At 69.6% G+C, this 46,134-nt stretch carries 39 protein-coding genes and 1 tRNA gene (2 of these 40 running past the window's edge); 13 read left to right on the top strand and 27 right to left on the bottom strand.

Annotated elements, in window-relative coordinates; translation table 11 throughout:
- The 3 genes in view from BGO15_RS05935 to BGO15_RS05925 are tightly spaced (at most 53 nt apart) and all read left to right on the top strand, a layout consistent with a single transcriptional unit that may run on beyond the window.
- Nucleotides 1-191 carry the 3' end of a molybdopterin molybdotransferase MoeA gene (locus BGO15_RS05935; RefSeq protein ID WP_286747525.1) on the top strand. It extends 1,042 nt beyond the left edge of the window, so the window shows 191 of its 1,233 coding nt (coding positions 1,043-1,233); its start codon lies beyond the left edge, outside the window; its stop codon occupies nucleotides 189-191.
- Nucleotides 192-244: 53 nt separating this feature from the next.
- Entirely contained in the window at nucleotides 245-751 is a 507-nt protein-coding gene (gene moaC, locus BGO15_RS05930) for a cyclic pyranopterin monophosphate synthase MoaC (RefSeq protein ID WP_056519429.1), read from the top strand.
- On the top strand, nucleotides 748-984 hold the full coding sequence (locus BGO15_RS05925) for a MoaD/ThiS family protein (RefSeq protein ID WP_045247308.1): 237 nt from the start codon (nucleotides 748-750) through the stop codon (nucleotides 982-984). The genes moaC and BGO15_RS05925 overlap by 4 nt, the downstream gene beginning before the upstream one ends.
- A gap of 26 nt (nucleotides 985-1,010) precedes the next feature.
- Here the strand turns inward: BGO15_RS05925 and BGO15_RS05920 are convergent, their stop codons facing one another.
- The 12 genes from BGO15_RS05920 to BGO15_RS05865 all read right to left on the bottom strand — a co-directional run bounded on the left by BGO15_RS05920 (nucleotide 1,011) and on the right by BGO15_RS05865 (nucleotide 14,519).
- A complete protein-coding gene (locus tag BGO15_RS05920; RefSeq protein WP_235557443.1) occupies nucleotides 1,011-1,460 on the bottom strand; it encodes a molybdenum cofactor biosynthesis protein MoaE in 450 nt (149 codons plus the stop codon).
- The gene (locus tag BGO15_RS05915) at nucleotides 1,457-1,933 is read right to left on the bottom strand and encodes a MogA/MoaB family molybdenum cofactor biosynthesis protein (protein WP_045247309.1); all 477 of its coding nucleotides are present in this window, start codon (nucleotides 1,931-1,933) and stop codon (nucleotides 1,457-1,459) included. Before BGO15_RS05915 ends, BGO15_RS05920 begins: the two co-directional genes overlap by 4 nt.
- A 20-nt stretch (nucleotides 1,934-1,953) precedes the next feature.
- Nucleotides 1,954-3,537 (bottom strand): SDR family oxidoreductase, encoded by a 1,584-nt coding sequence (locus BGO15_RS05910; RefSeq protein WP_082486358.1) that lies wholly within the window; start codon nucleotides 3,535-3,537, stop codon nucleotides 1,954-1,956.
- A gap of 53 nt (nucleotides 3,538-3,590) precedes the next feature.
- On the bottom strand, nucleotides 3,591-4,934 hold the full coding sequence (locus BGO15_RS05905) for a multidrug effflux MFS transporter (RefSeq protein ID WP_048809130.1): 1,344 nt from the start codon (nucleotides 4,932-4,934) through the stop codon (nucleotides 3,591-3,593).
- Between the two features lie 207 nt (nucleotides 4,935-5,141).
- A complete protein-coding gene (locus tag BGO15_RS05900) occupies nucleotides 5,142-6,665 on the bottom strand; it encodes an MFS transporter (RefSeq protein ID WP_045247310.1) in 1,524 nt (507 codons plus the stop codon).
- Between the two features lie 34 nt (nucleotides 6,666-6,699).
- Nucleotides 6,700-8,436, bottom strand: coding sequence for an amidohydrolase (locus tag BGO15_RS05895; RefSeq protein WP_056519426.1), 1,737 nt, complete (start codon nucleotides 8,434-8,436; stop codon nucleotides 6,700-6,702).
- Between the two features lie 44 nt (nucleotides 8,437-8,480).
- Entirely contained in the window at nucleotides 8,481-9,158 is a 678-nt protein-coding gene (locus BGO15_RS05890; RefSeq protein WP_056207530.1) for a GAP family protein, read from the bottom strand.
- 181 nt (nucleotides 9,159-9,339) lie between these two features.
- Nucleotides 9,340-9,864, bottom strand: a complete 525-nt coding sequence (locus BGO15_RS05885) for a hypothetical protein (protein WP_156454788.1) — start codon at nucleotides 9,862-9,864, stop codon at nucleotides 9,340-9,342.
- A gap of 287 nt (nucleotides 9,865-10,151) precedes the next feature.
- On the bottom strand, nucleotides 10,152-10,685 hold the full coding sequence (locus tag BGO15_RS05880; RefSeq protein WP_048809133.1) for a hypothetical protein: 534 nt from the start codon (nucleotides 10,683-10,685) through the stop codon (nucleotides 10,152-10,154).
- A gap of 125 nt (nucleotides 10,686-10,810) precedes the next feature.
- Complete coding sequence (locus BGO15_RS05875; RefSeq protein WP_045247314.1) at nucleotides 10,811-11,782, bottom strand: carbohydrate ABC transporter permease; 972 nt, start codon at nucleotides 11,780-11,782, stop codon at nucleotides 10,811-10,813.
- Nucleotides 11,782-13,098: a carbohydrate ABC transporter permease gene (locus BGO15_RS05870; protein WP_082483084.1), complete on the bottom strand. Its 1,317-nt coding sequence runs from the start codon at nucleotides 13,096-13,098 to the stop codon at nucleotides 11,782-11,784. Before BGO15_RS05870 ends, BGO15_RS05875 begins: the two co-directional genes overlap by 1 nt.
- Before the next feature lie 92 nt (nucleotides 13,099-13,190).
- Nucleotides 13,191-14,519 carry an ABC transporter substrate-binding protein gene (locus tag BGO15_RS05865; protein ID WP_045247316.1) on the bottom strand — a complete coding sequence of 443 codons (1,329 nt, stop codon included), beginning with the start codon at nucleotides 14,517-14,519 and terminating at the stop codon, nucleotides 13,191-13,193.
- 304 nt (nucleotides 14,520-14,823) lie between these two features.
- On the opposite strand from BGO15_RS05865, the gene BGO15_RS05860 reads away from it, so the two are divergent.
- Complete coding sequence (locus tag BGO15_RS05860; protein ID WP_045247317.1) at nucleotides 14,824-15,840, top strand: LacI family DNA-binding transcriptional regulator; 1,017 nt, start codon at nucleotides 14,824-14,826, stop codon at nucleotides 15,838-15,840.
- A gap of 60 nt (nucleotides 15,841-15,900) precedes the next feature.
- Here the strand turns inward: BGO15_RS05860 and BGO15_RS05855 are convergent, their stop codons facing one another.
- The 4 genes from BGO15_RS05855 to BGO15_RS05840 all read right to left on the bottom strand — a co-directional run bounded on the left by BGO15_RS05855 (nucleotide 15,901) and on the right by BGO15_RS05840 (nucleotide 26,537).
- Nucleotides 15,901-20,817 carry an ExeM/NucH family extracellular endonuclease gene (locus BGO15_RS05855; RefSeq protein WP_082483085.1) on the bottom strand — a complete coding sequence of 1,639 codons (4,917 nt, stop codon included), beginning with the start codon at nucleotides 20,815-20,817 and terminating at the stop codon, nucleotides 15,901-15,903.
- Between the two features lie 256 nt (nucleotides 20,818-21,073).
- The gene (rplL, locus tag BGO15_RS05850) at nucleotides 21,074-21,466 is read right to left on the bottom strand and encodes a 50S ribosomal protein L7/L12 (RefSeq protein WP_045247318.1); all 393 of its coding nucleotides are present in this window, start codon (nucleotides 21,464-21,466) and stop codon (nucleotides 21,074-21,076) included.
- 41 nt (nucleotides 21,467-21,507) lie between these two features.
- Entirely contained in the window at nucleotides 21,508-22,023 is a 516-nt protein-coding gene (gene rplJ / locus BGO15_RS05845; protein ID WP_045247319.1) for a 50S ribosomal protein L10, read from the bottom strand.
- A 296-nt stretch (nucleotides 22,024-22,319) separates the two neighbouring features.
- Nucleotides 22,320-26,537 carry a 5'-nucleotidase C-terminal domain-containing protein gene (locus tag BGO15_RS05840; RefSeq protein WP_162237859.1) on the bottom strand — a complete coding sequence of 1,406 codons (4,218 nt, stop codon included), beginning with the start codon at nucleotides 26,535-26,537 and terminating at the stop codon, nucleotides 22,320-22,322.
- A 178-nt stretch (nucleotides 26,538-26,715) separates the two neighbouring features.
- On the opposite strand from BGO15_RS05840, the gene BGO15_RS05835 reads away from it, so the two are divergent.
- From BGO15_RS05835 to BGO15_RS05820, 4 genes are all read left to right on the top strand, one after another.
- Nucleotides 26,716-27,375 (top strand): YqaJ viral recombinase family protein, encoded by a 660-nt coding sequence (locus tag BGO15_RS05835; RefSeq protein WP_056207534.1) that lies wholly within the window; start codon nucleotides 26,716-26,718, stop codon nucleotides 27,373-27,375.
- Nucleotides 27,376-27,616: 241 nt separating this feature from the next.
- Entirely contained in the window at nucleotides 27,617-29,233 is a 1,617-nt protein-coding gene (locus BGO15_RS05830) for an MDR family MFS transporter (protein ID WP_156454790.1), read from the top strand.
- Nucleotides 29,230-29,721, top strand: coding sequence for a MarR family winged helix-turn-helix transcriptional regulator (locus tag BGO15_RS05825; RefSeq protein WP_048809138.1), 492 nt, complete (start codon nucleotides 29,230-29,232; stop codon nucleotides 29,719-29,721). The genes BGO15_RS05830 and BGO15_RS05825 overlap by 4 nt, the downstream gene beginning before the upstream one ends.
- A gap of 196 nt (nucleotides 29,722-29,917) precedes the next feature.
- Nucleotides 29,918-30,949, top strand: a complete 1,032-nt coding sequence (locus BGO15_RS05820) for an NADP-dependent oxidoreductase (RefSeq protein WP_056207535.1) — start codon at nucleotides 29,918-29,920, stop codon at nucleotides 30,947-30,949.
- A gap of 18 nt (nucleotides 30,950-30,967) precedes the next feature.
- On the opposite strand, the gene BGO15_RS05815 is transcribed toward BGO15_RS05820, so the two are convergent.
- On the bottom strand, nucleotides 30,968-31,861 hold the full coding sequence (locus BGO15_RS05815) for a LysR family transcriptional regulator ArgP (RefSeq protein ID WP_056519417.1): 894 nt from the start codon (nucleotides 31,859-31,861) through the stop codon (nucleotides 30,968-30,970).
- A 68-nt stretch (nucleotides 31,862-31,929) separates the two neighbouring features.
- Between BGO15_RS05815 and BGO15_RS05810 the strand changes: the two genes are divergently transcribed.
- A complete protein-coding gene (locus BGO15_RS05810) occupies nucleotides 31,930-32,577 on the top strand; it encodes a LysE/ArgO family amino acid transporter (RefSeq protein WP_056207537.1) in 648 nt (215 codons plus the stop codon).
- A gap of 67 nt (nucleotides 32,578-32,644) precedes the next feature.
- Here the strand turns inward: BGO15_RS05810 and rplA are convergent, their stop codons facing one another.
- From rplA to BGO15_RS05780, 6 genes are all read right to left on the bottom strand, one after another.
- A complete protein-coding gene (gene rplA / locus BGO15_RS05805; protein ID WP_045247324.1) occupies nucleotides 32,645-33,337 on the bottom strand; it encodes a 50S ribosomal protein L1 in 693 nt (230 codons plus the stop codon).
- 14 nt (nucleotides 33,338-33,351) lie between these two features.
- Nucleotides 33,352-33,783, bottom strand: coding sequence for a 50S ribosomal protein L11 (rplK, locus tag BGO15_RS05800; RefSeq protein ID WP_045247325.1), 432 nt, complete (start codon nucleotides 33,781-33,783; stop codon nucleotides 33,352-33,354).
- Nucleotides 33,784-33,865: 82 nt separating this feature from the next.
- Nucleotides 33,866-34,867 (bottom strand): transcription termination/antitermination protein NusG, encoded by a 1,002-nt coding sequence (gene nusG, locus BGO15_RS05795; RefSeq protein ID WP_045247326.1) that lies wholly within the window; start codon nucleotides 34,865-34,867, stop codon nucleotides 33,866-33,868.
- A 38-nt stretch (nucleotides 34,868-34,905) separates the two neighbouring features.
- Nucleotides 34,906-35,172 carry a preprotein translocase subunit SecE gene (gene secE / locus BGO15_RS05790; protein ID WP_045247327.1) on the bottom strand — a complete coding sequence of 89 codons (267 nt, stop codon included), beginning with the start codon at nucleotides 35,170-35,172 and terminating at the stop codon, nucleotides 34,906-34,908.
- A 45-nt stretch (nucleotides 35,173-35,217) separates the two neighbouring features.
- Nucleotides 35,218-35,290 (bottom strand) — tRNA-Trp (locus BGO15_RS05785).
- A 146-nt stretch (nucleotides 35,291-35,436) separates the two neighbouring features.
- Complete coding sequence (locus BGO15_RS05780) at nucleotides 35,437-35,874, bottom strand: pyridoxamine 5'-phosphate oxidase family protein (protein WP_056207539.1); 438 nt, start codon at nucleotides 35,872-35,874, stop codon at nucleotides 35,437-35,439.
- Between the two features lie 72 nt (nucleotides 35,875-35,946).
- Between BGO15_RS05780 and BGO15_RS05775 the strand changes: the two genes are divergently transcribed.
- Entirely contained in the window at nucleotides 35,947-36,573 is a 627-nt protein-coding gene (locus BGO15_RS05775; RefSeq protein WP_056207540.1) for a hypothetical protein, read from the top strand.
- Nucleotides 36,574-36,575: 2 nt separating this feature from the next.
- Here the strand turns inward: BGO15_RS05775 and BGO15_RS05770 are convergent, their stop codons facing one another.
- The 3 genes from BGO15_RS05770 to gabT are packed head-to-tail and all read right to left on the bottom strand — an operon-like array spanning nucleotide 36,576 to nucleotide 40,692.
- Entirely contained in the window at nucleotides 36,576-37,940 is a 1,365-nt protein-coding gene (locus tag BGO15_RS05770) for an NAD-dependent succinate-semialdehyde dehydrogenase (protein WP_056519414.1), read from the bottom strand.
- A 19-nt stretch (nucleotides 37,941-37,959) separates the two neighbouring features.
- Nucleotides 37,960-39,330 (bottom strand): flavin monoamine oxidase family protein, encoded by a 1,371-nt coding sequence (locus tag BGO15_RS05765; protein WP_056519410.1) that lies wholly within the window; start codon nucleotides 39,328-39,330, stop codon nucleotides 37,960-37,962.
- Between the two features lie 6 nt (nucleotides 39,331-39,336).
- Complete coding sequence (gene gabT / locus BGO15_RS05760; protein ID WP_056207780.1) at nucleotides 39,337-40,692, bottom strand: 4-aminobutyrate--2-oxoglutarate transaminase; 1,356 nt, start codon at nucleotides 40,690-40,692, stop codon at nucleotides 39,337-39,339.
- Between the two features lie 123 nt (nucleotides 40,693-40,815).
- On the opposite strand from gabT, the gene BGO15_RS05755 reads away from it, so the two are divergent.
- From BGO15_RS05755 to BGO15_RS05745, 3 genes are all read left to right on the top strand, one after another.
- On the top strand, nucleotides 40,816-42,381 hold the full coding sequence (locus BGO15_RS05755) for a PucR family transcriptional regulator (protein ID WP_056207545.1): 1,566 nt from the start codon (nucleotides 40,816-40,818) through the stop codon (nucleotides 42,379-42,381).
- Between the two features lie 198 nt (nucleotides 42,382-42,579).
- Nucleotides 42,580-43,911 carry an aspartate aminotransferase family protein gene (locus BGO15_RS05750; protein WP_235557445.1) on the top strand — a complete coding sequence of 444 codons (1,332 nt, stop codon included), beginning with the start codon at nucleotides 42,580-42,582 and terminating at the stop codon, nucleotides 43,909-43,911.
- Nucleotides 43,912-44,153: 242 nt separating this feature from the next.
- Entirely contained in the window at nucleotides 44,154-45,797 is a 1,644-nt protein-coding gene (locus tag BGO15_RS05745) for an APC family permease (RefSeq protein ID WP_235557442.1), read from the top strand.
- A 5-nt stretch (nucleotides 45,798-45,802) separates the two neighbouring features.
- On the opposite strand, the gene BGO15_RS05740 is transcribed toward BGO15_RS05745, so the two are convergent.
- On the bottom strand, nucleotides 45,803-46,134 hold the 3' end of the coding sequence (locus tag BGO15_RS05740; protein WP_056207549.1) for a DeoR/GlpR family DNA-binding transcription regulator. Its footprint extends 418 nt past the window's final position; only the last 332 of its 750 coding nucleotides appear in the window; its start codon lies beyond the right edge, outside the window; the stop codon is at nucleotides 45,803-45,805.

Here is a 46,134-nt window from a genome sequence, read left to right as displayed (position 1 = left end):
GCCGCCAGTACCTGCCCGCCGTGATCGACCGCAGCGACCCGGCCGCGTGGACCGTCGCTCCGGCGACGGCGGGCGGGTCGGGATCGCACCTGGCGGGAGGCCTCGCACGCGCCGAGGCGTACGCGATCGTGCCCGCCGACATCGACGAGGTCTCCGCCGGCGACCTGCTCGATGTCATGCTGCTCGGCTGAGCGCTCGACCTCGCCGACGCCGGCCGCCCACGTGGCGGTGCCATGCTGGTGACATGAGCTTCACGCACATCGACGACGCCGGCCACGCGCGCATGGTCGACGTGACCGCCAAGTCGCCCACCGTGCGCGCTGCGACCGCCCGCGGCTTCGTGCGCTGCGCCCCCGAGGTGGTCGCCGCCCTGCGCGACGGCGCCGTACCCAAGGGCGACGTGCTCGCCGTCGCCCGCATCGCGGGCATCCAGGGCGCGAAGCGCACCCCGGAGCTGCTCCCCCTCGCCCACGTCATCGGTGTGCACGGCGCGGTCGTCGACCTCGACATCGTCGACGGCGGGGTCGAGATCGTCGCCACGGTGCGCACCGCTGATCGCACCGGCGTCGAGATGGAGGCCCTCACCGCCGTCTCGGTCGCCGCCCTCGCGATCGTCGACATGGTGAAGGGGCTCGACAGGGCGACGTCGATCGAGAACGTGCGCATCGTCGCAAAGGAGGGCGGCCGGTCGGGCGCGTGGGTGCGTCCCGGTGAGCTGAACGCGGATGCCGCGGGGAGCCCCCGCGCGTGAGCGTCACCGTGCGCTACTTCGCCGCCGCCGAAGAGATCGCCGGGACTCCGGCCGAGCAGCGCGGCGCCGCGACCGTCGGTGAGCTGCGCGCGCAGCTGCTGGCCGCCCACCCGGGCTTCGACGGCGTCCTCCCGCGGTGCGCGCTGCTCGTCGACGGCGCACGCGTCGATGACGAGCACCTGCTGACGGGCTCCGAGACCATCGACGTGCTGCCGCCGTTCGCGGGCGGCTGAGCGGGAGGCTGCGCCGCGGGCCGGCGTCAGCCCCCGAGCCCCTTCCACAGCGACTCCCCGTCGCTGGTGAGCTGCTTCTTCCATACCGGCAGCTCGAGCTTGATCTGCTCGATCACCTCGCGGCAGACGTCGAACGCCGCCGCCCGGTGCGGCGCCGAGACCGCGATGATGACGGCATCCTCGCCGACCGCGAGCCGACCGATCCGGTGGCTGACCGCGACCCGCGCGACGGTTCCCGCCGCCGCCCGCTCGGCGATCGCGGCGAGCACCGTCTCGGCGTCGGGGTGGGCGGTGTACTCCAGGGCGACGACGGATGCCGCGGCATCCGGATCATGGTCGCGCACCCGACCGATGAAGGTCGTCACGGCGCCACACGCCGGGTCGTCGACGGCGTCGATGTGCTGGGACAGGTCGAGGGACGCGGCGCTGATGCGCGCGAGCACGCACGCGGGCGCGGACGCCGATGCGGCGCTCAATGGTCGCGCCCGTCGACCTGGTCGATCACATGACGGGCGATCTCGAGCACGAAGGCGACACCGGCCGAGACGGCGTTCGGAGACCCCGGCAGGTTCACGATGAGCGCACCTCCCGCCAGTCCCGCGACACCACGCGACAGCGCAGCCGACGGCTTGTCGATCGCCGACCGCCTGCGGATCTCCTCGGCGATGCCGGGAATCTCGGTCTCGAGGATGAACCGCGTCCCCTCGGGGGTCTGGTCGCGCGGACCGATGCCCGTGCCGCCGTTGGTGATGATGAGCCGCACGCCGCTGCCGACCAGGGTGACGAGCGCGCGAGCGACGGAGTCCTTGCCGTCGGCGACGATCATCGCCTCTTCGCACGCCCACCCGGTGCCTCGGAGCGCCTGCACCGCGATGGGACCGGAGGTGTCGGGTCGCTCACCTGAGGCGGAACGGTCCGACACCGTCAGCACGGCCGCCCGGAAGCTCATGGACCCAGGGTACCGCCGCATCATCGAGTGGTCTCGGCCTCGGCGGCGGCAGTGATGCGATTCGCCATGCCCCGGAAGATGGCGCCGTGGAACGGCAGCACCGACAGCCAGTAGAGGCGGCCTGACAGGCCCTGCGGGAAGAACACCGCCCGCTGCGTGTACCGCGCGCCGTCGCCATCGGGAGCGCAGCCGAGCTCGAGCCAGGCGAGCCCCGGCACCCGCATCTCGGCGCGCAGGCGCAGCATTCGCCCGGGCTCGACCTTCTCGACGCGCCAGAAGTCGACGACGTCGCCCTCGACGACCCGGGAGGTGCTGCGGCGGCCCCGCGCGAGGCCGACACCGCCGGCGAGCTTGTCCATCCAGCCGCGCGCCGCCCACAGCAGCGGCGACGAATACCAGCCGTTCGCGCCGCCGATGCCCTCGATCACCGACCACAGCGCCTCCGGTCGCGCCCGTGTCCGGGCCTCGCGGCGATCGGTGTAGACGGTGCGACCGGCCCATTCCGGGTCGCTCGGCAGCGGATCGCTCGGCGCACCCAGCACCTCGGCGTCCTGCCAGCTCGTCTCGACGTCGTCGGCGGCGACCCGTCCGAGGGCGAGCCGCACGGCCCGGCGGTACGGCGTCAGTCCGCCGTCGGGACGAGGGATCACCGCATCGACCCGGTGGTCCTTCATGACGCAGTCGTGCTGCAGCGACTCCACGAGTGGCCGCGCGATCGACCGCGGGATCGGGGTGACGAGATTCACCCAGTGCGAGGCGAGGCCGGGGGTCAGCACGGGAAGCGCGGCGATCGCCCGCTGCGGAAGCCCCGCCTCCACCGCGTACCCGTTCATCATCTGGCCATAGCGCAGCACGTCGGGTCCGCCGATGTCGTACGCGCCGGCGGCCGCGGCATCCGCCCGCGCGGCACCCATGAGGTAGTGCAGCACGTCGCGCACCGCGATCGGCTGGATCTGATTGCGCACCCACCGCGGCGCGGGCATGTACGGCAGCACGTCGGTGAGGTGGCGCACCATCTCGAACGACGCCGAGCCCGACCCGATCACGACGCCCGCCTGCAGCGTGAACGTCGGCACCCCACTGTCCGCGAGGATCTCCCCGACCTCGGTGCGTGAGCGCAGGTGCCGCGACAGCCGGCCGTCGGGGTGCAGTCCCCCGAGATAGACGATGCGACCCACGGATGCCGCCGCCCCCGCCGCGGCGATCGTCGCGGCGGCCCGCCGGTCGAGGTCCTCGAAGTGGGTCCCGGCGCTCATGGAGTGGATGAGGTAGAAGAGCACGTCGACATCGCCGGTCGCGGCGGCCGCGGCATCCGCGTCTTCGGCGGAGCCCGGAACGACCTCGACCTGGCCTCCCCACGGGAGTGCCGCGATGCGAGCGGGGTCGCGCGCGAGCACCCGCACCCGATAGCCGGCCGCGAGCAGCCGCGGCACGAGGCGTCCGCCGATGTACCCGGATGCCCCCAGCACGAGCGCGCGCGGCGCCGTGCCGTCCGGACGGGACTCGGCCCGCAGCAGCGGTTCACGCCCGGTCGGGACTGCACGGGGATCGGGCACGCGAGGAGCACCGTCGTCGGGGGCGGCGGACGATCGGGAAGTCGTCATACGTCGACGCTACGCCGGCCGTGCCACCGGAGGTGGGGGCTTGCGCGACGCGGTCAGGGCGTGAGCTGACCGACCGTACGGGGGCGCACGACGAACCAGAGCGCCGCCACACCGATGACGCCGCACACGACCATCACGCCGGCCATCGTCGTCGCCGTGATCGGCGCACCATGCTCGACGAGTCCCGCGAGCGGCGAGATGAGACCGGCGACGCCGAAGTTCGCGGCGCCCAACAGCGATGCCGCCGTGCCGGCGGCGGCACCGTGGCGATCGAGCGCGAGCACCTGCGTGCTCGGGAAGGTGAATCCGGCAGACGTCATGAAGAAGAACAGCGGGATCAGCACTCCCCACAGACCCAGCTGCAGCTGGTCGGCGACGATGATCGCGATGCCCGACAGCACGAGAGCCGCGGTGGAGAACGCGAGCACCCACTGCGGACCGAATCGAGCCGCCAGACGCGACGACACCTGCACCCCGACGACCACACCGATCGAGTTCGACGCGAAGACGAGTCCGTACTCCTGGGCGTTCAGACCGAACCCCTGCTGGAACAGGAACGGCGACGACGACAGGTAGGAGAAGAGACCCGAGAACGCCATCGCCCCGATGATGAGAACACCGATGACGACGCGGTCTCCGAGCACGCGACGGTAGCGGGCGATGACAGCCCGCCCACCGGGCACGTTGCGGCGCGCGGCCGGCAGCGTCTCGGGGATGATCAGCACCGTGCACACGAGCATCACGAGCCCGTAGGCGGCCAGCACGACGAAGATGCCGCGCCACGGCATCACGGTCAACAGCGCCGAGCCCACGAGCGGGGCGAGCACGGGCGCGGTGCCCGACACCAGCGCAAGTCGGCTCAACATCATGACGAGCCGCTTGCCGCCGAAGAGGTCGCGGACGACCGCCATCGCGACGACGCCACCGGCGGCAGCGCCCATGCCCATGAACACCCGCGAGATGCCGAGCAGGACCAGATCGGGGGCGATCGCCGCGGCGATGCTCGCGAGCACGTGCAGGGCCGTCACCACGATCAGGGGGATGCGGCGGCCGAACCTGTCGCTCAGCGGGCCGACCAGAAGCTGGCCCAGCCCGAAGCCCAGCATGGTGCCGGTGAGCGTGAGCTGGATGGCTGCCGCCGTCGTCTGGAAGTCGGCCTCGAGCACCGGGAACGCCGGCAGGTAGAGGTCGATCGTGAACGGGCCGAGCGCGGTGAGAGCGCCGAGGATGATGACGTAGAGCGCGCGTCGACGCACCGGGATGGCATCGCCGGGATGCAGCATGATCGGCGCGGTCGCGGGGTTGGCGCCGAGCGTTCGGATGGCGCCGGTGGACGAGGGTACGCGGGGCGTGGACCCGGTGGTGGGGACGACGGGGTTCGGGGCGGTGTTGAGCACGTGGGGATCTTCGTGTTCGCGGGCGGAAGGCCGGGGCCGACGGCGAGGGCCTGCTCGGCCGGGACGTCACGCGTCGCGTTCGTCAGGTGGGGAAACCATGATCGAATCGATTCGGCTGAGAGTTCAAGGATAGCAACTCCCGCGCGTCCCGCAACGGCAGAACGGGGGCGATCCGCTCGGATCGCCCCCGTTCACTGCGTATCTGCCTCAGGCGGCGAGGTCCTTCGCCCGCTGTCCGCGCACGACGAGCGCGTATCCTGTGATGCCGACGATCAGCGCCAGCACGGCGATGCCGAGCATCAGGATGCCGAAGCCGTCCTGATAGGCGCTCACCGCGGCCTGGAACACCGCGGCATCCGGCTTCGCCCCACCCTTGGCGTAGGTGCCGACAGCCGTCAGCGCGTCGGTGATCTGCGAGCTGGACTGACCGCTCGCCCCCAGACGCGAGACGATGCCGCCGATCGTGAGCTGCGTGACGGCGACAGTCGAGATCGCCGTGCCGAGCGAGTAGAACAGCTGCCCGAAGGCGGTGCGCGAGCTCGTGACCGGTCCGTAGAACTCCGCCGGCGCCTCGCCGAGGATCAGGGTTCCGTAAGGCAGTGCCGCCGCGGTGGCTCCCAGCGCGATGAGGATGCCGGCGGGCACGAAGGCGAGCGGGCTCGTCGCGTCGCGCACGAGCGCGGCGGCGATGAATCCGGCGGCCGCGAAGATGCCGCCGAGGAGGATCGACAGCTGGCTGCTCATCCCACGGGTCATCAGGCGGCCCAGCACGATCGCACCCACGATCGAGGTGAGCGTGATCGGCAGCTGCCAGATCGCCACCTCGCTGGGGGCCATTCCGAGCACGTACTGCCAGAAGTTCGTCAGCTGCAGGAACGATGCGGCGACGCCGAAGTTGAAGATGAAGCCCGCGCACAGGGCGGCGAGGAACAGGGGGCGACGGAAGAGCGAGACCGGGAAGAACGGGTTGCGCACCCGCGACTGCTGGAAGACGAACGACAGCAGCAGCAGCACGCCGAGCGCCATGATCGCCCAGGTGAGCGGACTGGTCAGCGAGGTCGCGAGCTGCGAGACGCCGTACAGGAAGACGACCATGCCTGCCACGATCAGCACCTGACCCCACACGTCGCGCGACTCGGTGACCGACGGGGGCGTGTTCGGCAGCAGTGCGAACGCGGCGATGATGCTCAGCGCCGAGAGCACCGGCACGAGCACGAACGCGAGGCGCCAGTCGATGCCGGCGAGGATGCCGCCGCTGAAGGTGAACAGCACGGCCGAGGCGCCCGAGACCGCCGCGAACGTCGCGACGGCGGCAGGAAGTTTTCCGGGCGCGGCGAGCACCTGGATGAAGGCGAACGCGGCGGCATAGACCGCGCCCAGTCCGATGCCGGTGATGGCCTGGCCGAGGATGTAGACGAGGGCCGTCGGCGCCGCGGCGACGACGAGCTGGCCGATGATGCCGGTCACGAGCGCGATGACGAGCATGCGGCGACGGCCGATGCGGTCGGCGAGCAGTCCGGTGGTGATCACGGATGCCGCGATCGCCAGGGTCTGCACAGAGGCGGCGAGGGCTTGATCGCCGCCGACCATGTCGAGCCCACGGCTCGCTCCGACGAGCGCGGTGCTGGCGATGTTCGGGGCGGATCCCTGTACGGCGGCGAGGACGCCGAGGAAGGGGATCGCGAGGCGCGAGGCGGTGCGGGCGGCCGTGGGAACGGTCGAGGTGGTCATGGGCGGGCTCTTTCTGTGGAGGGGAGGTGCGGGGTCAGGACTGGAAGGCGGGCGTGCCGTCGAGGTAGGTCTCGTGCACGGCGATGTCGGCCCAGCCGGCCGGGTCGCTGGTCCACGGATTGCGGTCGACCACGGCGAAGTCGGCGCGGTTGCCGACGGCGAGCGAGCCGCGGTCGTCGGCGTGGATCTGCCAGGCCGCGTGGGTCGTGATCGCGGCGAGCGCCTGCTCGGGCGTCGCGCATTCCTGGGGCGCGAGCACCGTGCCGTCCGCCTCGAGCTGGCGCAGCACCGCGGTGCGCGCGGCGTGCAGCGGCTGGACGCGGGTCACGTTGTAGTCGGAGTGCAGGCTCGGACGCAGTCCGAAGCGATAGGCGGAGGCGAGCCGATCCAGACGCTCGGCGCGCTCGGGGCCGAGGATCGTGTCGCGGAACGCGGCTCCCCAGTAGTAGACGTGGTCCATCAGGAAGCTCGGCGAGATGCCGGCCGCGGCCATGCGGGCGAGCTGGTCGTTCGTCGTCACCGACGCGTGCTCGAACCGGTGGCGGAGCGTGCGGTCGGTGCCGGGGAACAGCTGCTCGGCGGCGGTGAGCGCGAACTCCACGGCGGCGTCCCCGTTGGTGTGGATCATCAGCTGCCACCCGTCGTCGAGACCCGCCTTCATGACTTCGCGAAGGCTTTCGGGGGTCCAGTTGGCGTGGCCACCGTTGTTCTCGCCGAGGTACGGCTGCAGGAAGTAGCCGGAACGGCCCTGGTTCGACCCGTCCGCGACGAGCTTCCAGGCGTCGGCGCGCACCATGTCGTCGCCGCTGAACGGCGTCACTCCGGCCTCGCGCCACGCGGCCGCGACGGCTGCGGGGGTGTCGTATCCGGCGAGGATGGAGAACTGCGCGGTCGAGACGCGGGTCGGCAGTCGACCCGCGCCGTTGATCTGATGCAGCAGCGCGATCTCGCTGACACCGGCGATCGTGCCGGTCATGGCCTCGCGCATCGAGGTCACGCCCTGGGAGGCGAACTCGGTGAGGATCTGGCGGATGCCGCGTTCGATGCCCGCCGCATCCGGGCGCGGCAGGTTGCCGAGCAGGAGCGCGACCGCCGGAGACTCGCCGACGACGCCGGTGAGGCGCCCGTCGATGTGCTGCAGCGTGCCGCCGACGGGCTCCGGGGTCTGATCGGTGATTCCGGCCGCGGCGAACGCAGCGCTGTTGGCGTACGCGAAGTGCATCGACGCGTTGAGCACCACGACGGGCCGGTCGGATGCCACGCGGTCGAGGATGTCCCTGGTCAGCACCGGCTCTCCGGGGTAGAGGCTCGGGTCGAAGAGCTTCGCGAGCAGGTACTCGCCGGGCGCGGTGCGGGCCGCGGCATCCTTCAGCGTCGCGACGACGTCGTCGAACTCGGGGCACGCGACGTGCGAGACGTCAGTCCAGTCGAGTGTCATGAGCGAGGCCCAGATGTGCGCGTGGGGCTCGATCAGGCCGGGGATGACGACTCCCTCGGGGGCGATCGTGCGGGTATCGGGGCCGGTGAGGCCGTCGACCTCGGAGCGGCTGCCGATGCCGATGATGCGCCCGCCCGAGACGGCGATGGCCTCGGCGCGGGGGGCCGTGGGGTCACCCGTGGCGATCTCGCCGACGATGAGCAGGTCGGCGACGGAGCCGGCACGACGGGCGTCGCCGTAGCCGGCGGGGGTGAGGGTCTGACCGGCGGTCGCGATGGCGGGAGCGAGGTGGGCGCGGGTGGTCGGCGGGGCTGCGCAGCAGGCTTCGGACATGATGTGCCTTTCGATGGTCGACGAACGGATGTCGCGGGTCGGTGTCAGGAGACGAGGTGGTGGACGACCTGGGCTGCTTCGTTCGCGGCCAGGATCGCGAACAGAACGGTCATCATGACGGCGTTGTGCGCGATCATCTCCGTCTTGACGCGCTGCAGGGCACCGATGACGCGGTCGGAGGTGCTGAGGGCGATCAGGGCGGGGACGATCAGCGCGAGCGAGCCGACGATCGCGACGACGACGCACAGCAGGATCGTGATCGGCAGCGAGCTGTGCGCATCGCCGATGAGCGCGCCGCCCTTGAGCGCGAGCGGGATGTTCTTGGTGTTGGTGATGGCCATCACGAACCCGAGTCCCGCGGCGCTGAGGGGCGTGACGTTGTCGATGGCGGCCAGCCATGAGGGTGCCTTCGCGGTCTGGCCGGGCTTCGGGCGCCCGATCCAGCTGAGCACCGCGAAGAGCGCGAAGCCGATGGTGATGATGATCGCGAAGACGAACGAGACGGTCGAACTGCTTCCCGATGTGGAGGACGAGGAGCTGTTCGCGGAGAAGACGGCGCCGAGAGCGAGGAACACGAGCGAGACGATCGTGAACGTCGTCGTGTAGATCGGCGCGGCGGCCCGGCCGCGGGGCGCCAGCACGATGGCGACGATCGCCACGATCGGCAGCGGCGAGATCATCATGCCGACAGCGAGGGGGATGAGGTTCTGCAGCTCGTTCACGTGCGGGTTCCGTTCGATTCGCGTCGCCCGGAGGATCTCCCCGGTGCGTCTGCGATGACGGTACGTGCCCGGTTTCGGGCGTCAGGGCCGATGTTCGGCTGACACGACGCACGAAGCACTCACGCGCGCGCGACGCCCCTTTTCGGGCGACTTTGCACGGTTCTGCGTCGGTCGTGACCGGTCAGCAGCCGGCTGCGCGGGGATTCTCGACGCAGGTCTGGCCGACCAGCGCGGTGCGCGCCTCGAGCACCTGGATCGGCGCGGTCGTTGCCTCCGGAGTCACGAGACCGTCGACCGGGATCCAGGTGACGCCGTCGAAGGTTGCCTCGGCCGCGTAAGACGTCTCGAGGGTGATCGTGTACTCGCCGCGGGCGCCGTAGACGTGGCTCGTGGCCGTCGGCGTGAACTGCGGAACGCCGAGGGCCGCCCACGTCGAGCCGGCCGACACGGTGGTGCGGGAAGAACCGTCGCCGTACGTGAACAGGTGCCGGGCCGGTGTGAAACGCACCTGCGCCGGCACGTCGAAAAGGGTGCCCGCGACGACATGGGCACGCGTGCCGGTCAGAATGTTCGCGGGCAGCCCGACGATCCCGACGCCGGTCGGCTCACTCGCCAGCTCGCTCGGGTCGGGGCGGAACGACGCGATATCCGCGGCGGTCACCGTCGGCGCGCCCGGATCGACCGGCTGAGCAGGGTCCAGACACATCGCCAACCCGCAGTCCACCTGGTTCGAGAGGTCGCCCACCCTCTGCAACGGCGTCGCGTTCGTGTAGTTCACCGGGCCCAGGCCCGACCGATCATCAGACTGCGAGTGGCGAGGCACCCACGTCGACCCCGCATCGCCCGACGGCGCGCGCTGCTCGACGAGGTCTACCTTGGTGCCGGAGTTCGCGACACACGGCCCTGTCCAGGCGCCCGCTCCACAGTTCTGCCCTTGAACGCCGGAAGCTGTGAGACCGGCAGCAACGACGACTGAGATCGCGAGTGTCAGAGCTAGCACTTCACGCCTGATTCGTCGGGCCCGAAAGAAGTGATCAGAGCTCGAGTAGCTCCGGAGGAGAGGGGCGCAGCTCTTAAGCGCATCTGCTGGATGTCCGGGCGGTCCGGACTTACGACACTGTTCCCCGACTCGTCCACGACGTGCACTTGTGAGACGTCCTGACACACGGCAAGCTCGACAACTCCGGTCGAACTATCAAACCGACGGTCGACTATCGACTGAACGCGAGTGTTACCGGATACCGAGTAGGCGCGGGCGTGCATGTCGGAAAAGGTCTTTCGGTCCGCGGCAAGCGCTTCACCGGTCGTCAACGCGAACACGGGCTCGAATGTCGTGGGATCGGAGAGGTCCACACGGTTCAACGCGTCGACATACGCCCGATACGTCGCCTCCGCCGCGGCATAGGCCTCCGCCTCACTCAACGCCGTCGGCGTCGGGGTGGGCGCGGGGGCGCCGCATCCGCTCATGACGACCGCGGTGAGCGCGGCGATCAACGCGATAGCGGTGCGACGGGGAGCCTGCGACATGCGCCCCAAGGTAGACGAGTACACCGGCATGACCAGGGGTTATCCACAGTCGGCGACCGTCGACGCGCGAACGACGGGCCGGTGGAGGGAACCCCTCCACCGGCCCGTCGTTCCGTGCGGTCGGGTCAGCCCTTCGTCGATCCGGCGAGAAGGCCGCGCACGAAGAAGCGCTGCAGCGCGAAGAACACGATCAGCGGAACGATGATCGAGATGAACGCACCGGCGGACTGCAGGAACCACTTCGAGCCCCACGAGCCGGATAGCGAGTTCAATGTCTGTGTCAATGGCAGCGAACTCGATGGAGCGAAGATAGTCGCGACGAGCAGGTCGTTCCAGACCCAGAGGAACTGGAAGATCGCGAACGAGGCGATCGCCGGCATCGCGAGGGGCAGGATCATCCGGAAGAAGATCTGGCCGTGCCCGGCGCCATCGACGCGCGCAGCCTCGATGAGCTCCGCCGGGATCTCCGCGATGAAGTTGTGCAGCAGGAAGATCGCCAGCGGCAGGCCGAAGATCGCGTGCGCGATCCACACCGTCGCGAAGCTGTGGTCGACATCCCTCAGCTCGAAGCCGGGGAACACCGCCACTCCCCCGATCTCGAGACCCCGTGAGAACAGGCTCAGCAGCGGCACGAGCGCCATCTGGATCGGCACGATCTGCAGCGCGAAGACGAACACGAACAGAATGTTGCGGCCCTTGAAGTCGATCCACGCGAACGCGTACGCGGCGAGCGAGGCGACTGCGATCGGAATGACCGTGGCGGGGATCGTGATCGCGAGCGAGTTGATGAACGACTGCCCGAGGGTGAGCGCCGTACCGCCCGAGGTGAGCGCCTCGAAGTAGTTGTCGAGGGTGAAGCTCGGGTTGACGAAGACCGTCCACCACCCTGTCGACTGGCTGTCGGCCCCGGGGCGGAACGAGGTGACGAACAGGCCGAACGTCGGGATCGTCCACAGGATCGCGATGAGGATCGCGATCAGAGTGGCTCGCTTCGAGGTCAGCTTCTTCTGCGCCAGGTTCTCGTTGCGGCGGGTCTCTCGCGCCGTACGGCGGGCCGCACGGGCGTCGAATGCGGGCTGGGCGTCGATGACGGCCATCAGCGCACCTCCTTCTGCTTGCGCAGCTGTCGCGCGTTGTAGATGATCAGCGGCAGCACGATGAGGAACAGCACGACGGCGAGGGCCGACGAGTGCCCGTAGCTCTGGAACCGCTGCTGCTGGTTCACCATCTCGAAACCGAGCACCGTCGAGTCCGACCGACCGCCGGTCATCACCGCCACAATGTCGTACACCTTCAGTGCGGCGATCGTCAGGGTCGTGAGCACGACGACCAGCGACGAGCGGATTCCGGGCACCGTCACGTTGATGAACCGCTGCCACGCGTTCGTGCCGTCGAGCTGCGCAGCCTCGAGCTGCTCGGTCGGCACGGCCTTGATCGCGGCGGAGAGCACGACCATGGCGAACCCGGTCTGCGTCCAGATGAACACGATGAGCAGGCAGATCGTGTTGACCAGTGGCGCCGTGTCGAGCCAGGGCACCGGCTGACCCCCGAGCCCGGTGATGATCGCGTTCAGCAGGCCGATCTGGTCGCCCTGCCGATAGTCGTAGATGAACTTCCAGATGATGCCGGCACCCACGAACGAGATCGCCATCGGCATGAACACGAGCACCTTGAGGATCTTCTCGCCGCGTGCACGGTCAATGAAGGCGGCGTACGCGAGGCCGAGCGCCGTCGAAACGACCGGTGTGACGAGAGCCCAGATGAGGGTGTTGATGACCGACCAGAAGCCTTCCGGGTTCGTGAAGGTCCAGATGTAGTTGTCGAGCCCGACGAACGACTTGCCCGTCTTGTCGAAGAACGACTGGTAGATAGTGCTGATCGCCGGGTAGATCAGGCCAAGCAGAAGCAGAAGCGCTGCCGGCGTGAGGAAGATGATCAGCTGGAACAGGTAGCCCGCGCCTTCGCGAGCCCGGTAGTCCGCGAAGAACAGGAGGGCGCCGAGGCCGAGGGCGATACCCACGACCCAGAGCACGGCGTTCTGGTACGGACGCAGCAGCATGAAGGCGATCACCGGCAGCACGAAGCACGCGGCCAGTCGCAGCCAGAAGTATCCGCGCCCCGCACGGGGGGCGTACTCGATGAGCAGCAGGATGACGCCGACCACCGCGAGCGCGACGGCGAGCATGATCGGGATCTGCAGCAGCGGATTCAGGTTGCCGATCCACTGGAAGAAGCTGTTGAGCGAGAAGCCGAGCGTCGTCGGTCGGGCGTTCTCGACGTGGGGTCCTGTCACCAGCAGGACGAAAAACGCGACCACCGCCACGGCGGCGATGATCGCGATGATGGTGGCGACGCGACGCGTACCGCCCGCGCGGGGCGTCTGCGTGTTCGCGGTCATCGGATGCGACGACATCGTCTCTCCCTCGATTCAGGGCGGAAACCGCGCCGTGAGGGGACCGCTCCGAAGAGCGACCCCCTCACGGGCGGCCTGCCGCCGTCAGGCGATCAGTTGTTGTAGCCGGCCTGGATGTCGCTGAGCACCTGGTCGGTCGGCTTGCCGTCGATCCAGCTGACCATGCCCTTCCAGAAGGAGCCCGAACCCACCGTGGCGGGCATCAGGTCCGACGCGTCGAAACGCACGACCGTGTTCTGGTCCTGCAGCGTCTTCATGGCGTCGGTGAGGAACGCGCTCGAGGCCAGGCTCGGGTCGGCGCCCTTGTTGGCCGAGATCACGCCGCCGAGCTTGACGCGGGCGTTCGCGAAGTCGGGGCTCGACATGTACTCGAGAACCTTCTGCACGGCCGCCGAGTCACTGAACGACGCGACGAACTCGCCGCCGGCCTCGACCGACTGCGCACCCTCGGTGATGCCGGGGAGGATGAACGCGTAGACGTCACCGTCGGGGGCGACCTTCGGGGTCTGACCCGAGGCGGTCTTCACGTCGAGGAAGTTCGACGAGAGGAACGACGCCTGGTGCGTCATCGCGCAGCTGCCGTCGGCGACCTTGGCGGCGACGTCGGCGAACGCGGTCGAGTTGATGCTCTTCACATCTCCGAAGCCGGCGTTGACGTACTGGGGGTTCAGGAGGATCTGACCCACCGCGTCGAACGCGCTCTTGATCGGGGCATCCGTGAACTTCACCGTGCCGGCGACCCACTGGTCGTAGACGTCGGGGCCGGACTGACGCAGGACGAGGTCCTCGATCCAGTCGGTGCCGGGCCAGCCCGACGCGTCACCCGAGGCGAAGCCGGCGCACCAGGGAGCCTGGCCGGTCTTCTGCTGAATGGTCTTGGTCAGGGTGAGCAGGTCGTCCCAGGTCTTGGGGACGGAGACGCCCCACTCCTTGAACTTCGCCGGCGAGTACCAGACGTAGCCCTTGACGTTGGCGAGCATGGGCGCGGCGTAGAACGTGCCGTCGACCGTGCCATACGTCTTCCAGTCCTTCGACCAGTACTTGTCGACGTTGGCCGAGACGGTGTCCGACGCCTTCTTGACGTCGCCCGTGCCGACCAGGGTCTTCAGCAGACCCGGCTGGGGCACGATGGCGATGTCGGGCGCCGAGCCACCGGTCACCTTGGTGACGATGTTTCCCTCGAAGCTCTTGTCGCCGGTGTACTCGACCTTGATGCCCGTGTCGGCGGTGAACTGCGTGAAGGACTGGTTCAGCAGGTCGGCCTCCGACCCGGTGATCCCGCCCGAGATCTTGACGGTCTGACCCGACAGATCGCTGGAGCTGCTGCTGGGGCTGCCCTCGGCGCACCCGACCAGACCGAGCCCGAGGGCTCCGATCAGTGCGACCGGCGCTAGGACGTGGCGCCGCTGCAGTGTTGCCATGTGATTCCTCCTCCTTGAGTGCACGGAATTCTTCCGTCTCACATACCGATTCCCCCGGAACCGGTTCCACAGCACCGTATTCGAAGTTCACGCGATCCACAACCAGCGCCGGTCACGAATCCATAAACCCCACTATTCGTGCGGTGATTCCAGGTTCTGGTGCTCATATCGCGCCGATTTCCCCTTTGTGAATCGCCGTCCCATGTGGAACCGGTTCCCTAAAGTTTCTGTGATCATCTAGACTGCGACGGAAAGTCCCGCGACCACCGGTCGCACGAACCCGTCGACGATGAAGGGATCGAGAGTGAGCGGCATCGCCGACGTCGCCCGCCTGGCCGGGGTCTCCAAGTCCACTGCGAGCCGCGCGCTCAGCGGGGGCGGCTATGTCTCCGAGGAGACGCGCAAGAAGGTGACGGATGCCGCCACCACTCTGGGCTACGTGGCGTCCGCCAACGCCGCCGGCCTCGCAACGGGTCGCACGCGCACGATCGCCGTCATCGTGCCGAGGGTCAACCGGTGGTACTTCGGCTCGATGATCGAGGGCATCACCCGCGCGCTCATCCCGGCCGGCTACGACCTGACGCTCTACGTCGCTGAGCCCGCGTCTCAGGATCGCGAGAGCATGTACCGCTTCTTCCTGGCCCGGAAACGATTCGACGGCGTGCTCGCGGTGGCACTCGAACCCGACGACGACGACATCGAGAAGCTGATCGGCATCGGCAAGCCGACCCTGTGCGTGGGCAACGGGCTCAACGGAATTCCGACGATCGGCATCGACAACATCGCGATCGGGCGGATGATCACGCAGCACCTGATCACGCTCGGCCACCGCGAGATCGCCTTCCTCGGGGTGACGCCCTACGACTCCCCCCGCGCACGCGATGTCGCGGACCGGTGCATCGGCTACGAGCAGGCGATGAGACAGGCCGGGCTCGAGGCATCCATGCGCTCGACGCCCTCGACCCTCACCGTGACGGACGGCTACGCGGCCGCCGTGCCGCTGCTGGCCGACATGGAGTCGCGCCCCACGGCGATCGTTGCGGCGTGCGACGAGATCGCGATCGGTGCGATCATCGCGGCGCGCCGACTGGGCGTGCCCGTGCCGGGCCAGCTGAGCGTCGTCGGCGTCGACGGCCACGACTACGCCGAGATGTTCGGACTCACCACGATCGTGCAGCACCCCGAGGAGCTCGGCGAGCTCGCCGCGCGCACCCTGCTCTCGCTCATCGACGGCGACACGGACGTGCCCGACCGGCTGCAACTGCCGACGCGGCTCGTGGTGCGATCCTCGACGACGGCGCCCGCGACCTCCGGCGCCTGAGCGCAGACGACGCTGCCCGCCCCCGGCGAACCGGGGACGGGCAGCGCGATGGCGGATGCCTCAGCTGCGACGGTTGCGCACCGTCATCCGTGCGGCGGCACCGGCCCCGAGGAGCAAGACGCCTGCCCACAGCAGCCACTGCAGATCCTGACCGCCGGTGCGCGGCAGAGCCGCGAGCGACGGGTCGGCGATCGTCACGGCCTGCCAGCCGATGACGTTCCCGTCAGCGTCCTGGACGACCAGACTGTGGGCGCCGGAGACCCCCGCGGGGATGGTGACGGTGACGTAACCGCTCGCATCGACGAGGAACCACGTGCCGATGCGCACCGGGGTGGAGTGCACCCACACCGTGACCCACTCGCCGGCGTGCTCGACGCCGACGTAGATCTTCACCGCATCCCCGACGGAGGGAGTGGTGTCGCTCGCGGAGATTTTGCCCTCGAGCGCGGCGGTCAGCGCGGCATCCGGGACGGGGAGCGGGATGATCGACGGCGGAGTGGTGCCGGGGACCTCCGTTCCGGGTCCCGTGCCGGGCAGGCCCGTGCCGTTCGAGACCGTGAGCGGCACGGTGACCTTGGTTCCCGATGCCGGTGAGGTGAGCACCACGGACGTCGACGCCGGAGCATCGAGCGGAACCGTGAACGACACCGTGGCGGTCCCGTTGACGAACGCGACCGGCGTGAACGTCGCCGCGCTGCCGGCGACCGCGTACTCCAGCGTGGTGTTCAGCGGCGAGCCGAGCGACGTCATGTCGATCGCGGACACCGTGAACGACACCTGGTCGCCTGCCGAGACCGCAGTGGTCGGCGCACCGAGAACCTGCGCCGAACGGCTGGCGAAGTCCGGCGAGACCGGCTGATGCGTCTCGAGGTAGCTGATCCACGCGTCACGGTCGATCAGACCCGAGTCGCGCGTGTTCGTGCCCTGAGCGAAGGTGCGGAAGTTGTCGCCGCCCTGCAGCAGGAAGTTGAACGAACCGATGCGGTACGAGGCCGCGAGGTCGATCGGCTTGCCGTCGATCCAGATTCCCGTGATGTGGCTGCCCCGCGCCGCGGTCGCGTCGAACGTGTACGAGACGTTCTTCGACAGCCCGAGCTGGAGGTAGGAACGCGACGGGATCGTGCCGTCGGCGTTGGTCTGCCACTGCTCCTCGAGCACGGCCTTGAACTGCGCGCCAGTGAGGCTCGTCGTCCAGAGGTTGTTCACGAAGGGGAGCACCGCATTCGCCTCGGCGTAGGTGATCGTGCCATCCGGAGCGTAGAAGAGCTCGGCGCGCAGACCGCCGGGGTTGACCACACCGATCTCGGCGCCGCCGCGATCGGCCGAGCCGAGCGAGGCGACGAGAGAGTCGGCCACGAGGTTTCCGATCGTGGACTGGCCGGCACGGTTGTCGCGGGCGGTGGCGCCTGCGTACTTCCCGTCGACGTAGCTGCCACCGGTGTACGACGTCGTGATGTCCGCCGTGACCGATCCCTTCGGCTGGTTGCCGATGGCCGCCGCGCTCGCGAGTGCAGCGTTCGTGATCGCGTTGACCTCGGCCACCCGGGGGTAGGTCGAGATCAGCGTGGCCGCCGGGGTGGTCGAGCGGGAGATGTTGCGTGCCGTGTAGCCGAGCACGTCATGGGACGCGCCGTCGATCGAGAGCACGACCTGTCCGAGGTTCTCGCCGTAGTTGCCGGTCTGAACGATGGGGCGGGTCTTGCCTTCGACACCCGGGACCGGGGCATCCCACACGTACTGCTTGTGGGTGTGGCCGGTGAAGATGACGTCGACGCTGGACGAGGTCTTCGTCACGATGTCCGCGAACGCACCGCCGGCCGCGACCTCCTGGTCAAGCGTCGCCTTCTCCGGGGTTCCCGCCCCCGCTCCCTCGTGGTACTCGGCGACGATCACGTCGACCGTGCCGGCGAGTTCCGCCGCGACGCGGTTCACGGCCGCGACCGGGTCACCGAAGGTGAGTCCGGTGATGCCGCCGGGAGCGACCAGGCTCGGGGTCTCCTGCGTGATGACGCCGATGACCGCGACCTTCAGGCCACCCGCGTCGACGATGGTGTACTCGGGAAGCGCCGGCTCGCTGGTGCCCGCCTTGTAGACGTTGGCGCCGAGATACGGGAAGTCCGCCGCATCCTGCACGCGACCGGAGAGGTCGGCGTAGCCGCGGTCGAACTCGTGGTTGCCCACAGCCGACGCCGCCAGGTCGAGCGCGTTGAGCACGTCGAGGGTCGGCTTGTCCTCGGCGACCGCGGAGGCGAACAGCGAGGCACCGATGTTGTCACCGGCCGACAGCAGGAGGGTGTTGCCTTCGCCGTAGGCGGCGCGCTGCTCCTCGACGGTTCCCGCGAACGCGACGGTGTTGCCGTCGATGCGCCCGTGGAAGTCGTTGATGTTGAGGAGGTTGAGCTCGATCTTGTGCGACAGCGTCACACCCACCACGAGCGGGTCGTGGTCGCTCGATCGGAATGCGTCGGCACGGTAGAAGTCGGTCGCGTTGTAGTTGTAGCGGCTGTACTCCAGCGCCACGGACTCACCTGCGTTGATGTTCCACACGTGCGCACCCGTGACCGCGGCCTGAGCCGACGGCGACGCGAAGATGTGGTCGAGCGAACCCGACTGGCCGCTGAACGAGTAGGTGTACTCCTCGGCGCCCTGCTGGATGTAGCCCGCGTCGGTGATGACCTTGATCGGGTCCTCCTGGCTGTAGGAGTTGAAATCGCCCAGCAGGAAGACCTTGTCGGTGCCGACGGACGTCTTCAGCCCATCGGCGAACGCCACGAGCGCGTGCGCCTGAGCCACACGCGATGCGTTGCTCGCGCCCTGGCCGTCGCCCTGGTCCGCGTCCGCGCCCGTTCCCGACCCCTTCGACTTGAAGTGGTTCACGATGGCGATGAACTGCGCAGAGGTGCCGTCGGCCGCCGTGAAGGCCTGGGCGAGTGGTTGGCGCGCGTTCGAGAAGGCGCTGTCGTTGAGCACGACGGAGGCGCCGACCGGCTTGACCAGCGATGCCTTGTAGATGAACGCCGTGCGGATGACATCCTGCTGGTCGAGCGGCAGGAGCGCATCGGCTGCCGGCGACGGCACGAACGACCACTGCTCGGATCCGAGGGCGCTGTTCAACGCGTTCACGAGCGTCGAGAGCGCGGAATCCCGGTCCTTACCGAACTTGGACGAGTTCTCGATCTCCTCGAGCGAGACCACGTCGGCGCCCAGCCCGTTGATCGCCGCGACGATCTTGTCCTGCTGACGCTTCAGGTTCGCTGCGTCGGCGGCGCCGCGCGGGCCCGATCCCGAGCAGTTGTTCACCGTCACGTTGTTGCCCGCGCGATCGGTGTAGAACGAGCAGGTGTTGCCGGCGGCGACATAGTCGGCGCCCGTGGTGGTGAAGTAGTTGAGCACGTTGAAGCTGGCGAGCTGGATGTCGCCGCCGACGTTCGGTGCGCTCGTGGGACGCCCGTCCGCGATGGCCACGAACGAGGTGTCTCCCCCCGCCAGGAGCTGCGCGGTGGGCTGGAACTTCCAGGTGCTGTTGCGATAGTCGAGCACGACAGGCTTCGCAAACGTGACCGGAGCACCGACGGTGATGTCGTGATCGCTCAGGTACGGGAGCGCGATGCTCTTGTTCGCGGAGCTGAGGAAGTTGATGGATGCCCCGTCGTCGAGCGTCACACCCCGGGCGGCGTTGTCCGCCACGGCCTGCGCGTACGCGGCGGTGCCGGGTCGGGCGATCTCCGTCGGCGTGATCAGCGGGGTGGTGCCGGTTGCCAGACCGATCTCGGCGTACTGGTTCGTCGAGTAGGTGTTGGTGACGGTGTAGTCGCCCTGGGGAAGGATCAGCATGCCCTCGAGCGACTCGCGCTGCTGGTCGGTCGCGGGGAAGGCGACAGTCGCAGCCGCGACGGGCGCCGGCGCCGTCTCGGACAAGACCGTCGTGCCATTGGCGGTGCCGTTGATCTCGGTGAGCCCCTGGTACTCGGTCACGCTTCCGGTGACCTCGACATACTGGCCTACGGAGACCTTCGCCGTCGCGGCCGAGCCGAAGACGAAGACCGCATCGGATGCGGTGTGGGTGCCGAAGTCGATGGCGCCGCCGGTGCCGGGGGTCTGGATGTAGAAGCCGTTGAAGCCGCCGGTCGGGTAGGCCGCGGTCACGACTCCGCGGGTGGTGACGGTCTGACCGGAGAGCGGTGAGGTGTCGCCGGTGCCCTGAATCGCGGAGATCGGCGTGATCTCACCCGGCGCCGTGGTGGGCGACGTGGTGGGCGTCGGCGTGCTCGATGCGGTCGGCGAGGGCGAGGCGCTGGGAGAGTCGGTCGGGTTCGGTGTGCTGCCCGAGCCGGAGTTCTGGGGGGTGACGGTCGTCGTGACCGTGAAGTCCGTGGAGTTGTCGTCGGTGTCGACGAAGCCCGTGCGCGTCAAGGCGTTGGGCGTGGTGTTGCCGCCGGCGTCGGGGGCGGCCTTGGTCTCGAACGTGTTGCCGCTGCCGTAGCCGAGGAGGTCCACGACGCCCGGGGTGCCGACCACCGAGCCCGGGGTGAGGGTGAGGGGGGAGGACTGGTCGGAGAGCCAGAGCACGCCGTTCTGTCCACCGGGGTTGAAGCTCGTCACCTGATCGGGCGTGGGCAGCGCGACGCCGTTGGCGCCGTTCGAGGCGGCCTGCACGAGGAAGTACGAACCCGGGTTGATCGTGCCCGAGAGGGTGACCGTCGTCGCCACGCCGGTGCCGGACGCGGACCGGTACTGGAGCGACCAACCGGTCAGGTTCTGCGCGGTCCCTCCGGCGTTGTAGAGCTCGATGAACTTGTTGGTGAAGGGCGCGCCGGCGCTGCCGCCCTTGAGGTAGGCCTCGTTGATGATGACGTCGGCCGGGGCGGGTTCTGCCGCCGAGGCCGCGAGCGCCGTGCCGGGCGCTGCGATGCCGATGAGGAGGGATGCGCCCGCGATGATGGCGAGCGCTCTCCTGCGTGGCTGGGAAATGGACATGAGTCTCCTAGTTCAGGGCTGAGAGCAACCCTGTGAGGCTAAGAGACCCGATGTTGGTCAGGACGACATTTCTGTGACGAGTGTGTGAACGGTCGATGAGATTTCTCTCATGCGCGAACTCCAGACTCTGCGCTATAGATGCGTCGCGCACTGCGCATATCGGCGGGACGAGGTATCCGCCATCAGCACATCGCTCCGGACAGGACGAAGGCCCCCGGCGCAGTGCCGGGGGCCTTCGGAGCTGAGAGCAGCGGGATTACTTGAGGGTAACCGTCGCGCCGGCCTCTTCGAGAGCGGCCTTCGCCTTGTCGGCGGCCTCCTTGTTGGCGCCCTCGATGACGGCCTTGGGGGCGCCATCGACAACAGCCTTGGCCTCGCCGAGGCCGAGCGAGGTGAGCTCGCGGACGACCTTGATGACCTGGATCTTCTTGTCGCCGGCAGCCTCGAGGATGACGTCGAACGAGTCCTTCTCCTCGACCTCCTCGGCGGCACCACCGGCGCCACCGGCGGCCGGAGCGGCCGCGACGGCGACCGGAGCGGCGGCGGTGACCTCGAAGGTCTCCTCGAACTTCTTGACGAACTCGCTGAGCTCGATGAGCGTGAGCTCCTTGAAGGCGTCGAGCAGCTCCTCAGTGCTGAGCTTTGCCATGATGTTTCTCCTTGATTGGGGTTTGTCCACCGCGGGCCGACTCAGGCCGCGGACTCCTGCTTCTCACGCAGCGCGTCGACCGTGCGAACGGCCTTCGACAGCGGGGCGTTGAAGAGATAAGCGGCACCGAACAGCGAGGCCTTCATCGCACCGGCGAGCTTCGCCAGCAGGACTTCACGGCTCTCGAGGTCGGCCAACTTGTTGACCTCGTCCGCGCTCAGGGGGGCACCGTCGAAGTAGCCGCCCTTGATCACGAGAAGAGGGTGTGCCTTGGCGAAGGCGCGCAGGCCCTTCGCGACGGCGACCGGGTCACCGTGCACGAAGGCGATGGCCGAAGGACCGGCAAAGTCCTCGTCCAGCTCCGTGATCCCCGCGTTGTTCGCGGCGATCTTGGACAGCGTGTTCTTCACCACGGCGTACTCCGCGTCCTGACGGATGGTGTTGCGGAGCTCCTTGAGCTCGGCAACCGTCAGACCGCGGTACTCGGTGAGCAGTACGGCAGTCGAGTCCTCGAAATTCTTCGTGAGCTCGGCGACCGTCGCTTCCTTCTGCGCCATGGCCACTCCTTGTATCCACGTGACGATCCGCGATGGCGGATCGCCGGCCTGAGACCTTCCCGGCAACGAAAAAAGCTCCGGCGCAAGCGCACGGAGCTTCACATGCCCGATGATCGGGAGTTCGTTCGTACACCTGCGCGGGCCCCTGCGTTGCAGAGCTTCGATCGACCTGCGCTGTCGCGCACGACGATGACCGGCGGTCTTCGGCTTGACATCAGCATACGGGATGCCGCTGCCCCCGCCAAACCCGAAGGCCCCGCCGGTGTTCAGCGGGGCCTTCGGGTGGATGCGGCGGATCAGCTCCGGCGCTGCGGGCGCACTCGCGCGATGACTCCCGCGCCGATGAGAAGGAGCGCGAGCATCGTCACGCCGCCGAGCCACGAGGCATCCGCGCCGGTCTTGGGCAGGGCGCCGCTCGCCGGCAGCCCCGTGGCCGGCGGCAGGCTCAGCGCGACCGAGGACCATCCGATGACGTTGCCCGAGGCGTCGAGCACGACGAGCCGGTGCGATCCGCTGACACCGACCGGCAGCGTGACCGTGATGGTGCCGTCGGCCGCCACCTGGTACCAGCCGCCGACCTGCGTGGGCGTCGAGTGCAGCCAGACGGTGACCCACTGTCCGGCGTACTGCGTGCCGACGGTGATGACCACCGTCTCGCCCGCGACCAGGTTCGGCGACGGCACGCTGATGAGACCTTCGAGCTCGGCCAGCAGCTGCTCGTCGGTGGCGGGCACCGGCGTCGTGGTCGGCGGGATCGGCCCGGTCTGTCCGGCCGCGACCTGGATCGGGACCACCACCGTCGTGCCACCCGGAGCGACCGTCAACTCGATCGTGCTCTGCGGCGTCGCGTCGACGGGGAACGTCAGCGAGACGTTCGCGGTGCCGTTCGTCACCGGGATGGGCGCGAACGTCGCCGAGCTACCGGTGACCCGGGGGGTGACGGTCGTGGAGCGCGGGCTGCCGAGAGACGTGAGGTCGACGCTCGACAGTGCGAACTCGATCGTCTGCCCCCGCATGACCGACGCGGGCACCCCGGTGAGCTGGGCCGAACGACTCGCGAACTGGGGCGAGAGCCCCGGATGCGCCTGCAGGTAGGAGATCCACGCGTCGCGGTCGATGAGGCCCGAGTCGCGCGTCGAGGTGCCCTGTGCGAACGCGGTGAAGTTGTCGCCGCCCTGCAGCAGGAAGTTGAACGACCCGACGCGGTACGTGTTCGTCGCCACCAGCGGCTGCCCGTCGATCCACACCCCGGTGATGCGCTCACCTCGCGGCTTGGTCGCATCGAACGTGTAGCTGACGTTCGACGAGAGCCCCAGGGCGAGGTACGGGCGGCTGCTGCCCTCCGGCTGCCACTGCTGCTCGAGGGCCGCGGTGAACTGTGCGCCGGTGAGCGTGGTCGTCCAGAGGTTGTTCACGAACGGCAGCACCGCGTTCGCCTCGGCGTAGGTGATCACACCGTCCGTGCCCTCGTAGAGCTCGGCGCGCAGGCCGCCGGGATTGACGACGCCGATCTCGGCGCCACCGCGGTCCGGGTCGGCGAGCGTCGACACCAGCGCGTCCGCCACCAGGTTGCCGAGGGTGGACTGAGCGGCGCGGTTGTCACGGCTGCCGCCGGCGTAGCCGGACTCCGCATAGGACCCGCCCGCGAACGCGGTCGTGATATCCGCGGTCACCGATCCCACGGGCTGCTCACCGACGACGCGCGCCTGAGCGAGCGTCTCGTCGACGATGGTCGCGACCTCGGCCACACGCGGGAACCGTGCGATGAGCTGGTCGTCGAGCGCCTTGCTGGCCGCAGCGGTGGCCGCCGCGTCGTTCGGGAACACCTGCGACGCCAGCCGCGCGACGTTGCCCGATTGGGCCACGGTCACTGCACCGGTGGTGCGGTCGATCTCCATGACGACCTTGCCGATATTCTCGCCGTAGCTCCCGGTCTGGATGACGGGTCGGGTCCGATCGGTGCCGGGCACCGGGGCATCCCAGTCGTACAGCTTGTGCGTGTGACCGGTGAAGATCGCGTCGACGGATGCCGACGTGTCCGTGACGATGCGCGAGAACGCGCCGCCGGCGGCGACCTCCTGCTCGATGGTGGCGTTGTCGGGAGTGCCCGCGGAGGCGCCCTCGTGGTACTCGGCGATGATCACGTCCACCGTGCCCTCGAGGGACTCGGCGACGCGGTTCACCGCCGCGACCGGGTCACCGAAGTCGAGGGAGCTGATCCCGCCCGGCGCGACGAGCGCGGGTGTCTCCTGCGTGATCGCTCCGATCACCGCGACCTTGAGTCCGGCGACATCGATCACCGCGTACTCCGGAAGTGCGGGTGTCGTCGTTCCCTTCAGGTATACGTTCGCCCCCAGATAGGAGAAGTCGGCGCTGTCCGACACCCGGCCGACGAGGTCGCTGTACCCCTTGTCGAACTCGTGGTTGCCTGCCGCCGAGGCGGCCAGGTCGAGCGCATTGAGCACGTCGATCGTGGGCTCGTCGTTGAAGTACGACGAGGCGAACAAGGATGCCCCGATGTTGTCGCCGTCCGACAGGAGGAGCGTGTGGTCGTCGCGGCCCGCCTCGCGGAGGGTCTCGATGGTTCCGGCGAACTTCACCGTGTTGGCGTCGATGCGGCCGTGGAAGTCGTTGATGTTCAGCAGGGTGAGCTTCACCGGTCCCGCGGTCGTGAAGGAGAACACGCCCGACGTCACCGTGGAGCCGAGCCCCGGAGCGCTGATGGAGAACTCCACGGGCGCACCGGAGGAATCGGCGGCGATGGTGAACGGGATATCCAGCGAAGCCGACGAACCGGTGGGGGTGTCGGGCACCGACCAGACGAGGTCGGTTCCCTCGATCGACAGTCCGGCGGGAAGCGGCGTCGGCAGGGTGATCTCGGGCAGGAGAGTCGAGCCGTCGACGACGACCTTTCCACCTGTGAGCGTCACCCGACCGGTGCTCTGCACCGCCAGCTTCAGCGTGAGCGGGTCTCCGGCGGCATAGGTGGTGCCGTCGGGAACGACGAGCGACGCATTCGCCGACCATACCGGCGGCCACGCCGGCTTGTCGGTGTCGTAGAGCCAGTCCTGGAAGAACGCGCCGAGGTCACGTCCCGACACCTCCTCGGCGAGCGCGATGAAGTCGGCGGTCGTCGCCGACCCGCCGGCGTGACGAGCGGTCCATTCCGCGTACAGCTGGTCAAACGCCTGACGACCGATCGCCGTCATCAGCGCACCGAGGGTGTACTTGCCGCGGTTGTAGACCTGCCAGTCGTAGAGCTCCGAGGGGTCCGTGAAGCCCACCGTCGGCACGGTCCAGCGCGACGAGGTCGCCGAGTTCCAGGACGAGTAGCTGTCGTTCTCGGGGGTCGTCGGGTTCACTGCCGTGCTGGTCGCGTACTGGTAATAGGTCGTGAAGAACTCGGCAGCACCCTCGTTCAGCCAGATGTGCGACCAATCGGCCGGTGCGACCTCGTTACCGAGCCACTGGTGGACGAGCTCGTGGATCAGAGTGGGTGCGCTGATGCTGCCATCGAAGAACGGACGGTCCTGCGTCTCCAGTGCATAGCCGACGCTCACCCGGTCGACGATCACACCGGTGCTTGCACCCGGGTAGGGGCCGAGCTTGGTCTCGAGCCAGTCGATGATCGGCTTGATGCTGGCGCGACGAGTGTTGATCGTGTTCTGCGTGTTGGTGGAGATCGTCGGGTCGACGAAGCTCCACTCGTGCAGGGTGCGACCGCTCGCGAGCACGATGTCGCTCTCGAGGATGTTGAAGCGACCGATCGACAGCACCGAGAGCTCGGATGCCATCGGCTTGGTCTGCGTCCATACCCATTGCGTCGTGCCGGCGACATCGTCCACGGTCTTCGACGTCAGCTCGCCGTTGCTCGCGACGACCAGCGGGTTGCCACCTGCAACCGAGGGCGCCGTCACCGCGATGCGGTAGGTCGCCTTGTCGGCGGGAGTGTTGTTGTTCGGGAACCACGCCATCGACCCGACCGGCTGGCCGAGCGCGGTGACGCCGTCGGTCGTGGGCACCCACCCCTCGGAGGACCCGTCGTGGTCGATGTGCCGGACGGGCGCGCCGGAATAGGCGACGGCGACCGTGAACTCGCCGACCACCGGCTGCGCGGGGGTGACGATCAGCTTGTACCGCACGGCCGCGGCGTCGTTCTCGCGCACGTAGCTCGCCGCGGTGCCGTTGACGAGGACGCTCTCGACCGTCAGGCCCTCGAAGTCGAGGGCGAACGACGACAGCGGGCTCGCCGCGATGGCGGTGATCGTCGTGACGGCCGAGATGTCGGTCTTGGTGCGATAGGTCATCGCGATGTCGTAGTTCTGCACGTCGTAGCCCGCGTTGCCGACGTTCGGGAACAACGGGTCCCCGGCGGTCGTCGCTCCGGCCGCCGGCTCGGCCGCCTGGGCCGGGAGAGAGAGGCCTGTGATGGCCAGCGCGAGCGCCGCGCCGGCTGCGGCGAGCCGCATGAGGCGGCGGGAAGGTCGGCGGGTGCGCGCGGACGACTCAGACATGGATCCCCTTCTCGAGCGCGCGACACGGGCGCACGCAACGGGAGCGACGTTAGGGATCAGATGTTTCTTCATTGTTTCATAGAGATCTCCCAGATTTCCAAGAAACCCTCACCGCCGGGTCGAGCCCCTCGCATGTCGCGACCGACGGCTGTCCCGGCCCGGACGTAGGGTCGAACACGTGACACCCGAACTGGCCGCACGCATCGTCGCGGATTCCCGCGATCGCGTGGCCTGGGTGCGGGCGCGGTCCCGCGGCATCACGGCGACGGATGTCGCGGCCCTGTCATCTGCGGCATCCATCTCGCGAGCTGCCGACGCGAAACTGCAGGGCCAGCGCTTCTCCGGCAACGCCTACACGGACCACGGCCGGCGACGCGAGCCGGAGATCGCCGCCTGGGTGGCGGCGACCCACGGCATCCAGCCCTCGACGGCCCTCTTCCACGCGGTGGTCGAGCCGCGGCACCTCGCGACCCCCGACGGCATCGGCATCGACGACCGCGGCCGCATCACCCTCGCCGAGATCAAGACGACCAACAAGTCGTGGAAGTCGATCCCGCGCACCTACCTGCGTCAGGTGTGGTGGCAGCAGCACGTGCTGGGCGCCGAGCGCACCCTCGTCGCGTGGGAGCAGCACGACGGCTTCGTGCCGGTCGGCGACGAGCCGCGCTGCGCCTGGGTCGAGCGCGACGACATCGAGATCGCGAAGCTCGTGCGGCTGGCGACATCCCTCATCGACGAGCTCTATCGCCGCACGACGCTGGCGCGCACCGGCTCGGATGCCGCGGCCGCACCCGCGGCTGGTCGCGAGGCGTTCCGGGCGCTCGCGCTCTCGGACTGAGCCCGGCACGCACTCCCCCGCCACGGCGGGGTCTTCAGCGCGCCCGCCCAAAGTAGTTGACACAGCGCAACGAGATTCATATAGTTGCTCTCAGTCAACTTTTGCGCCGACGGTGTCGCACTCCCCACCCGCACAGGAAGGCCCCGTCTTGGCCACCATCACCTCTCCGGTTCCGACCGTCGCAGAGACATCGCGCTCCCCCCGACAGGTCATCGAGGCGCTCATCGGGCTGCTGCTCGGCATGTTCGTCTCGATGCTCGCCTCGACGGTCGTCTCGACCTCGCTGCCGGTCATCGTGCACGACCTCTCGGGCGATCAAGCCGCGTACACCTGGGTGGTGACCGCGACGCTGCTCACCACCGCGATCTCCACGCCGGTGTGGGGCAAGCTCGCCGACCTGATGAACCGCAAGGTGCTCTTCCAGGTGTCGATCCTGATCTTCGTGCTGGCGACCGCCGCCGCCGGCTTCTCGCAGAACCCGGGCATGCTCATCGCCTTCCGTGCCGTGCAGGGCCTCGGCGCCGGCGGCCTCGCCGCCTTGAGCCAGGTCATCATGGCCGACATCATCAGCCCGCGCGAGCGCGGACGCTACATGGGCCTGTTCGGCGCGGTCATGGCCGTCGCCACGGTCGGCGGCCCGCTCCTCGGCGGCGTCATCACGGATGCCTGGGGCTGGCGCTGGAACTTCTTCGTCGCCCTCCCCTTCGCCGTGGCCGCCCTGTTCATCGTGCAGCGCACGCTGCACCTGCCGGCACGCGAGTCGACCCGCGCACGTATCGATTACCTCGGCATCGTGCTGCTCTCCACGGCCGTGTCCCTGCTGCTGATCTGGGTCACCAATGCCGGCACGTCGTACGACTGGTGGAGCCTGCCGACCCTGCTCATGGTGGGCGGCGCCGTCGTGGCCGCGGTGCTCTTCGTCGTGACCGAACTGCTCGTCGCCGAGCCGCTCGTGCCGCTCACGCTCTTCCGCAACCGCACCTTCTCGCTCGCCGTCGTCGCGTCGATCGCCACCGGCATCGCGATGTTCGGGGCATCCGTCTTCCTCGCCCAGTACATGCAGCTGGCGCGCGGCGCCACCCCGACCGAGGCGGGGCTCATGACGATCCCGCTGATCGCCGGCCTCCTGCTGGCGTCCGTCGGCGTCGGACAGCTCATCAGCCGCTTCGGCCGCTGGAAGCCGTACCTCGTCGTGGGTGGCGTGCTGCTCGTGGCGGGCTCGTACCTGCTGTCGACCATCTCGTACGACACCAACTTCGTCGTGGTCTCGGTCTACATGTTCCTGCTCGGGGCCGGCGTCGGCATGACGATGCAGAACCTCGTGCTGGTCGTGCAGAACACCGCCGACCCGTCGCAGATCGGCGTCTCGAGCTCGGGGGTCACCTTCTTCCGCAGCCTCGGCGGCACGATCGGCGTCTCGGTCATGGGTGCCGCTCTCGCCGCGAAGGTCGCGGAACTGGTCACCGCGCGGGCCGCCGACATCGGCGCCGCCCTGCACGCCCTCGGAGCGCAGGGCGCCCAGCTCGCCCAGCAGCTGCAGAGCGGCACGATTCCTCAGGTCTCGACGCTGCCCGACGGCATCCGCCAGATCTTCGAGGACGTCTACGCGCAGGGCATCTCGCACTCGTTCCTGATCGCGGTGCCGTTCGCGATCATCAGCGTGCTGGCGATCGTGTTCCTGCCCAACAAGCCGCTCACCCGCATGACCAACAGTGAGCGGGCCGCGGCATCCGAAGCCGACCTCGCCACGGTCACCGTCGCCGAGGCGATGGATGTGCTGGCGCCCGCGACGAACGATGACGCGGATGCCGCGGCCGCAGCAGACTCACACGCATCGCGCGGTACGGTGTCCCGGTGATCTCCGAGGCGAGTGCTGCACCGGCGCCTGACGAGACGGCCGACCCCGTCCGTCAGGCGGCGGTGCGCGGCCTGGAAGGAGCGTTCGCGGAGCTTGCGAGCGAGTTCCGCCGCTACTACGCCGCACTCGCCGAGGCCGCGAGCCCCGGAATGCTGCCGGGCACGTTCAAGATCCTCTCGGTGATCTCCCGCGGCGGCCCCGTCACCGCCTCGACCCTCGCGGAGCGGCTCGTGGCCGACAAGGGCATGATCAGCCGCCAGGTCGGCGAGCTGGAAGAGCTCGGACTCATCCAGCGCACACCCGATCCGCACGACGGACGGGTGCGGGTGATCTCGGTCACCCCGCTCGGCGCAGAGCGCATCGAGACCGCTCGCGGCCCCCTCGAAGGCCGCCTGTTCTCCGCCCTCAGCGACTGGCCGCTCGAGTCGATCGAGAAGCTGACCGAACTGCTGCACGCCCTCGCCTCGGGCGAGGTCCCCGAGGCCTGAGCCCCGCCGGGCGCGCGGCGCCGGGGGCGTGACGCACCGGCGGACGGGAGGCCCTGTGACGCACCCAGGAGGGTCCGAGGGCACCTTCTCCACCCGGTAGCACCGCCGTAACACCGATGAGACATTGCCGCGCTTGACTGAAGGCTCCAAGGGCAGTGTGCTGCCGACGATGACACACACGGGGGAAGGAGCGACCTTGCGATTCAGGCCGCTGCGCGCCGCGCACTCCGCGACATCCGTCGCGACGAGTGGATTCACCGCTCCATCGACCATGCGTGCCGTCGTCTTCGACGAGACCGGCGCCCCCGACGTTCTGCATGTCGCCGACGTGCCGGTGCCGAGCCCCGTGCTCAGCGAGGTGCTCGTGCGGGTCGTCGCCGCCGGCATCAACCCCATCGACGCGAAGACCCGCGCCGGCGCGGGTGTCTCTGGCGCCGTGCCGTCCCTGCCCTCGACGCTCGGCTTCGACCTCAGCGGGATCGTGGTCGCGTCTCCGTTCGAGGCGCACCCCTTCCCGCCCGACACCGAGGTGTTCGGCACCGTCGCCTTCCCGCGCACGGGTGGCTCGTACGCCGAGTACGCGGTCGTGCCGACCCTCTCGCTCGCGCGCAAGCCCACCACGCTGTCGCACGCCGAAGCCGCGGCCGTACCGCTCGCGGCGCTCACCGCGTGGGGGCTCGTGGTCGAGACGGCGCACGCGCACGAGGGGCAGAGCATCCTCATCCATGCCGGCTCCGGCGGAGTCGGCCACTTCGCCGTGCAGCTGGCCGCGTACTTCGGCGCACGGGTGACGACGACGGCGTCTGCCGGCAACGCGCAGTGGCTGCGCGAGCTCGGCGCGGCCGAGGTGATCGACTACCGCTCGACCCGCTTCGAAGGCGTCCTCACCGAGGTCGACGTCGTGATCGACCTCGTCGGCAACGCGGCGGACGACACCGGCACCCGGTCGCTGCAGGTGCTGCGCCCCGGCGGACTGTACGTGCTCGTGCCGACCGGATCGTGGCCGGGCTACGCCGAGGCGGCGCGGGCCGCGGGTGTGCGCGCCACGAGCTACAAGTACATCCCCGACGGCGATGTGCTCGCCACGATCGCCCGCCTGCTCGACTCCCGGTCGATCCAGGTCTACGTCGACAAGGTGTACGAGCTGACCGACGCGGCCGCTGCGCACACCTCGCTCGAGCAGGGTCACACGCGCGGCAAGACCGTGCTGCAGGTCGGCGAGGCCTGACCGCGGCTCGCCCCGGGGTCAGGGCGAGTCGAGGGCGACGGATGCCGCGGCTCGCACCCGTGCCGTGAGCGCGTCGACGAGTGGCGAGCGCAGATTCCAGTGCTGCCAGTACAGCGGCACCCGTGCGGGCGCCCCGCCGAGGGCCACGAGTCGACCATCGGCCAGGGCATCGCCGCTCTGCGACCGGGGCAGGAGCCCCCAGCCCATCCCCGAGGTGATCGCGCGCGCGAACTCCACCGACGCCGGCACGTAGTGCCGGGGCGGGCGCGCCGGGTCCGCGCCGTGCTCCTCGAGCCACCGTGTCTGCAGATCGTCACGCCGGTCGAAGTCGACGACCGGCGCGCGCTCGAGCGTCTCGCGCGTCGCCGCCCCGCCTGCGAACCAGCGCTCCGCGAAGGTACGCTCGGCGACGGCTTCGTAGACCATTGTGCCCAGCGGGAGGGAGCGGCATCCGCTCACCGGCGCCCGTCGCGTGGTGACGGCCGCCAGCACGGCCCCCTCGGCGAGCAGATCGGCCGTGTCGTCCTCGTCAGCGCGTCGCAGGTCGACGACGACAGGATGCGTCGTGGTGAGCTCGACGAGCGCCGGCAGCAGCCACGTCGCGAGGGAGTCGGCGTTGACCGCGATCGCCACGCTCGTGGCCGACGCGCCGTCGACTCCCAGCTCGTCCATCGCATCGTGCTCGAGGAGCGCCACCTCCCGCGCCCAGCGCACGACGCTCCGGCCTGCGGACGTGGCGCGCGCCGGGCGGCCCCGCACGAGCAGGACCTGACCGAGCTGCGCCTCGAGCGCGGAGATGCGCTGGCTGACCGCCGACGGGGTGATGCGCAGACGACGGGCCGCGGCATCCATCGTCCCCTCCTCGACCACGACGGCCAGGGTCTCGGCGTGCGACAGCGGGAGACGGGCCATCAGTTCTCCTTATGTAGCGACAGATACATGAGCTGGCGTGAAGTCTAGGCGGATCGTACGGTCGAGGTGTGCTCGCCTCCCTCCTCGCCGGTCTCGGCCTCGGCTCCTCGCTCATCGTGGCGATCGGCGCCCAGAACCTGTTCGTGCTGCGGCAGGGCATCCGCCGCGAGCACGTGCTCGCCGTCGTCGCGGTCTGCACCCTCAGCGACCTCGCGCTCATCGCTCTCGGCGTCAGCGGCATCGGGCTCCTGCTGCACGGGGTGCCGTGGCTCGCGATCGCGGTGCGCATCGCCGGCGCCGCGTTCCTGATCGGCTACGGGCTGCTCGCCGCCCGACGGGCGCTGCGACCGGCGGGCGAGACGCTGACAGTGACGGGTCCAGCGACGGATGCCGCGGCCTCCGTCTCGTCCGGAACGCTCACCGCGACCCGACGTCGCGCCGTCGTCGGCACCGCCCTCGCCCTCACCTGGCTGAACCCGCACGTCTACCTCGACACGGTGTTCCTGCTCGGCTCGGTCGCGTCCTCGCAGGGCGACGGTCGCTGGTGGTTCGCGCTCGGCGCCGGCGTCGCGAGCATCATCTGGTTCGCCGCACTCGGCTACGGCGCTCGCCTCCTCGCGCCCGTGCTCGCGACACCGCGCGCGTGGCGGGTGCTGGACGCCGTGATCGCCGTCGTCATGGTGACGCTCGGGGTCCTCCTCGCCGTCGGCGGGTGAGCCGCGGCATCCCGAGACGACGAAGGGCCCCCTCCGAGACGGAGAGGGCCTTTCGGAAGCGGTCTGATCAGACCAGCGAGTTGACGTCCAGCGGGATGCCGGGGCCGAACGTGGTCGACACGGCGCCCTTCTGGATGTAGCGGCCCTTCGAGCTCGACGGCTTCAGACGCACGATCTCGTCGACCGCGGCAGTGAAGTTCTCGCCCAGCTGCTCGGCCGTGAACGAGGCCTTGCCGACGACGAAGTGCACGTTGGCGTGCTTGTCGACGCGGAACTCGATCTTGCCGCCCTTGATCTCCTCGACGGCCTTGGCCGGGTTGGGGGTCACGGTGCCGGTCTTCGGGTTCGGCATGAGGCCACGGGGACCCAGCACCTTGCCGAGACGACCGACCTGGCCCATGAGCTCGGGGGTCGAGACCGCCGCGTCGAACGCGGTGTAGCCGCCGGCCACCTTCTCGATGAGCTCGGCGCCGCCGACCTCGTCCGCACCCGCGGCGATGGCGGCCTCCGCGGCCGGACCCGTCGCGAACACGATCACGCGCGCCGTCTTGCCGGTGCCGTGGGGAAGGATGACGGTGCCGCGCACCATCTGGTCGGCCTTGCGCGGGTCGACCGAGAGCTTCAGCGCGACCTCGACGGTCGAGTCGAACTTCGCCGAACCGGTCTCCTTCGCGAGCGCGACGGCCTCAGCGGCGGTGTAGAACTTGTCGGCGTCGATCTTGGCCTTCGCGGCCTCGTACGCCTTGGACTTCTGTGCCATGGTGACGCTCCCCCTCAGTCCTCGACCGTGATGCCCATGGAACGGGCGGTGCCGGCGATGATCTTCGATGCGGCCTCAATGTCGTTCGCGTTGAGGTCGGGCTGCTTGGTCTCGGCGATCTGGCGCACCTGCTCCTTGGTGAGCTTGGCGACCTTCACCGTGTGCGGGGTCTTGGACCCCTTCTGCACGCCAGCGGCCTTCTTGATGAGCTCCGCCGCCGGCGGGGTCTTCAGGATGAACGTGAAGCTGCGGTCTTCGTAGACGGTGATCTCGACCGGGATGACGTTGCCACGCTGCGACTCGGTCGCGGCGTTGTACGCCTTGCAGAACTCCATGATGTTGACGCCATGCTGACCGAGCGCGGGGCCGATCGGCGGCGCCGGGTTGGCGGCGCCGGCGTTGATCTGGAGCTTGATCAGGCCGGTCACCTTCTTCTTCGGTGCCATTTCCTTTTCCTTTCAACGAGCGGATGCCTCGCGGCATCCCTCTCTCCCGCAGCCCGGCCATTCCGGGGAGCGGTGGTCTGTGTCAGAGCTTGGTGACCTGGTCGAACGACAGCTCGACGGGGGTCTCGCGCTCGAACAGCGAGACGAGCACGGTGAGCTTGCCGCTCTCGGGCTTGATCTCGCTGATGGTGCCCGGGAGACCCGCGAACGAGCCCTCCTTGATCGTGATGGTCTCGCCGATCTCGTAGTCGACCTCGGCGGGGATGACGCGGGCCGCGGCCGGAGCGCCCTTGACGGGGGCGCCGCCCTTGACGGGGGCCGCCTCCTTCACCTCGACGAGCGACTGCAGCATCGTGAAGGCCTCTTCGAAGCGCAGCGGGGTCGGATTGTGCGCGTTGCCGACGAAGCCGGTGACGCCGGGCGTGTGGCGAACGACCGACCAGGTGTCCTCGTTGAGCTCCATGCGCACGAGCACGTAGCCCGGGATGCGCACGCGGGTGACCATCTTGCGCTGGCCGTTCTTGATCTCGACGACGTCCTCCATGGGGACCTCGACCTGGTAGATGTCCTCCTCGACCTCGAGCGTCGACTTGCGCTGCTCGATGTTGGCCTTCACCTTGCGCTCGAAACCGGCGTAGGAGTGGATGACGTACCACTTGCCCGGCAGCGAGCGCAGCTCGGTGCGGAACGCCTCGACCGGGTCGAGATCGGCGTCGACGTCGAGGTCGTCGCCGAGCTCGGGACCGTCGTAGGGGGCGACCTCGTCGGCGGCCTCCTGGGCGAGCTCCGCGGCCTCCTCGGCAGCGGCGTCGGTGAGCACCTCTGCGGCGGCCTCGGCCTCCGCAGTCTCGTCGATCTCGAGAGCGTCGTTCACGATCGCATCAGCCTCCGGGTCGTCGATCTCGACGACGTCGTCGTCGAAATCCGCGTCATCCTCGTCCTCGACGTGGAGCGCGACCTGCTCGGCGGCGGTCACCGACTCCTCTTCCGCGGCGAGCGTGTTGCCATCCTGCGCGGCGTCGTCCTCGCTGGACTGCTCGGCGGCCGTCGCCCAATCGGCGTCGTCGACATACTTTTCAGACACGTGCGTTCTTCCTCAGTTCTCCGGTGCGGATCCGGCGCTCAGGCGCCCGGGGTTCCGAACACCACGGTCGTCAGCCACACGAACAGGAGGTCGAGTCCGTAGACCACCGCCATCATGACGATGACGAAGCCCAGCACGACGGCTGTGAACTTGACGAGCTCCTGCCGGGTCGGGGTGACGACCTTGCGCAGTTCCGCGATGACCTGACGGATGAACAGGACGATGCGAGCGAAGATGTTGGGCTTCTTCTCGCGGCGTGCATCGCTTTTCGCGACGACGTCGTTCTTCGCCTCGTCCTGGACCATTGACTCCACCTGGATCATCGTTGTGTCAGCTGTTGCGCTGACGCGCAGGGCGGACAGGAATCGAACCTGCAACCTGCGGTTTTGGAGACCGCTGCTCTGCCAATTGAGCTACCGCCCTAGAGACCCGGAGGTCTCGGCGCCCGCACTTCTGCCGCAACCGGAGGGAGGGGGTCTCGCACCCGATCTTCGGGCACGGCAAAAGAATGCAGACTTCTACTGCACGTTCCAGTGTACGTCATGCCTCCGGCGCGCTGCGACCCGGGGTCAGAACACGTGCACCCCGGAGCGGTCCGGTTCGGGGGCGAATCCGAAGGCGCGACCGGTGATCTCGGCCGCCGTGACGCGCACGTAGTTGCGCTTCAGAGTCGGCACCCACGGATGAAGGCCGAGCTGCTCGGCGGCCTCGATCTCGGCCTCCGTCTCGAGCCGCCGGGCGTGTCCGCGCACGATCACGCTCCATGCGCCGGCGTCCGTGTGGTCGTCGACCTCGAACAGCACCTCGTCGTTCACGGTCAGCTCGAACAGCTTGCTGCCCTCGGCCGTGCGGAACACGATGTCGCCGCCGCCGGTGACGACGTAGTTGACCGGAAACACGTCGAGCACGTTCCCGATATGCGTGACGAGCCGTCCGAGCTGCTGCGTCGCCAGGCGCCGCAAGCACTCCGACTCGTCGAGACTGTCCACCACCCCGATCTCGTCCATGCCCCGATTCTCCTCCCGATCGCGCCGCCGCACGAGGGGGATTCGGCGCGTTCCGCGGCCTACGATTCCGGGATGACCCTCGCACAGGAGCGGCTCGACGAGCTGTGGGATTTCGGGGATGCCGCGGCATCCGAGGGGCGCCTCGTCGCCGCTGCCGCAGCGGCGGCGGACGAGGACGAGCGGGCCGAGCTGGAGACGCAGATCGCCCGCGCGCTCGGCCTGCAGGCGAGGTACGCGCGTGCGCACGCCGTGCTCGACACGGTCACCGGGCAGGCGCCGGCCGCCGCCGTGCGGGTCGCGCTCGAGCGCGGAAGACTGCACAACTCGGCCGGCGACGCTCAGGGCGCGATCGTGCACTTCCGGCGGGCAGCGGATGCCGCGGCATCCGCCGGTCTCGTCTTCCTGTACGTCGATGCCCTGCACATGCTCGCGATCGCCGACCCGTCGAACGGCGATCGGCACACCGCGGCAGCATTCGCCGCGCTCGAGGACGTCACCGATGCGCGAACACAGCGCTGGCGCGTCTCCCTGCACAACAACGCCGGCTGGGCGGCGATGGCGGCGGGTCGCCCCGGCGACGCCCTCGTGTCGTTCCACGCCGCGCGCGCCGACGCCACACGGTGGGGGACCGCGCAGCAGATCGAGTGGGCCGACGAGGCCCTCGCCGAGTGCCGTGCGGCCCTCGGCGAGGAGGCGTGAGGTCAGCCGGCGACGCGGACGAGCTTCTTGTTGACGAACTCGTCGGCGGCGAGCAGACCCATCTCGCGGGAGGTGCCGCTGCGCTTGACGCCGCCGAAGGGCAGCTCGGGGCTGTCGGCGAGCACGAGGTTCACGTAGACCATTCCGGCATCGATGGCGTCGGCGACGCGCTCGGCCTGCGCCGGGTCGGTCGTGAAGACGTAGGAGCCCAGGCCGAACGACGTGTCGTTCGCGATCGCGACGGCCTCGTCCTCGCCGGCGACGCGGTAGACGACGCCGACGGGGCCGAAGAGCTCCTCGCGGTAGACGTCCATGTCGCTGGTGACATCGGTGAGCACGGTCGGCGCGTAGAAGGCGCCCTCGCGCGTGCCGCCGGCCACCAGCGTCGCACCCTGGGCGACCGCGTGGTCGACCTGGGCGGCCAGGCGCTCCGCCGCGGCGAGCGACGAGAGCGGGCCCAGCACGGTGTCCTCGGCGAACGGATCGCCGACCGTCGCCGCGGTCATCGCAGCCGTGAACTTCTCGACGAACGCGTCGTAGAGACCGGCGACCACGATGAAACGCTTGGCCGCGTTGCACGACTGCCCGGTGTTGTCCAGGCGCGCCTCGACCGCGGCGCTCACGGCACCGTCGAGGTCGTCGGTCGAGAGCAGGATGAACGGATCGGAGCCGCCGAGCTCGAGCGCGACCTTCTTGAGGTTGCGTCCGGCGATCTCCGCCACCGCGGCGCCCGCCCGCTCGGATCCCGTGACCGAGACGCCCTGCACCCGCGGGTCGGCGATGACGGTCGCCGCCTGGTCGTTGGTGATGTAGAGGTTGGTGTATCCCCCGACCGGCACGCCGGCGTCGTGGTAGATGCGCTCGATCGCGGCCGACGACTCGGGGCACTGCGGAGCGTGCTTGAGCAGGATGGTGTTTCCGAGCACCAGGTTCGGTGCGGCGAAGCGCGCGACCTGATAGGCCGGGAAGTTCCACGGCATGATGCCCAGCAGGACGCCGATCGGCGCCTTGCGGATCACCGCGGTGCCCTCGCCGAGGATGTCGATCGGCTGGTCGGCGGTGATCCGCCCGGCATTGTCGGCGTAGAACTCGGTGATGTCGGCGGCGAAGTCGACCTCGCCCTCCGCCGCGGCGAGAGGCTTGCCCATCTCGCGCACGATCAGCGCCGACAGCTCGTCGCGACGCTCACGGTGGAGCTCGGCCACCCGCCGGATCGCGGCCGCCCGCTCCGCCACGGGCGCGAGGCGCCAGGCGCGGTAGGCGGCATCCGCAGCGGCGACCTTCGCGGCCAGCTCGGTGTCGGTGAGGGTGTCGTAGGTGGCCAGGGTCTCGCCGGTGGCGGGGTTGACGACGGCGTACTCGCTCATGGGCTCTCCTCGGTGGTGGTCAGTCGGCGGCGGCCCGGCGGGCCGCGGTCAGGATGTCGGCGGCGGCGGCGCGACCCATGCGGATCGCCCCGTCGACGTGCTGGTAACCGGCGCCCGCCATGTCGCTGCACGCGAGGTGGACGGGTCCGATGGGCGCACGCAGGTGCGGACCGTAGCGGTGCAGGCCGCCGAGGTCGAAGCTCGCCGCGTAGGCACCGCGCGTCCACTCCTCGCTCCCCCAGTCGCTCTCGAAGTAGACGACGGGATGCCGCGCCTCGTCGCCGTAGTAACGGGCGAGGGCGTCGAGGATACGGGTGCGCCGCTCGTCGGCGTCGAGGGTGAACACGTCGTCGGCGCGCTGGTCGGACACGAACCCGACGAGGGTGCCGCGGCTCTCGCCGTGGGTGGTGTTGTCGTAGGCCTCGTGCACGAGCTCGTACGGGCTGAACGCCGTGCCCGACAGGCCCGCCTCGCGCCAGAACGGCCGGTCGTAGACCGCGTGCACCTTGATCACGAACCCCATGGAGAGGTGCTGGTGCAGCTGCTGCTGCAGCCGGGGCAGCGGCGGCTCGAAGCCGATGCGCTCGAAGAGGGTGGGAGCGAGGGCCAGCACTGCGAACCGCGCGTGCACCTCGAGGTCGGGGGCGGATGCCACCACCCCGCCGTCACCCCATGCCAGACGGTGCACCGGGGCACCCAGGTGCACATCGGCGCCGAGGCGCTCGGCGAGCAGCAGCGGCACCTGCTGGAGTCCGCCGATCACGCGGCGGTCGAGGATGTAGTCCGCGTCGACGAGGTGCGAGAAGCTCCCGGCGCTCGCGGCCATGAGCAGCGCCTGCAGGGCGGAGAACGCATGGGCGGGCTTGGTGAGCATCGCCGCCGCGACGTAGAGGGCGATGTTGTCGACCGCCTCGGCATCGGAGGACTGTGCGCGCAGCCACGCCTCGAACGAGATCGTGTCGAGCGCGACCGCGTCGGGGTGCGCCCACGGGGCATCCGGGTCGATCTCGGCGGTGAGCGCATCGAGGCGTGCGATGAGCGCGGTCATCGCCGCCGCCGTCTCCTCGGAGACCGGGAATAGCTCGCCGGTGAACCGGCGCAGCTCGCCGTCCCGGCCGCGATAGATGCTGTCGCCCTCTCGGTAGCGCGGATAGGTCTCGAGCCCCAGCTCGTCGAGCGTCTCGAGCAGCGCGGTCTGATCGGGCGATACCCACTGGCCGCCGATCTCGAGCACCGCGCCGTCGACCGTGTCGGTCCACAGCCGCCCGCCGACGCGGTCGCGGGCCTCGAGCACCGCCACCGACAGCCCCTGGCGGCGCAGCTCGTGGGCGGCGGTGAGACCCGCCGCGCCCGCGCCGATGACGACGACGTCCTTCGTGATCGAGGTCATCGGCGCTCAGTTCGCCGCGAGGGCCGCGCCGATGACGTCGAACGCCTCGTGCACGAGGGCGTCCGGGATCGACAGCGGCGGGAGGAAGCGGATGACATTGCCGTAGGTGCCGCACGTGAGCACGATGACCCCCTCGGCGATCGACGCTTTCGCGACGGCGGCGGCGAGCGTCGCATCGGGCGCGCCGGTCGCGGGGTCGACGAACTCGGCCGCGATCATCGCGCCGCGTCCGCGCACGTCGCCGATGCGGGCATCGGCCGCCCGCAGCGCCTCGAGGCGGGCCACGAGCACCTCACCCAGATCACGGGCACGGCCGGCGAGGTCGTCGCTCTCGTACACGTCGATCGCGGCGAGTGCCGCGGCGCACGCGATCGGGTTGCCGCCGTAGGTGCCGCCCAGGCCCCCGGCGTGCGAGGCATCCATGATCTCGGCGCGCCCCGTGACGGCGGCGAGCGGGAGGCCCGCGGCGATGCCCTTGGCGGTCGTCACGAGATCGGGGACGACATCGAACAGCTCGCTCGCGAACATCGCGCCGGTGCGGGCGAAGCCGGTCTGCACCTCGTCGGCGATGAAGACGACGCCGTTCTGGCGGCACCAGTCGGCGAGCGCGGGCAGGAAGCCGTCGGCGGGAACGATGAACCCGCCCTCTCCCTGGATCGGCTCGATCAGCACGGCAGCGACCTGCGACGCGCCGATCTGCTTCTCGATCATCGCGATCGCGCGGGCCGCGGCATCCGGACCCGACAGTCCGTCGCGGAAGGGGTACGACAGCGGCGCCCGGTAGATTTCGCCCGCGAACGGGCCGAAGCCGAGCTTGTACGGCATGGCCTTCGCGGTGAGGGCCATGGTGAGGTTCGTGCGCCCGTGGTACGCGTGGTCGAATGCGACGACGGCCGGCCGCGCGGTGAACTTGCGCGCGATCTTGACCGCGTTCTCGACCGCCTCGGCGCCGGAGTTGAACAGCGCGGTCTTCTTCTCGTGATCGCCGGGCGTCAGCCGGTTGAGCGCCTCGGCGACGGCGACATAGGAGTCGTACGGCGAGATCATGAAGCAGGTGTGGGTGAACTGCGCGGCCTGCTGCGCGACGGCGGCGACCACCGCCGGGTGGCTGTTGCCGACCGTGGTGACCGCGATGCCCGAACCGAGGTCGATGAGGGAGTTGCCGTCGGCGTCGACCACGACGCCGCCGCCGGCGGCGACCGCGTGGATGGGGGCGGTGTGCCCGACGCCCGCCGGCACGGCTGCGGCCTTGCGCTCGAGGAGCTGCTGCGACCGCGGGCCCGGGATCGCGGTGACGAGGCGGCGCTCCTGCGGAAGCGCGGGGCCGCCCAGCGGGACGGTGAGGGTGTCGGCGGTGCTCATGTCGGCGACGCTAGCCGCCGACACTGACGACCACCACTCGACGGCGTGTATAACGGGAACGATCACGGCATCCATCCCGTACAGGCCGGATGCCGCCACCGCCGCCCGAACGCCGAGGACCCCATGGCCGAGCCGCACGTCCCGACCCTGCGCGCGCTGCTGGCGCGCACCGAGCTGCGCCTGCGGCTCGAGACGCCCGAGGAGGCCCTGCCGGCGGGCGCGCTCGATGCGGAGCTGCGATGGGTGCACAGCTCGGACCTGCTCGACCCCACACCCTTCCTGTCCGAGGGGCTCGCGCTGCTGACGACCGGCACGCAGTTCCTCGCGACGGCCGCGGAGCCCGACGAGTACGTGGCGTACGTCGAACGACTCTCCTCCCGCGGAGTCGTCGCCGTCGGCTTCGGCACCGAGGTCGTGCGCGCCGGCATCCCGCCCGAGCTCGCGGCGGCCTGTCGCGAGGCAGGACTCCCGCTCGTCGAAGTGCCCTACCGCACCCCCTTCATCGCGGTCGCCCGCGCGAACGCCGAGGCGATCGCCGCCCAGGCATACGCCCGTCGCAGCTGGGCCCTCGCCGCGCAGCGGGCGATCTCCCTCGCGGCGCTGCGGCCCGGCGGACTCGGCGCGATCGTGGACGAGCTGGCCAGGCAGCTCGGCACCTGGGTCGGCCTGTTCGACGCCTCCGGCGCGCTCACCCACGCCCACCCGGTCGACGCTCTCACGTCCGACGCCGCCGAGGCACTGACCGACGAGGTGCAGACGCTCCTGCGGCGCGGCGCCAACACGGGATCGGCCCTGCACGCGGCATCCGGCTCCTTCAGCCTGCAGACCCTCGGTCGCACCGGACGCCTCCGCGGCGCACTCGTGATCGCCGCGACGCACCTCGACCAGGAGGAACGCGGACTCGTGACCGCCGTCGTGGCGCTGGCCGGCCTCGCACTCGAGCAGCGCCAGCGTCTGGACCGCGGCTACGGCGCGCTGCGGCGCGGCGTGCTGCAGGCTCTTCTCGCGGGAGATCTCACCCTCGCCCGCCGCATCGCGCGCGACGTCTGGGGCGCGTTGCCGGGCGGCGATCGCACCGTGGCCGTGACGGATGCCGCCTCCTCCCGTCGCGCCGCGATCTTCGACTGGCTCGACGTGCGGGCCGACGAACCGGGGGTCGAGGTGTTCTACGGGCGCGACGACGACCAGATCGTCGTGCTCGCGGGAACCGGCGGCGAGCGCGTGGCCGCCGACCTCGCGGAGGCCTTCGACCTCCGGGTGGGTGTCGCCGCCGTACCGGACGACGACCTTGCGACCGCCCTGTCCCGCGCGCGCCTCGCCCTGGAGCGCGGCACGGGACGCGTGCGCCGGTTCGAGATCGTCGCGGACGTGGGACTGCTCCCGCACCTCGCGACGCCCGATGCGCGGCGCCTCGCCGACGCCACGCTGGCGCCGCTCGTCGCCCACGACGCGGCCCACGGCACCGAGCTGGTCACGACGTTGCGGGTGTGGCTCGCGCATGACGGGGGGCACGAGGCATCCGCCCGCCTGCTGGGCGTGCACCGCCACACGGTGCGCGCGCGGGTGGCCCTGGCCGAGCACGTGCTCGGGCGGGATCTGTCGGGGTTCGCCGCGCGCAGCGAGCTGTGGGTCGCCATGGAGCTGACGGGCGCGCCATCGATCTCGAAAACTTCGCTATCCGCTGAATAGAACTACTCAGACAACCGAAACCGTCGCGAAATACATCCGCAACGACGTTTTTCCTTGTCATGCGGGGTCGCACCCGTTAGCGTCTCCGGCATGACCGGTCAGCATTCGGCACCCCCCACCCTGGCGTCCCGCGGGTACTCCCCGTCGGGCCCGTTCGACAACGACGACCTGCAACGCAAGAGCCGCGACCACCTGTGGATGCACTTCGCCCGCCACGGCGCCAACCAGGCGGGCGCGCCGGTGCCGATCATGGTGCGCGGCGAGGGCCACCGCGTGTGGGACAGCCACGGCCGCGAGTACATCGACGGACTCGCCGGACTCTTCGTCGTCGCCGCCGGGCACGGCCGTCGTCGCCTCGCCGAGATCGGCGCCCAGCAGGCCGAATCGCTCGCCTTCTTCCCGCTGTGGTCCTACGCCCACCCGGCCGCGATCGAGCTCGCGGCGCGACTCGCCGACTACGCCCCGGGCGACCTCAATCGCGTGTTCTTCTCCTCCGGCGGCGGCGAGGCCGTCGAGACGGCGTTCAAGCTCGCGAAGCAGTACTGGAAGCTGCAGGGCAAGCCCGGCAAGCACAAGGTCATCTCCCGCGCCATCGCCTACCACGGCACCCCGCAGGGCGCCCTCGCCATCACCGGCATCCCCGCCATGAAGGCGCCGTTCGAGCCTCTCACCCCCGGCGGATTCCGCGTGCCCAACACCAACTGGTACCGCGCCGGCGAGATGGGCTTCACCGGACCCGACGAGGCCGCGTTCGGCATCTGGGCCGCCGAGCGCATCCGCGAGGCCATCCTCTTCGAGGGGCCGGAGACGGTCGCGGCCGTCTTCCTCGAGCCGGTGCAGAACGCGGGCGGATGCTTCACTCCCCCGCCCGGCTACTTCCAGCGGGTGCGCGAGATCTGCGACGAACTCGACGTGCTCCTGGTCTCGGACGAAGTGATCTGCGCGTTCGGGCGCATCGGCACGATGTTCGCCTGCGAGCACTACGGCTACGAGCCCGACATGATCACGTGCGCCAAGGCGCTGACCAGCGGCTACGCGCCGCTCGGAGCCACGATCGTCAGCGACCGCGTCTTCGAGCCGTTCGCCCACGGCGACACGACGTTCCTGCACGGCTACACCTTCGGCGGACACCCGGTCTCGTGCGCGGTCGCGCTCGAGAACCTCGACATCTTCGAGGAGGAGGGGCTGCTGCAGAACGTGCAGACCCACGCGCCGCTGTTCCGCGCCGAGCTCGAGACGCTGCACGACCTTCCGATCGTGGGCGACGTGCGCGGCGACGGCTACTTCTACGGCATCGAGCTCGTGAAGGACAAGACCACCAAAGAGACCTTCGACGAGGCCGAATCCGAGCGCCTGCTGCGCGGATTCCTCTCGTCGGCGCTGTTCGACGCGGGCCTGTACTGCCGCGCCGACGACCGGGGCGACCCGGTCATCCAGCTCGCCCCGCCGCTGACCATCGGCCCGAGCGAGTTCCGCGAGATCACCGGCATCCTCCGTGACGTGCTCACGGAGGCCGGCAACCTCATCTGATCCACCGGGGCCACAAGGCCCCACCGCACCGACAGATCCACCGAGGCCGCCGGCCTCAACAGAGAAACGACACACCGACCCGGTCGGCGGCCGCTGGGGGCCTGCGTCCGACCGAGTCTCCGCATCCATCCATCACACCTCGCGCGGAGGCGAACATGACCGTCACAGCCCCCACATCCGGATCAGAAGACAAAGGCCTGCGAAAGGGGGCTGTCGGTCTCGTCGGAAGCGTCGTGATCGGCATGTCCTCCACGGCGCCGGCGTACAGCCTGGCGGCGAGCCTCGGCTTCGTGGTCGCCAGCGGCGGCGCCGTGCTCGCCGGCGTCAAGGCGCCCGCGATCATGCTGCTCGCGTTCATCCCCATGTGGATGATCGCCGTCGCGTACGGCGAGCTGAACAAGGCCGAGCCCGACTGCGGCACCACCTTCACGTGGGCGGCGCGCGCCTTCGGCTCCGTCGCCGGGTGGCTCGGCGGCTGGGGCATCATCGCGGCCGACGTGATCGTGATGGCCAACCTCGCCCAGGTGGCGGGCTCGTACGGATTCACGTTCGTCGGCACCATCACCCAGGACGGCGACATCACGGCGCTCTCGAGCGACACGCTCTGGTCGACCGTCGCGGGCGTCGCCTGGATCGTCATCATGACCGGCATCTGCTACCTCGGCGTCGAGGTCTCGGCGCGTCTGCAGTACGCCCTGCTCGGCATCGAGCTCGTGGTGCTGGTGCTCTTCTCCGTCGTCGCCCTCACCCGCGTCTACAGCGGCAACGGCGTCGACGGCTCCCTCACCCCCTCGCTCAGCTGGCTGTGGCCCGGCGGTCTCGACTTCGGCACCGTCGTCGCGCCGGCCATGCTCACGGCGATCTTCATCTACTGGGGCTGGGACACCGCGGTCTCCCTCAACGAGGAGACCGCCAACCCGAAGAAGACCCCCGGTCGCTCGGCGATCATCTCGACCCTCCTCCTGCTCGTCACCTACGCCCTCGTCTCGGTCGCGGCGATCGCGTTCGCGGGCGTCGGCACCGACGGGATCGGCCTCGGCGTGGAGTCGAATGCGGCGGACGTCTTCTCGGCCATCGCGCCGACCCTGTTCGGCAACAGCTTCTGGGGTCAGGCGGCGGTCGCGCTCCTCGCGTTCTCGATCCTCACCTCGGCCTCCGCCTCCACGCAGACGACGATCCTGCCGACCGCCCGCACCGCGCTGTCGATGGCGGCGTTCAAGGCGATCCCGACGCGCTTCGCACGCATCCACCCGAAGTTCCTCACGCCGACCTGGGCGACCATCGGGATGGGCGTGGCATCCATCGCCTTCTACGTGCTGTTCACCGTGATCTCGCCGAACCTGCTCACCGCCCTCATCGGCTCGGTCGGCCTCATGATCGCCTTCTACTACGGACTCACCGGCTTCGCATGCGTCTGGTTCTACCGCCGCACCCTGTTCTCGAGCGTGCGGAACTTCGTCATGCGCGGGCTCGTTCCACTCGCGGGCGGCGGGATCCTCGCGGTCGCGTTCGTCTACGGACTCATCCAGTTCGCCCAGCCCGACTGGCTCCAGGACGCCGACGGTAACAACGTCGAGTTCTTCGGGATCGGCATGGTGGCCGTCGTCGGTGTGGGCGCGATCCTGGTGGGCGTCGTGCTCATGATCGTCTGGTGGATCGTGTCGCCCGACTACTTCGTCGGACGCACCCTCGGCCGCGCGCAGGCCGTGCTGGTGCTCGAAGGCGTCGACGAGGGACACACGTTCGGCCTGCCGGACTCGGGCCGCGAGCCCACCGTCATCTCGCCCGACCTGTCGAACCTGCCGACCGGTCGCATCGCGATCGACGAGACCACCGGCATCGAGTACCGACGGTCCAAGTCAAGCAAGGGCGACCCGACCGTCTGAGGCGCTCACCCGAGGGCGACGACCTCGATGCCCGATGCGGCGAGGGCGTCGACCTCGGGATGCTGCGCGCCGGCGTCGGTGACGACGAGGGCGAGGTTGTCGGGCGCCGTCACATTGAGCTGGTTGACGACCCCGAGACTCGCGGCGCTCGCGCCGACGACGACCCGTCGCGCGATGTCGATGCCGGCGCGCAGGATCTCGGCGACGTCCGCATCGGCGGCCGTGACACCCCGGACGGCGTCGAGTCCCTCGGCGTCGATCACCGCCGTGTCGTAGTTGTAGCGGCGAACGACACGCTCGGCGTCGGCTCCGACCGCGATGCCGGCCCCGCCGCGCA

The organism is Microbacterium sp. 71-23 (assembly GCF_001897265.1).
In the GTDB taxonomy this organism is placed as follows: Bacteria; Actinomycetota; Actinomycetes; order Actinomycetales; family Microbacteriaceae; genus Microbacterium; species Microbacterium ginsengisoli.
The sequence above is the reverse complement of the archived record's forward strand: the minus strand, read 5'-3'. Positions and strand labels throughout refer to the sequence as shown.

Bases quoted from the DNA above. Each gene is read 5' to 3' on its own strand.
- moaC (WP_056519429.1), top strand. From the start codon at position 245: ATGAGCTTCACGCACATCGACGACGCCGGCCACGCGCGCATGGTCGAC.
- BGO15_RS05915 (WP_045247309.1), bottom strand. From the start codon at position 1,933: ATGAGCTTCCGGGCGGCCGTGCTGACGGTGTCGGACCGTTCCGCCTCA.
- BGO15_RS05910 (WP_082486358.1), bottom strand. From the start codon at position 3,537: ATGACGACTTCCCGATCGTCCGCCGCCCCCGACGACGGTGCTCCTCGC.
- BGO15_RS05900 (WP_045247310.1), bottom strand. From the start codon at position 6,665: ATGACCACCTCGACCGTTCCCACGGCCGCCCGCACCGCCTCGCGCCTC.
- BGO15_RS05895 (WP_056519426.1), bottom strand. From the start codon at position 8,436: ATGTCCGAAGCCTGCTGCGCAGCCCCGCCGACCACCCGCGCCCACCTC.
- BGO15_RS05885 (WP_156454788.1), bottom strand. From the start codon at position 9,864: ATGTGTCTGGACCCTGCTCAGCCGGTCGATCCGGGCGCGCCGACGGTG.
- BGO15_RS05880 (WP_048809133.1), bottom strand. From the start codon at position 10,685: ATGTCGCAGGCTCCCCGTCGCACCGCTATCGCGTTGATCGCCGCGCTC.
- BGO15_RS05875 (WP_045247314.1), bottom strand. From the start codon at position 11,782: ATGGCCGTCATCGACGCCCAGCCCGCATTCGACGCCCGTGCGGCCCGC.
- BGO15_RS05870 (WP_082483084.1), bottom strand. From the start codon at position 13,098: ATGTCGTCGCATCCGATGACCGCGAACACGCAGACGCCCCGCGCGGGC.
- BGO15_RS05865 (WP_045247316.1), bottom strand. From the start codon at position 14,519: ATGGCAACACTGCAGCGGCGCCACGTCCTAGCGCCGGTCGCACTGATC.
- BGO15_RS05855 (WP_082483085.1), bottom strand. From the start codon at position 20,817: ATGTCCATTTCCCAGCCACGCAGGAGAGCGCTCGCCATCATCGCGGGC.
- rplL (WP_045247318.1), bottom strand. From the start codon at position 21,466: ATGGCAAAGCTCAGCACTGAGGAGCTGCTCGACGCCTTCAAGGAGCTC.
- rplJ (WP_045247319.1), bottom strand. From the start codon at position 22,023: ATGGCGCAGAAGGAAGCGACGGTCGCCGAGCTCACGAAGAATTTCGAG.
- BGO15_RS05840 (WP_162237859.1), bottom strand. From the start codon at position 26,537: ATGTCTGAGTCGTCCGCGCGCACCCGCCGACCTTCCCGCCGCCTCATG.
- BGO15_RS05830 (WP_156454790.1), top strand. From the start codon at position 27,617: ATGTTCGTCTCGATGCTCGCCTCGACGGTCGTCTCGACCTCGCTGCCG.
- BGO15_RS05815 (WP_056519417.1), bottom strand. From the start codon at position 31,861: ATGGCCCGTCTCCCGCTGTCGCACGCCGAGACCCTGGCCGTCGTGGTC.
- rplA (WP_045247324.1), bottom strand. From the start codon at position 33,337: ATGGCACAGAAGTCCAAGGCGTACGAGGCCGCGAAGGCCAAGATCGAC.
- rplK (WP_045247325.1), bottom strand. From the start codon at position 33,783: ATGGCACCGAAGAAGAAGGTGACCGGCCTGATCAAGCTCCAGATCAAC.
- secE (WP_045247327.1), bottom strand. From the start codon at position 35,172: ATGGTCCAGGACGAGGCGAAGAACGACGTCGTCGCGAAAAGCGATGCA.
- BGO15_RS05780 (WP_056207539.1), bottom strand. From the start codon at position 35,874: ATGGACGAGATCGGGGTGGTGGACAGTCTCGACGAGTCGGAGTGCTTG.
- BGO15_RS05775 (WP_056207540.1), top strand. From the start codon at position 35,947: ATGACCCTCGCACAGGAGCGGCTCGACGAGCTGTGGGATTTCGGGGAT.
- BGO15_RS05770 (WP_056519414.1), bottom strand. From the start codon at position 37,940: ATGAGCGAGTACGCCGTCGTCAACCCCGCCACCGGCGAGACCCTGGCC.
- BGO15_RS05765 (WP_056519410.1), bottom strand. From the start codon at position 39,330: ATGACCTCGATCACGAAGGACGTCGTCGTCATCGGCGCGGGCGCGGCG.
- gabT (WP_056207780.1), bottom strand. From the start codon at position 40,692: ATGAGCACCGCCGACACCCTCACCGTCCCGCTGGGCGGCCCCGCGCTT.
- BGO15_RS05755 (WP_056207545.1), top strand. From the start codon at position 40,816: ATGGCCGAGCCGCACGTCCCGACCCTGCGCGCGCTGCTGGCGCGCACC.
- BGO15_RS05750 (WP_235557445.1), top strand. From the start codon at position 42,580: ATGCACTTCGCCCGCCACGGCGCCAACCAGGCGGGCGCGCCGGTGCCG.
- BGO15_RS05745 (WP_235557442.1), top strand. From the start codon at position 44,154: ATGTCCTCCACGGCGCCGGCGTACAGCCTGGCGGCGAGCCTCGGCTTC.